Source organism: Bifidobacterium asteroides (genome assembly GCF_003202755.1).
Taxonomy (GTDB): Bacteria; Actinomycetota; Actinomycetes; order Actinomycetales; family Bifidobacteriaceae; genus Bombiscardovia; species Bombiscardovia asteroides_F.
The window spans coordinates 461,372-519,042 of the sequence record NZ_QGLK01000001.1 but is presented as its reverse complement, the minus strand read 5'-3'; the positions used below and the strand labels follow the sequence as shown (position 1 = coordinate 519,042).

Annotated in this window: 40 protein-coding genes (2 of these 40 running past the window's edge); 15 read left to right on the top strand and 25 right to left on the bottom strand. The window is 57.9% G+C overall.

What is annotated here, in order from left to right:
- Positions 1–2,316, top strand: the 3' portion of a protein-coding gene (locus DKK74_RS01950) for an RCC1 domain-containing protein (protein ID WP_110412818.1). Its footprint begins 1,245 nt before the window's first position; the window shows 2,316 of its 3,561 coding nt (coding positions 1,246–3,561); its start codon lies off the left edge, out of view; the stop codon is at positions 2,314–2,316.
- Between the two features lie 186 nt (positions 2,317–2,502).
- Here the strand turns inward: DKK74_RS01950 and DKK74_RS01945 are convergent, their stop codons facing one another.
- Entirely contained in the window at positions 2,503–3,891 is a 1,389-nt protein-coding gene (locus DKK74_RS01945) for an MFS transporter (RefSeq protein WP_110412519.1), read from the bottom strand.
- Positions 3,892–3,942: 51 nt separating this feature from the next.
- A complete protein-coding gene (locus DKK74_RS01940) occupies positions 3,943–4,899 on the bottom strand; it encodes a nucleoside hydrolase (RefSeq protein ID WP_110412518.1) in 957 nt (318 codons plus the stop codon).
- Positions 4,900–5,205: 306 nt separating this feature from the next.
- Between DKK74_RS01940 and DKK74_RS01935 the strand changes: the two genes are divergently transcribed.
- A complete protein-coding gene (locus DKK74_RS01935) occupies positions 5,206–6,576 on the top strand; it encodes a sugar porter family MFS transporter (RefSeq protein WP_110412517.1) in 1,371 nt (456 codons plus the stop codon).
- A 63-nt stretch (positions 6,577–6,639) separates the two neighbouring features.
- Here the strand turns inward: DKK74_RS01935 and DKK74_RS01930 are convergent, their stop codons facing one another.
- Positions 6,640–6,843, bottom strand: a complete 204-nt coding sequence (locus tag DKK74_RS01930) for a hypothetical protein (RefSeq protein WP_015021464.1) — start codon at positions 6,841–6,843, stop codon at positions 6,640–6,642.
- 113 nt (positions 6,844–6,956) lie between these two features.
- Positions 6,957–7,991 carry an alpha/beta hydrolase gene (locus DKK74_RS01925; RefSeq protein WP_110412516.1) on the bottom strand — a complete coding sequence of 345 codons (1,035 nt, stop codon included), beginning with the start codon at positions 7,989–7,991 and terminating at the stop codon, positions 6,957–6,959.
- Between the two features lie 153 nt (positions 7,992–8,144).
- Here DKK74_RS01925 and DKK74_RS01920 point away from each other — a divergent pair, with 153 nt between their 5' ends.
- The 3 genes from DKK74_RS01920 (at position 8,145) to DKK74_RS01910 (ending at position 10,306) form a co-directional block, all read left to right on the top strand.
- Positions 8,145–8,864, top strand: a complete 720-nt coding sequence (locus DKK74_RS01920; protein ID WP_110412515.1) for a DUF4391 domain-containing protein — start codon at positions 8,145–8,147, stop codon at positions 8,862–8,864.
- Positions 8,865–8,911: 47 nt separating this feature from the next.
- A complete protein-coding gene (locus DKK74_RS01915) occupies positions 8,912–9,091 on the top strand; it encodes a hypothetical protein (protein WP_110412514.1) in 180 nt (59 codons plus the stop codon).
- Positions 9,092–9,175: 84 nt separating this feature from the next.
- Positions 9,176–10,306 carry a glycerate kinase gene (locus tag DKK74_RS01910; protein ID WP_110412513.1) on the top strand — a complete coding sequence of 377 codons (1,131 nt, stop codon included), beginning with the start codon at positions 9,176–9,178 and terminating at the stop codon, positions 10,304–10,306.
- Positions 10,307–10,441: 135 nt separating this feature from the next.
- Here the strand turns inward: DKK74_RS01910 and DKK74_RS01905 are convergent, their stop codons facing one another.
- Positions 10,442–11,560 carry a zinc-binding dehydrogenase gene (locus DKK74_RS01905; protein WP_110412512.1) on the bottom strand — a complete coding sequence of 373 codons (1,119 nt, stop codon included), beginning with the start codon at positions 11,558–11,560 and terminating at the stop codon, positions 10,442–10,444.
- A 226-nt stretch (positions 11,561–11,786) separates the two neighbouring features.
- Here DKK74_RS01905 and DKK74_RS01900 point away from each other — a divergent pair, with 226 nt between their 5' ends.
- Both DKK74_RS01900 and DKK74_RS01895 read left to right on the top strand, forming a co-directional pair.
- Entirely contained in the window at positions 11,787–12,482 is a 696-nt protein-coding gene (locus tag DKK74_RS01900; protein WP_110412511.1) for an SOS response-associated peptidase, read from the top strand.
- 137 nt (positions 12,483–12,619) lie between these two features.
- A complete protein-coding gene (locus DKK74_RS01895) occupies positions 12,620–13,696 on the top strand; it encodes a LacI family DNA-binding transcriptional regulator (RefSeq protein ID WP_146210525.1) in 1,077 nt (358 codons plus the stop codon).
- A gap of 225 nt (positions 13,697–13,921) precedes the next feature.
- Here DKK74_RS01895 and DKK74_RS01890 read toward each other — a convergent pair whose 3' ends face one another.
- The 11 genes from DKK74_RS01890 to DKK74_RS01840 form a co-directional block, all read right to left on the bottom strand.
- Positions 13,922–15,241: an ABC transporter substrate-binding protein gene (locus DKK74_RS01890; protein WP_258334409.1), complete on the bottom strand. Its 1,320-nt coding sequence runs from the start codon at positions 15,239–15,241 to the stop codon at positions 13,922–13,924.
- Between the two features lie 69 nt (positions 15,242–15,310).
- On the bottom strand, positions 15,311–16,288 hold the full coding sequence (locus tag DKK74_RS01885) for a carbohydrate ABC transporter permease (RefSeq protein ID WP_110412508.1): 978 nt from the start codon (positions 16,286–16,288) through the stop codon (positions 15,311–15,313).
- Positions 16,285–17,157, bottom strand: coding sequence for a carbohydrate ABC transporter permease (locus DKK74_RS01880; protein ID WP_110412817.1), 873 nt, complete (start codon positions 17,155–17,157; stop codon positions 16,285–16,287). The genes DKK74_RS01885 and DKK74_RS01880 overlap by 4 nt, the downstream gene beginning before the upstream one ends.
- Before the next feature lie 526 nt (positions 17,158–17,683).
- A complete protein-coding gene (locus DKK74_RS01875; protein ID WP_110412507.1) occupies positions 17,684–18,337 on the bottom strand; it encodes a peptide deformylase in 654 nt (217 codons plus the stop codon).
- 49 nt (positions 18,338–18,386) lie between these two features.
- The gene (glmM, locus tag DKK74_RS01870) at positions 18,387–19,763 is read right to left on the bottom strand and encodes a phosphoglucosamine mutase (RefSeq protein ID WP_110412506.1); all 1,377 of its coding nucleotides are present in this window, start codon (positions 19,761–19,763) and stop codon (positions 18,387–18,389) included.
- 164 nt (positions 19,764–19,927) lie between these two features.
- Positions 19,928–20,866 (bottom strand): ribokinase, encoded by a 939-nt coding sequence (gene rbsK / locus DKK74_RS01865; RefSeq protein WP_110412505.1) that lies wholly within the window; start codon positions 20,864–20,866, stop codon positions 19,928–19,930.
- Positions 20,863–21,501 carry a KpsF/GutQ family sugar-phosphate isomerase gene (locus tag DKK74_RS01860; RefSeq protein ID WP_219997338.1) on the bottom strand — a complete coding sequence of 213 codons (639 nt, stop codon included), beginning with the start codon at positions 21,499–21,501 and terminating at the stop codon, positions 20,863–20,865. The genes rbsK and DKK74_RS01860 overlap by 4 nt, the downstream gene beginning before the upstream one ends.
- A gap of 80 nt (positions 21,502–21,581) precedes the next feature.
- Positions 21,582–22,004: an RbsD/FucU family protein gene (locus DKK74_RS01855; protein WP_110412504.1), complete on the bottom strand. Its 423-nt coding sequence runs from the start codon at positions 22,002–22,004 to the stop codon at positions 21,582–21,584.
- An 82-nt stretch (positions 22,005–22,086) separates the two neighbouring features.
- On the bottom strand, positions 22,087–23,196 hold the full coding sequence (locus DKK74_RS01850; RefSeq protein WP_110412503.1) for an exo-alpha-sialidase: 1,110 nt from the start codon (positions 23,194–23,196) through the stop codon (positions 22,087–22,089).
- Entirely contained in the window at positions 23,196–24,647 is a 1,452-nt protein-coding gene (locus DKK74_RS01845; RefSeq protein ID WP_110412502.1) for an MFS transporter, read from the bottom strand. Before DKK74_RS01845 ends, DKK74_RS01850 begins: the two co-directional genes overlap by 1 nt.
- Before the next feature lie 107 nt (positions 24,648–24,754).
- On the bottom strand, positions 24,755–25,618 hold the full coding sequence (locus DKK74_RS01840) for a dihydrodipicolinate synthase family protein (RefSeq protein ID WP_110412501.1): 864 nt from the start codon (positions 25,616–25,618) through the stop codon (positions 24,755–24,757).
- Positions 25,619–25,747: 129 nt separating this feature from the next.
- On the opposite strand from DKK74_RS01840, the gene DKK74_RS01835 reads away from it, so the two are divergent.
- Entirely contained in the window at positions 25,748–26,764 is a 1,017-nt protein-coding gene (locus tag DKK74_RS01835) for a DUF4862 family protein (RefSeq protein ID WP_110412500.1), read from the top strand.
- Between the two features lie 7 nt (positions 26,765–26,771).
- On the opposite strand, the gene DKK74_RS01830 is transcribed toward DKK74_RS01835, so the two are convergent.
- The gene (locus DKK74_RS01830) at positions 26,772–27,434 is read right to left on the bottom strand and encodes a GntR family transcriptional regulator (RefSeq protein WP_181414864.1); all 663 of its coding nucleotides are present in this window, start codon (positions 27,432–27,434) and stop codon (positions 26,772–26,774) included.
- 998 nt (positions 27,435–28,432) lie between these two features.
- The gene (gene pepN / locus DKK74_RS01825; protein WP_110412498.1) at positions 28,433–31,048 is read right to left on the bottom strand and encodes an aminopeptidase N; all 2,616 of its coding nucleotides are present in this window, start codon (positions 31,046–31,048) and stop codon (positions 28,433–28,435) included.
- A 443-nt stretch (positions 31,049–31,491) separates the two neighbouring features.
- Between pepN and DKK74_RS01820 the strand changes: the two genes are divergently transcribed.
- The 5 genes from DKK74_RS01820 to DKK74_RS01800 all read left to right on the top strand — a co-directional run bounded on the left by DKK74_RS01820 (position 31,492) and on the right by DKK74_RS01800 (position 37,358).
- Entirely contained in the window at positions 31,492–32,565 is a 1,074-nt protein-coding gene (locus DKK74_RS01820) for a LacI family DNA-binding transcriptional regulator (RefSeq protein ID WP_248004318.1), read from the top strand.
- Positions 32,566–32,745: 180 nt separating this feature from the next.
- A complete protein-coding gene (locus tag DKK74_RS01815; protein WP_110412497.1) occupies positions 32,746–34,053 on the top strand; it encodes an ABC transporter substrate-binding protein in 1,308 nt (435 codons plus the stop codon).
- A gap of 109 nt (positions 34,054–34,162) precedes the next feature.
- Positions 34,163–35,101, top strand: coding sequence for a carbohydrate ABC transporter permease (locus tag DKK74_RS01810; RefSeq protein WP_110412496.1), 939 nt, complete (start codon positions 34,163–34,165; stop codon positions 35,099–35,101).
- Between the two features lie 13 nt (positions 35,102–35,114).
- Positions 35,115–36,020 (top strand): carbohydrate ABC transporter permease, encoded by a 906-nt coding sequence (locus DKK74_RS01805; RefSeq protein ID WP_110412495.1) that lies wholly within the window; start codon positions 35,115–35,117, stop codon positions 36,018–36,020.
- Positions 36,021–36,596: 576 nt separating this feature from the next.
- Complete coding sequence (locus DKK74_RS01800) at positions 36,597–37,358, top strand: alcohol dehydrogenase catalytic domain-containing protein (RefSeq protein WP_219997348.1); 762 nt, start codon at positions 36,597–36,599, stop codon at positions 37,356–37,358.
- 87 nt (positions 37,359–37,445) lie between these two features.
- On the opposite strand, the gene DKK74_RS01795 is transcribed toward DKK74_RS01800, so the two are convergent.
- From DKK74_RS01795 to DKK74_RS01765, 7 genes are all read right to left on the bottom strand, one after another.
- The gene (locus DKK74_RS01795; protein WP_110412494.1) at positions 37,446–39,299 is read right to left on the bottom strand and encodes a ribonuclease J; all 1,854 of its coding nucleotides are present in this window, start codon (positions 39,297–39,299) and stop codon (positions 37,446–37,448) included.
- A gap of 66 nt (positions 39,300–39,365) precedes the next feature.
- Entirely contained in the window at positions 39,366–40,271 is a 906-nt protein-coding gene (gene dapA / locus DKK74_RS01790; protein WP_110412493.1) for a 4-hydroxy-tetrahydrodipicolinate synthase, read from the bottom strand.
- A 40-nt stretch (positions 40,272–40,311) separates the two neighbouring features.
- Entirely contained in the window at positions 40,312–41,049 is a 738-nt protein-coding gene (gene dapB / locus DKK74_RS01785; protein ID WP_110412492.1) for a 4-hydroxy-tetrahydrodipicolinate reductase, read from the bottom strand.
- A 30-nt stretch (positions 41,050–41,079) separates the two neighbouring features.
- Positions 41,080–42,387 carry an MFS transporter gene (locus tag DKK74_RS01780; protein ID WP_110412491.1) on the bottom strand — a complete coding sequence of 436 codons (1,308 nt, stop codon included), beginning with the start codon at positions 42,385–42,387 and terminating at the stop codon, positions 41,080–41,082.
- Positions 42,374–43,114, bottom strand: coding sequence for a GNAT family N-acetyltransferase (locus DKK74_RS01775; protein ID WP_181414863.1), 741 nt, complete (start codon positions 43,112–43,114; stop codon positions 42,374–42,376). Before DKK74_RS01775 ends, DKK74_RS01780 begins: the two co-directional genes overlap by 14 nt.
- 128 nt (positions 43,115–43,242) lie before the next feature.
- Complete coding sequence (locus DKK74_RS01770; RefSeq protein ID WP_258334408.1) at positions 43,243–47,283, bottom strand: ATP-dependent DNA helicase; 4,041 nt, start codon at positions 47,281–47,283, stop codon at positions 43,243–43,245.
- A complete protein-coding gene (locus DKK74_RS01765; RefSeq protein WP_110412488.1) occupies positions 47,280–51,902 on the bottom strand; it encodes a PD-(D/E)XK nuclease family protein in 4,623 nt (1,540 codons plus the stop codon). The genes DKK74_RS01770 and DKK74_RS01765 overlap by 4 nt, the downstream gene beginning before the upstream one ends.
- A 119-nt stretch (positions 51,903–52,021) precedes the next feature.
- Here DKK74_RS01765 and DKK74_RS01760 point away from each other — a divergent pair, with 119 nt between their 5' ends.
- Positions 52,022–53,590: a serine/threonine protein kinase gene (locus DKK74_RS01760; protein ID WP_110412487.1), complete on the top strand. Its 1,569-nt coding sequence runs from the start codon at positions 52,022–52,024 to the stop codon at positions 53,588–53,590.
- A gap of 185 nt (positions 53,591–53,775) precedes the next feature.
- Positions 53,776–57,671 carry the 5' portion of an Ig-like domain-containing protein gene (locus DKK74_RS01755; protein WP_110412486.1) on the top strand. The gene runs 1,543 nt beyond the window's last position, so the window shows 3,896 of its 5,439 coding nt (coding positions 1–3,896); the start codon lies at positions 53,776–53,778; its stop codon lies beyond the right edge, outside the window.

Here is a 57,671-nt window from a genome sequence, read left to right as displayed (position 1 = left end):
GTGCAGGCCAGCAGGATCGCCGGCAACAAGGACCAGGCCATCATCACCGACACGCACGGCCAAGTCTGGGCCTGGAAGCCCGGCAGCAAACCCGTCCGGGCGGACAACGGGAGCCAGCCCTACATGCAAGCCATCGAAGCCGACGGCAGGATCACCGCCACCAGCAGACAAGGCAGCCTATACCAGTGGAGCCTGGACGCTCAAGGCAAGCCCGGCAAGCCAAGCAGACTCGTCTCCAGCACCGCGACCATACTGGAATCAGCCAGCCTGGACGGCCAGACGCTCACACTCACCAAGACCGGCGACGCCTGGCAGACGCAGGCTCCCGCCCACAAGCCCGGACCAGCCTCAATCACCATCACCGGCAGGCAGAACAGCCAGCCCTTCACCAGAAGCCTCAACTACACCGTCGACCAGCCCCTGACCAGGGACGCCGAACGAAGCTCTGCACTGACGGTCCACTTCGACGCAGGAGAGGGAAACCCCAAACCCGCAGACCAGAATGTCTCCGCCCCGTACGGCAGGGCCAGGCGCCCCTCCCCAGACCCGACACGCCAAGGCTACCAGTTCGACGGATGGTTCACCGGGCAGGTCGCCTACGACTTCAGCACACCCGTCACCCAGAACCTCACCCTCACCGCCAAATGGACAAGCACAAGCGCCAGCAACACATGGAGCATCAACCCCGACAGAGGCAGCCGGACAGGAGGGCAGCAGACCACCATCACACCGCCAACGACTACCAACGGCACCAAATTCAACCAGATTGCCGGGTCAACAGACTATAACTATGGTTTTTCCTTGGCGGTGGGCAGCGACGGGAACGCCTACGCCTGGGGAAACAACACGTATGGCCAGCTCGGCGACGGGACGACCGTCAACCCCCGGACTACGCCAATCATGGTGAAGAAGCCTACAGGCACGCCGTCGGCTTTCACCTACGTACAAGTCAGCGCCGGCGGCTCTCACTCACTGGCCCTCGGCAGCGACGGATACGCCTACGCCTGGGGAAACAATGGTGTTGGCCAACTCGGCAACAACACCACCAGCGGCGACAATGCGAATTCTGTTCCCGTGCGCGTACGCGACCCCAACAGCCCCACTGACACAGGCAAAGGACTGAAAGCCATACAGGTCAGCGCTGGAAGCAATCATTCTCTGGCACTAGGTAGCGATGGGAACGCCTACGCCTGGGGAAGCAACGCGTATGGCCAGCTCGGCGACGGGACGACCGGCAACCCCCGGACTACGCCGGTCATGGTGAAGAAGCCTATAGGCACGCCGTCGGCTTTCACCTACGTGCAGGTCAGCGCCGGTAACAATTATTCGCTGGCCCTAGGCAGCGACGGATACGCCTACGCCTGGGGAAACAACCCATATGGCCAGCTCGGCAACAACACCAGCAGTGGGTTTTCCTCTGTCCCCGTACGCGTATGCAATCCCTCGACAAGATCCAACGTTAATACGGGGCTGAAAGCCATCCAGATCAGCGCCGGATTTTATCATTCAATGGCCGTGGGCAGCGACGGATACGCCTACGCCTGGGGAAACAACCCGAATGGCCAGCTCGGCAACAACACCAGAACATCTTCCACTGTCCCCGTGCGCGTACGTGACTCTGGCAACCCCTCCGATGCAAGCACAGGGCTGAAAGCCATTCAGATTAGCGCCGGAGGCTGGCATTCGCTGGCTATCGACACGAATGGGAACACATTGGCGTGGGGAGCCAACTGGTATGGTGGGCTCGGTAACAACGATTCGGGAGATCGGCTTACCCCTGTAAAGGTGTTCGCTTCCGAGCAGTCTACAAATGCAGTCGGCCCCTGGCTGAACGCTGCGCGAGTGAGCGCCGGATACTATAATTCGCTGGCGATCGACAAAAACGGGAATACCAAAGCATGGGGATGGAACGAATACGGCCACCTCGGTGACGGCACTACCGACGACTCTAAGGTCCCTGTGGCGGTGGCGTTCAATTTGCAGCCGGTGATCACCGGCGTCAAATTCGACCGCGATGCCGCAAAAGGCCTGACGCGCGGCGATGGCAACAGCGTTACCGTGACCACGCCCGCGCACCTACCTGGCACGGTCACGGTCAGCGTCGACTACACGCTGGGCGGCGCAGGAAGCACCCTGACCTACAACAACCTCCAATACACGTACATGCCTGTAGCGCCTCCAGGCGTGCTCCCCCGGGCCGGAGGGGAAGGCATCCTGCTCGCCCTGACCACCGGCATGACCGGCATGGGCGGGGTGCTGGCATCCCGCCGCCACCGCAGAGAACAACTACAGCTGCTACACGCTTCACACGAGTAAGACAGGCCGGGAACGGATCACCCCCCGGCCAGAACAGGGAGCAGGGAGGCCAGCGTCAATAAAGGCTCAAACCCCAAGTGAGCCGACACTCCTCCCGCGCTCCCACCACGCATATCAGTCGACCCCCCAAGCGCAGCACAGGAAGCAACTCCTCTTATAGCGCTCGGACGGTCGACTACAACTGTCCTACTGCTGGTCTGCAGTCGTAGCGTAGATGGTCTTCTTGCAGATCAAATACACAACCAGGCCCAGCAGGGACACAGCAGCCCCGATCAGCAGCAGGTTGCTATAGTTGGCAGCCGGACCAGTGGCGCCCATGATGCTGAAGCCCTCCAGGCTGGGCTTGCCCATCAGGCCGCCGATGATGGCGATGCCGATGGAGCCGGTCACGTTCATGACCAGATCGTTCATGCCCACGCCGCGGCCCGACTGGTCCTGAGGCAGGGTGTCAAGCACAGTGGAGACGATGGGCGAATACATCAGTCCGACCCCGGCATAGTAGACGCAGGCAGTCAGTGTTAGGGCCAGCAGACCGGAGTTGACCACCAGAGCCGTCCCTGCGAAGCCCAGGATCATCAGGCAGGCGGCGATGATGATGGCGGGCTTGCGGCCGATCCTGTCCACGATGGCGCCCGATGTGGTGCCCAGCACAGCGGCCACCAGGAAGGCCCAGACCACATGCAGGGAGACCGTGGTGGTCGACACCTTGTAGACGTCACGCCCGATGGCGTTGAAGATGGGCGACATGCAGTAGTTCATGAAGTAGAAGATCAGGATCAGCCCGATGCCCATCAGCCAGCGCTTGTTGCGGAAGAAGTCCGGGGTGATGAAGGGGCGCCGGGCCCGGCTGATGTACAGGGCGAAGATCAGGTAGCAGACAGCGGAGGCCGCCAGCAGCCACCATGCCGTGTAAGAGAAGAAGAGGGTCAGCAGGGCCGTGGCCAGCCCGAAGATGACGAAGCCCAGCCAGTCCACCTTCTCACCGTTGCCGCCGCCGGTTGGCAGGCTCTTGAGCAGGATGGGCAGGAAGATGATGGTGACCGCGGGAATCAGGAAGAGGTACTGCCAGGCTATGGAGCTGAGCAGGCCGGCGGCGAAGATGCCGATGGCTGCAGACACCTGGTAGCCAGCTGTGAAGATGCCGAAGAAGATCACCTTCAGGGAGGGCTTGAGGTACTTGGTGGCCACGACCAGGTAGGCCGAGCCAGCCACCTGTTCGCCGGCGGTCTGCAGCAGCCGGGCCGCAATCACATTCCAGATGTTGGGGGCCATGATCGTATTGGCCACGTACCCATACACGGACCCGACGAACAGTATGCACAGACCGAAGGTGACCAGCTTGCGCAGGGATACGAAGTCTCCCAGAGACCCATAGATGAAGCAGACGATGCCCAGGACGATGCTGGGCAGAGCCGTGATCAGCGAGGCCTGGTCGGGAGCACCGGCGTCCTTGCCGACCTGCTGGAAGACCAGGTTGAAGCCCTGCAGGCACAGGGTGCCCAAGACGAAGGTGATCAGCAGCAGGATCAGCGATCGTACGGCTGTCGAATCCTCGGTGGATTGCTTTTCGGACATAATGTCTTCAATTCTCTTTCTCTTGCGTGAACTTGCCGGGGATGGCGGACCTCAGTCAGCCCTGGAGGCCAGCTTCGTGATGCGGGTCATGAACTCGTCCAGGAAACGGGGCACGTCCACGCCGACGGCCACGCGCATGGTCTTGTTCGGATCGTTGAGCCGCTGCTCGTCACCGATGGTGCGCCCGCGAGTGGCCCCTTTGGTCTCCACCTTCATGTTCATGGGCAGGGTGGTGACCAGGGTCGGATCCACGGCCACGCCCACGGCCAGCGGATCGTGCAGGCCGCAACCACCCAGGTGGGGCGAAGTGGTTTCATAGGCCTTGATGTAGAAGTCGGTCATGTCCGCCAGGAAGGTGCCCGCCGCAGTGCCCAGCTGCCGCCAGCGGGCGGTCTCCTTGTAGGTGAGCAGGGTCTGTAGCGTCACGTCCAGGCCGACCATGGTCACGGGCGCACCGGAGCGGAAAAGCACGTCGGCCGCGTCCGGATCCTGGGAGATATTGGCCTCTTGCCAGGCATCAACATTGCCCGGCACGGTCAGAGCCCCGCCCATGAGCACGATGGAGCCGATGCGCTGGGCAATATCAGGCTCCTTGGCCAGGGCAGCAGCGATGTTGGTCATGGGGCCGGTGGGCACGTAGACCAGATCCTTGCCGTAAATGTTTACTGCATCAATGATGAAGTCCACAGCCGACTGCGTCTCAGCCTTGCGGTTCGAGTCGGGGATGGCCACGTCACCGATGCCGTTCTCTCCGTGGATGAAGGCGGAGACAGGCAGCACCTCGAAAGAGTCCGCCTTGGAGGCGTGGGGCAGACCCGGATAGACCTTGACCTCTGGGTGGCCCAGCAGGTCGGTGATGGCCAGATCGTTGCGGATGCCCTGCTCCAGCAGCACGTTGCCGTAGGTGCCCGTTATGCCGATCAGCTCAACTTCGGGGCTGCCTAAGGCATAAGAGATAGCTAGAGTGTCGTCGACACCAGTGTCCAGATCGAGAATCAGCTTGCGCATACAATGTTTCCTTTCATTGCCAGGCTGTATGAAACCATGGCCGTATGCATCCACGATGTCCTTGTGATGGATGCTTGTTTATCATATGCGAAATTGGGCAGTTTCGCTGCCCATGACAGGCGCAAGTCGTGGACAATATCCTCAAATGTTCATGTAGCCGGCAACTAAGGCCTGTATAGCGAATCCAGAAGCTGGTTTTTCGGGCGATTCCCTGGTTCACCATGGCGAGCCGGACCGCCGGCCCACTCCCCCAGGTGCCTATGATTACTCTGATTCTGCCCGGATGATCTGGCGAAAGGGGAACTCATGACCGCGATTCAAGGACGGTGGCGCAATCTGCAACTGATGACCGCCCTGGGTGTACTGGCCGGTGGCCTCTACGGCTATACCCTGACTGTCATTTCCGGAGCGCTGGTCGGGATGAACCTAGGGTCTGACTCGGGTGGACATCTGACGGCCGGCGAACAGGGCATGGTCACCTCAGCCCTGCTGATAGGCGCCGCGCTGGGATCCTACCTGGCAGGCAAGTTCAACGACCGCTTCGGCCCCAAGCACATCATCCTGGCCGGTGCCCTGGTGGCCATTCCAGGAGCTCTGCTGAGCGCTTTGGCTCCCAGCCTGGCCCTGCTGGGACTGGGAAGATTGATCATCGGGGCTGGCATCGGCATGACCTCCACCATCGTGCCCATCTACCTGGCCGATATGGTCGGCACCGCGGAACGCGGACGGGTGGTTTCGGTCAACTCGGTCATGATCGTGGTCTGGCAGTTGCTGGCGGTCAGCGTCAACGCCATCCTGGACCGGATGGGTGCCGACTGGCGAACCATGCTCTGGGCGGTAGTGCCACCCGCCATCCTGCTGGCCCTGCTGGCCTGCTTCCTGCATGACAGCCCGGCCCATCTGATCCGCCGGGGCCAACCGGACCAGGCAGAGGCCTTCCTTGAATCCACCCGCGACGAGGCAGAAGCCCGGGTGACCATGCAGGAGCTGTCGCAGACGGCGAGCGCGAGGGCCGCCAGCTTCAAGGCCCCCTGGCTCCGGCGGGTGCTGATCGTGGGCATCGGCGTAGCCATGATCAACCAGCTGACCGGGCTGAACATCGTCAACTACTACGCGCCGACCATCTTCACCGACACCCTGGGCTTCGCCCCCTCCCTGTCCATGGTCGCCACCGTGCCCGTCATCCTGGTCTCCGCCATAGCGGCCACCATCGGAGGGCTGGGACTGATCGACCGTTTCGACCGCCGCGTCATTCTGGCCGTGGGACTTGCAGGCACCATCATCTTTCTGGCTGCAATCGGAGTCTGTTATCGGTTCGTCGGCGCCCCCGGCAGCGGGTCACGAACGGCCGCTTGGATCATGATCGGTATGATGATGATTTATGTGGTCTTCGTCCAGGGCCTGGTGGCCCCGGTCACCTGGCTGCTCCTGTCCGAAATCTTCCCTCAGCAGGTCAAGAGCCGGGGCATGGGCTACGCCAACGTGGCCATGAACCTGACCAACTTCGGACTCTCCCTGGTCTTCCCCACCTTGCTGGCCCGGCTGGGCGGCACCGGCACCTATCTGCTCTTCGCCCTGATCAATGTGTGCGCCCTGGTTTTCGCCTGGGTCATGGTGCCCGAGACCCGAGGCAAGAGCCTGGCCCAGATCGATCAGGAGGCCCGGGCCCGGGCATGAAAAGAGGGCGGAACCGGATAACGGCCCGCCCTTATGGAATCTGATATCTCAGATTCTGATGCTTCAGATGTTGAAGACCTGCTTGGCCAGCTTGGCGATGGTGTCGCCGCCCAGCTGTGCGACATCATTCTTGCACTGGTTGATCCTGCCGAAGAGCTGGTCCGCATCGTTGTATGACAGGGGCTGGCCGATCTCCTTGGACAGGTCAACCAGCTGGTCGATGGTCTCCAGGTTGCTCAGCTTCTCTACCAAGGTCTTCTCGTCCATGAATTACTCCTCTATAAGCGGCGGTGCAGACACCGGGGGCCTTGCGCCATCGATGCCCACCTTTCTCTTCCCATCATAGCCAGCGACCGGATGAACCGGGCGCGCAAAGAGGCTTAAATCAGGTCATAGGAAAAATCGTGGATCTGATCCAGGGCCTGCCGACTCTCCTCCAGCCAGGTCATGGCCACCGGATAGACGTGTCCCAGGGTCTGCAGACGGTTGGGCCTCAGGTCGTGCAGCTCGAAGTCACGGCCTTTCCTGCACAGAATCTCAGCCATCTTAAGCGCGTCGCTCTGCAGAAAGTCGTCGGCGCTGGTGTTTAGGAAGACCGGAGGCAGGCGGACCATATCAACCATGGTCGTCAGGTCGGCCACCTGGTCGCCCCCAGCCTGCACGAATCTTCTAAAGAAGGATGGAGCAACTATAGTCAGGCCATCGGTGGGCGAACCAGTCGGATGGAAGCCTTCCAGATCCACCGTCAAGTATGGAGTCAGATCGAGCAGGCCTGAGACCAAGGCAGCGCCCCGAGGCCGCAAACCGGCAGGCTTCAGCCCCAGCCTTTGCGCAAATTGGTTATCGGACTCCACTGCCAACGTATAGAGAGCCAGCGTGCCTCCGGCCGAGTCACCCGTCAGAAAGATCCGATCAGGTGAAACCGGATACTCGTCCAGGTGGTTCTTGATCCAGGTCAGGGCCGTCAGCACGTCACCCAGCTGACCCATGAAGTCCGTGCTGGGGACCAGCCGGTAGTTGACCGAGAAGACCGCAAAGCCACGCTGGGCCAGGTGGGTGCAGAAGTTCCGGTTGAGCTCCTTGTAGCCGTACATGAACCCGCCGCCGTGGATGTCGATGTATACCGGGGTCACCCTGCCGTTGCGCAGCAGGGCATCGTGAGGCAGATAAAGATCTAGCTTGTGTGCGCGCAAATCATCATCCACATAGGCGATGTCGTTCAGGCAATCTACCCCCTCGGGCACCTGCCAGTGACGGGAACGGGGAGCATCCATACGCCCAAAGGTCAGCCGGGAGCCCAGAACAGCCCGAGCAATATCCGGACTGCAGCCATCCAGGTCCCCGTCGACCTCGGTCCAGCCCTCCAGGAGTTCTCGTTCATCGTCGGTTACAGTCATCTCTGAATCTTTGCTCATTATTCAGCCCTCATCGCTCCAACCCGCAGATCACGTTCTCACATCCGGTCGTGTGGGTTTACAGCCAATATACATTGCCGGCAAACGGACACTCTTGCCCATGATCGCGCCCCTACCGGTAGAATAACGGAAACAGCGACAGAAAGGCCAAGGATGACAATCGCAACCTACGAAGGCGTGTCCGCGCTCTCCCTGGGCCTGCCGCCCACCACTGCCATTCCAGCAGCCAAGGGCGAACTACCCATACGAGCTTTCACCACGCGACCGCCCGTCTCTTCACGGCTGCGCCAGCACTTCTCCATCAGCGTCGACAAGATCGTCATGCTGGCCCTGCTGCGGCCCGGAACCATTCCTGTGACAGATGGCGCGCACTGCCATGAGGTGCTGGTCATGGCCGTCGGACTGAAGACCCCCGATGTGCCGGAGGATGTGCTGGAACATATCGCCGCCATGCGCTCCTCAGGCATGGTCTTCATCACCGTTCACCAGGGTGAAAAGGGTCTCGTTTGCACGCCGGCCGTCCGCCGAGCCCTGCCCACCAAAGCAGGTCATGAGACCAGACATACGCTCCACCTGGGTAGGCCTCGCTCAGCCGATAAGACCAATCTGACCCTGGTCGGCGACGATATGGACCAGCTCTGGGACAGCCTGTGCGCACAGGTAACCTTGGACCAGACCGACGGCAGGGATCTGGACAACCGACTCGCCGTACGCGAGCGCATCGACCTGCTCAAGGCCCAGGAGGCAAAACTGACCAGAGACCATGGCCGGGCCAGAACCACCCAGGATCGCAACACAGCCTTCGCCAAACTCCAGAAGGTCCGTGCCGAGCTGAATCAGCTTTCCGTCGATAATCAGACAACTGAGGTTTAGGCAGCAAAGCCGAGCCAGGCCTAGTCTGACATAGTTCCAGCCCAGACTTGCCCAAGCAGATCGCAAACCTCATCCAAGCCATGGGCGTGCCCGGACCTATGCTGGCACCTATCGCCAGTATTCTCATAGCCGCCGCAATCGCCATAAGCGTCATCCTGGGCAGCAGCTCCTTCGCCAAGCCCGTCAACATGACCCTGGGTGAGCGAATGAAGGTGGCCCCCCTTTGAGTTTCGGTAGGCCTGCCCATGACACTCGTGGACATGCTGGTCTATCTGGTCTTCTGAATCGACGAGTCAGGAAAGGTCGCAACCATGAAAATCATCATCGCACCCGATTCCTTCAAGGGCAGCCTGACCGCCAAGGAAGCCGCAAAGGCCATCGAACGCGGATTGCAACGCAGCCCCCTCAAGGCCGAAATGGTCCTGGTGCCCATGGCCGACGGCGGTGAAGGCACGGCCCAGTCTCTGGTCGATGCCACCGGAGGCCATATGATCCAGACCCAGGTCACCGGACCCCTGGGCCGGACCGTGAATGCCAGCTATGGCATCCTAGGCGACGGGCGGACAGCCGCCATCGAGATGGCTGCGGCCAGCGGCATCCAGTTCGTCAACGAGCAGACCCGAAATCCGCTGGTCACCACCACCTACGGTACGGGTGAGCTGATCAGCAAAGCCCTGGACCAGGGCGCGCAGGAGATCATCTTCGGCTTGGGCGGATCAGCCACCAATGACGGTGGCGCCGGCATGGCTCAGGCCCTGGGTGCCCGGCTCCTGGACGCTGACGGACGCGCATTGTCCCAGGGAGGAGCGGCGCTGGCCCGACTGGACCGAATCGACGTCTCCGGGCTAGATCCCCGTCTTGCCCGCACCCGGATTCGTCTGGCCTCAGATGTGACCAACCCCCTGACCGGCCCCGAAGGAGCATCGGCCGTCTTCGGCCCGCAAAAGGGGGCGGACCCATCCATGGTTGCCGTCCTGGATGCGGCCCTGGCTCACTATGCAGCCGTTATTCGCAAAGACCTGCACCGAGAGGTGGAGACCAAGCCGGGCGCAGGGGCCGCCGGAGGTCTGGGCGCAGGATTCCTGGCCTTTACTCCGGCGGTCATGGCATCGGGCGTCAATATTGTGGTGGACACCACCCACCTTAAAGAACTGGCCCGCGACGCTGACCTCTGCTTCACCGGCGAGGGCAGCATCGACTTCCAGACAGCTTTCGGCAAGACCCCCATGGGTACAGCCCAGGCCGTCAAGGAGTCCTCCCCCAGCTGCAAGGCCATCGCCCTGGCAGGTAACGTGGGCACCGGGACCGAAGAGCTCTACAAGGTGGGCATCGACGCCATCTTTAGCATCAGCCCCGGGGCCGTCAGTCTTGAGGTTGCCATGGCCAAGGCCGCCGACAACCTCGCCGCAGTGGCCGAGAACATCGGTAGACTCCTGGCCTGATCGGGCTTGAGGTTGTCAGAACGACAAAAAGGGCTCCGGATGTCTTTCACACCCGGAGTCCCCTGAATCCAGAACCCCTGTCAGGACCCCTGTTCGGCATAACCTTCAGCAGTCATGCCGAACAGCTGGAAGTGATCAGTCGAATTCGGTGATGACCGAACGGACGACCTCGCCGTTGATCAGCTGCTTGTAAGCCTCGTCGATCTGGCTCAGCTTGATGTGCTGGCTGACGATGTCATGCATGTTCAGCCGCCCATCCACAGCGAAGTCGGCATACATGGGGATGTCGTGCTTGATGTTGGTGGAGCCCATCAACACGCCCTTGAAGCCGCGCTGATGATTCAGCAGGTCGGCCGGGTTGATCTCCAGAGTGATTGTGGCATCCGGCTTGGCCATGCCGATCGCGTAGGCGGTGCCGCCCACGCCCAGTATGTCCCAGGCCTGCTTCATGGTGACGGGCAGACCGATGGCCTCGAATGCCTTGTCCACGCCGCCATTGGTCAGCTCGCGCACCTTGGCCACGGGGTCCTCATTCTTGGAGTTGATTACGTCGGTGGCACCGAACTTACGGGCGAACTCCAGCTTGTTGTCCAGCAGGTCGATGGCGATGATCCGCTTGGCGCCGCAAATCCTGGCTCCCGAGATGATGTTCAGACCGATGCCGCCGGTGCCGATCACGGCCACGGTATCGCCGGGGCGTACATGGGCGGTGTTGATGGCCGCACCTGCTCCGGTAATGGTGGCGCAACCGATGCAGGCTGCCTCATCCCACTTAACCTGGTTGTTGACCACAGCCAGCTGGTTCTCGTGGACCAGTGCCTTCTCGGCGAAGCCGCCGATACCGAAAGCCTGGGTGATGGGCCGGCCGTCGGGGAAGGACAGACGGGGCTTCTCACCCGCGCCGCGTACGCACTCCTGCTGCTGAGTGCAGGACTGAGGCTGGCCCTTGAGGCAGTTGGCGCAGTGTCCGCAGACCTGCTCCAAGGAAGCCACCACGCGGTCGCCAACCTTGATGGCGGACACCTCGGGGCCCACAGCCTCGACGATGCCCGAGATCTCATGGCCGATCACAGCCGGGAACGGGAAGGCCTTGTCGTCATCCTCCACCAGATGCAGATCCGAATGGCACAGACCCGAGGCCTGCACGTCCACAAGGACCTCCGCGCCGATAGGATCGTCAATGACAACCTCCTCGGGCTGGGCGAATCCCTTGCCGATACCGTAAGCAATCGATGCCTTGATCTTCTGAGGCATAAGCCATCTCCTAATAACCATGTTCCTGTCGGTTCATTCCGGCAGGACAAATGTATATCGTTAAATAATGTACTGTAGCCACGGTGGTCTTCAATGCACACGCCATTGTTGCAGAACACCTTATATTATAGCAGGGAAAGGCCTCAACTGCCATGTAAACTTTTCCCAGTAGAGGCCCTCCGGCGTTTCCTCTACGCTGGCTTCAAACCTCCATAGAATGAGGACCATGTGTGGACGATTCGCGGCTGACCTAGACTACTCCAGCCTGGCCGAGCATTATGGTGCCCAGCAGGCTCCGGGACTGCCCAAGCCCTCCTGGAACATCAGTCCTGGATCGGCCATCGCCCTGGTGGCCCAGGACCGACATGGACGACGGCACCTGCATACGGCCCGCTGGAACCTGGTCCCGTCCTGGTCGGACAGCGATCAGATGGCCTATCCCACCCACAACGCCCGAGTGGAGAGCGCTCTGACCAAGCGAACCTACGCGGACTCAGCCAGGAGTCAGAGGTCCATCATTCCGGCCAGCGGCTACTACGAGTGGACACCTGACCACCAGCCCTACTACTTCCAGGCTCCCGACGGCCACACCCTGAATATCGCCGGTCTCTACTCCTGGTGGCGGGCCAGACCCGGCCAGCCCTGGCTGCTGACGGCCACCATTCTGACGACGCAAGCCACGCCAGAGGCCGCCCGGGTGCACGACCGGATGCCCATGCTGATCACCGATGAGAACCTGGAGTCATGGCTGAATCCAGGCATGGACGGTAGGACGATTCTGCCAAAGGCTGTGGAGCCTGGCCGTCATGCCTCCGAAGAATTGATCATGCACCCGGTGGCGCCCTTGAAAGGGGACGGACCGGAACTGACCAAGGATATGGCTCTGAATCAGAGTGTCAAAAGGAGTCAGATTTTCAAGTAACTGGTGTAGGCCTCTTAATAAGATTATTCACCGAGCAGTCTACAGTAAGATGGACATATAGCTGAGGAAAGAACCGGCCAGCAGATTTCTTTCGGTTGGATACCGTGTTCGTACTTTCGGTAGACGTTGGAGAAAACATGCCAGCCAAGAGGACCACCATAAAGGATGTTGCCAAAAAGGCCAACGTATCCATTAGAACCGTCTCAAACGTCATCAACAACCGTGATGACCAAATGAGGCCAGGCACCAAGTCACGTGTCGAAAGGGCAATTAAAGACCTTGGTTATCAGGTGAATCGCTCGGCTAGGGCACTGAAAACCGGTAAAACCAAGGTGCTTGGTTTAGCAATGCCAGACTTCGACCAGCCTTTCATCGGATTCCTGGTGAACGCTTTCGACGAGGCTGCTCGCCGGAGGGGATACGCCACGGTAAGCAGTCTTTTCGGCTTCTCCAACGAGAGACGCAGAGACTTCGCTGATAGTATTCCTAGGATCAACGCGGACGGTTGGGCTTACCTATTTGAAGAGCCCATTCACCCAGACTCACCTCTTTTCCAGCAAAACGTGCCTCTAATCTTGATCAGCGACTATTCCTCCGCTGGCATGTATGACATCATCACTATGCCTAATACGGAATCCTCTCAATATCTCACCAATACTCTGTTCGACCAGGGAAGCTCTAGCATCGCCTTCATAGGCGCTCCCGAAAGCTTGTATGATAAATCAGCAGCAGATAGCGATAAACTCAAGTACCTCATCATGAACGCAACGGACGGGAATGGCACCCTTCGTTTGAAAGGGTATGTGCTGGCTCATCTTCAACATGGAAAGGAAATCCCCTGGAACCAGGTCATACCCACCAAACACATGACCAGCTTCAGTGGAGTGACAGCTACGTATAATCTTCTTAAAAACAAGGTGCTACCTGATTCTATAGTCTGTGTCAACGACGCTGTAGCCATGGGGGTTATCTCCACACTAATCCGTAACGGTTTCTCTATCCCTGAACAGATCCGTGTATGCGGTTTCGACAATATTCCTGAAAGTGAGATCTCAGTTCCGCCGCTGACTACGATCAACTTTCATATAGATCAATATGCTCAGCTTGCGGTTGATGCTCTGGTGAGCCGAATCAACGGGAACCTTGAGCCCGCGAATACCTTCACGTCCGGTTTCAATCTCATCGAGCGTGAATCGACTAGGATTTTCTCATAATCAATAGGACCCCAGAGGATTGATAAGCACAGTGTCTTGTGATGCGCTCTTACGGAATCGTGATCGTTTACGGCTGCATAAAATCCTTATATATTCGTACCGATAAGAAGCACTGAACAATACATAATTGTGGCTGAATATTCTGAAAACCTGTTCCTCTTTTATTATTAACAGGGAGGGCTGTTAATCCAGGCCCTCCCCGTAAATAGAGATAATCCTACCTATTTATTCCTTGACTTCGAATCCCTGATCCTTCCCATATTTCAAAAGGCCTTTACGCCAGTTGTTCAGTCCTTCTTTTAGTGTAACCTCACCAATAACAGCTTTACCGGCCGTATCTCCGTAGGTCGTCTGCGCATAAACCTGATAGGGCAAGAATTGCCATTTTGTATCAACAGTATCAGGCGCCTTGGCAAGAACTTCGTTTATCTTTTGGTCGCCGAAATAAGGATCAGAACGATCTAAAAAGTCTTTGTCCTGTAGCGTCCTTTTGTCAGCAGGGAACTGTCCCTTCTCAACGCGTGCTTTGATACCAGCAGAGTTATGGCAAACGAAATCTATGAACTTATAGGCTGCATCAGCCTGCTTGCTTGAAGCAAGGATGGCAAGAGAGGAGCCGCCATCTTCACCATTTGAAGGATGCCCTTCATCAAGCATGAGCATGGGGGCGACGCGCCATTGGCCCTTAGTATCAGGAGCGGAATCATCCAACATCGAACCCATCCACGCCCCGCACAAAAGCGAGGCGATGTGCCCATTATTTAAACTATGATTCCACTCATCTGACCATTGCACGGACTTAGTATCAAGCAATCCTTCGCTGAGCATCTTTTGCCAGACATCCAGTAGTCTGTCCAGGTTAGGGTTATTGTCAAAATTAATACCGAGCGTTTTGTCTTTGACTGTAAATGGATGGCTTCCTACGGCCCACATCATCTCCTCTAAAGGAGCAAATGCACCACTGTCATAGGAGATGTAATAGTCACTACCAAGCGCATGAATCTTCTTCGCGGCTTCATAATATTGGTCAAAAGTCTTAGGAGCCTCAGTCACACCCGCCTTATCGAAAATATCTTTATTGTAAAAAAGTGCCATAGGGCCTGTATCGACAGGCAAAGAATAAATATCTCCATTCACATTGACGGAATTCCAAGCACCTTTAGTATAAAAGTCCTTGTACGAGTCGGCCCCGTAGCCGGAAAGTTTCTTCAGCGAGCCCTGCATGGCGAACTGAGGAACTGCACCGTATTCTATCTGAGCAACATCCGGGGCTCCGGAACCCGCGGAGATGGCATTGCTTAGAGCTTGGTAATGCTTGTTGCTGGTGCCGACATTCGTTATCTTAACCTTGATGGATGGGTTCTTTTTCTCGAAGAGTTTGGCGGCATCCGTATAGGTTGGTTCCCAGGCCCAGACATTCAGAACAACCTGGTCACCATTACCTCCCGCGCTGCTTGAGTTACCGCTCCCGGATCCGCAAGCTGACACCGACAGAAGCATTGCACCCGCAATACAACCAGTCACTAATTTCTTCGTTGAAACCAATTTGTTATCTCCTTCTTGCTATTTGCTTCTTTAGAAATGCTAAAAATGCCAATTAATGCCGCCTGTTTATTACTCTTTGACTGCACCGGCAGCCAGACCAGACTGCCAATAACGTTGCAGGGTCAAAAAAGCAATAACCAGAGGTATGATTGTGATTAGACTCCCTGTGATAACAAGGTTCTGGATGGCCTGTCCTCCAGCTGTGCTTGCCTGATCTTTCCATTGATTTAGGCCGATGGTCAGCGGATACCATTGCGCGTCTTTGAGCATGATCAGGGGGAGGAAGTAGTTATTCCAAGTGGCGACAATGGTAAAAAGCGAACAAGTCACAACACCAGGCGCAAGAAGCGGAAGGCTAATCTGCCTGAATGTGCGCCATTCGGAGGCACCGTCCACTCTTGCCGCTTCCAGAAGTTCAGAGGGTACAGCTTGTTCTGAAAAAATCCACATCAAGTAGAGACCAAATGGACTAATCAGACTGGGAATGATCATGGACCAGGGAGTATTGGTCAGTCCGACTTTGGCGAAAAGAAGGAACTGAGGCACAGCAAGCGCTATACCGGGTACGCTGATTGAACCAATGATCACAGCGAATACAGCCCGCCGACCGGGAAACCGGAACTTTGCCAAAGCGTAGCCACCCATTACAGCAAATACCGTGGCTCCGCCAGCACCAATGACGACGTACAGAAGAGTATTAAGAAACCATCTTCCGAATATGCCATCCTGATACGTGAAGACAGTTCGGATGTTATCCCATAAAGCGAATGAATGCCCTAGACCCAAGCCAAAAGTACCCGTGAAGTCAGACTGGGTCTTGGTGGCGTTGATAATCAAATAGACAAAGGGAAACAGACAATAGACGGCAAATATACCGCAAACTAGCGTCATCCACATGGACCTGCGGGGGTTTGAGGGATTGTAGAAACCTTTAGTCGCCGCCCGTCTCCGCTCAGCTCGTTCATCCTTGGCAATTCTGCGCTGACGTAGCTGTTCCCGTCGCTTAGTCGTTCGGGCGTCTTTGATCAAGGTAATATAACTACTCATCGCATCTGCTCCTTCATGCTGTTCAGCTGGACCACGTATGCGATGGCCATAGTTATAGCAGCCATCACAATAGCCAAGGCTGCCGCATAGTTGCTTTGATTCCCCGAAAAACTCAGATTATATGCATACATGTTCGGGGTGAAATAAGAAGTGATTGAATTCCCCGGCACCATGCTTTGCATAACACTAGGTTCATTGAAAAGCTGGAAGGACCCGATAATACTGAAAATCACGGTGATTGCAAGCGAGCCGCGCAGCTCAGGCATCTTAATATTTCGCACTATCTTCCACTCAGATGCTCCGTCGATAGCTGCAGCCTCATAAAGGGAATGGGGAATGGTAGATAAGGAGGAGTAGAAAATCAGCATGTTGTATCCCGTAAACTCCCAAGTCACGATGTTGCCTATCGAGGCAAGAAGGACCGAAGGCTGCAATACATCTATATGGGTCCCAAAAAAGGAGTTGAATGTACCCACGAGGCCATATTTAGCCCCATACATGAAGCCCCAGATCAGAGCTGAGACCACAGCCGGAACCGCATAAGGGAGGAAGGTCGATATCCGGAAGAATTTGGTCCCATGCAAGCGCATGGAATCTAGCGCAAGGGCCATCAAAGCCGACAGACAGAGCATGATGGGAACCTGGACGATGGTGAATACAACGACCCTACGAACAGAAGACCAGAACTGTGCATCACGGAAAAGGCGGGTGTAGTTTGCCAGACCAACAAATGAATTGCCGCCAACCAGACGTTGCTGGTAGAGCGAAAGCCAGATTGCGTAGACGATGGGAATGACAAAGACCAGGATAAACATAACTGCGAATGGCCCCATGAATTTCCAGCCGCGCCAATCCTTACGGTGACTCATTTCACCAGCCAAATGACCCTCGCTACTTTCTCCCCTGGGAATCGTCGGTGAGGTGCTGACCCTATCCATCACGTCCTCCTCTTTGAAGGAATAGCTTACGGTGTTGTAAGCACAACAACGTTATAGAAATTAGATCTGATTATTTGTGCTGAACCAGAATAAATCGCTTGATTCAACATAAAAGTCGCTGTCGTCTTTTTCTATAACGTTATAGTTATAACACCTGGTTCTCAGTTTTGCAAAGCACATGGTCGTTTATAAAACCGTTAGGCATTCCTTGCATAGAAGAATAGGAACGTCCTGAATAGATATTCTTCGGCCTTCGCGCGTCTGTGCGTTTAATGCCCGCTTACCTGGCCCAGGTTGGACATTGCTCTCGACTATGACACGAGTATTCGCAGGAACTGAGGTAGCGGCCAGTACAAGATGAGATGGATCTAAACAACCTAAAAGATAGGTTGGCTTAAGAACGTAGTATTTTGTTGTACTCTCGTACCAACAGGTAGGAATAGTGCGTCTAATGGATTTAAAACGAAAATCCCAACTCCATAGCAGCCTCGGTAGGTACCGGGTCAAAAGCCCAGTATTCACTCAGGTTATCGTCTGAAGAGAGGCTGCGGATCTCAGCCTGGTCTATATACACCTCTCCCGAAAGATGGTCGGTCTCATGTTGAAAAATACGGGCCGGCCATCCGTGCATGGCCTCCCGATGCTTCTTGCCAGTCTCATCCTGCCAGTTGGCGGTGATGTCAAGCCAACGACCACGGACAGCCTGGTACCCCTCCAGGGAAAGGCATCCCTCATAGAAAGCCTTCCTGGCAGTACCCACAGGTTCATATGAGGGATTAATGATGGCCCTAAAAGGTAGTTCTGCAATTTCGCGTGGGTCGTCTTCGTCATCACGCAAGTGGTCCTCAACCACCGCAATGGCCAGACTCAGACCGATCTGGGGAGCAGCCAATCCCACGCCCGGAGCCTCAAGCATTGTCCTGCGCATGGCCTTGACCAGACGGTTCAAGGTTTTTCTGGAGAGTTGACCAGTATAGGTTTGCGTCTTCTGACGCAGTACCGGCTCTCCCATCTGGACAATGGGTAGGGTACCCTGTCTCCCAGCGCTAGAGAGCATGGTATCGACCTGACGATTCAGGGAAGTGTCTATTCTGCCGTTTCTTTCGAACATGGTGTCCTTCCTGGATTCCAGACAGGCGAGTAATTTGCCCTACTAGTCTTTAGATGGCCAGCTCGTCGGCCACAACTGATGCCAGCCGCTGGCAGACCTGGTCGGCCTGCTCCTGGGTGGCCGCCTCGACCATGACCCTGACCAGGGGCTCGGTGCCCGAGGGCCGCAACAGGACCCGGCCGGTGCTGCCCAGCATCCGCTCCTCCGCCTCGACCGCATCCTGAACCTTGGCATTGGTGCGGGCCGCATTCTTGTCCACGCCGGGCACGTTGATCAGCTGCTGAGGCAGCTTGGGGAAGTCAGCAGCCAGCTCCTTGAGACTCTTGCCCGAGCGCACGACCTCCTTGGCCAGGGTCAGAGCCGTCAAGGTTCCGTCGCCGGTGGTGGCGAACTCCCGGTTGATGACGTGCCCGGACTGCTCGCCGCCCAAGGTGTAGCCTCCGCGCAGCATCTCCTCTAGGACGTAGCGATCGCCCACAGCCGTCTGAACAGTGACGATGCCCATCTGCTTCAAGGCCAGCTTGAGTCCAAGGTTGCTCATGACGGTGACCACCAGGGTGTCGTTGGCCAGCTTGCCCTCGCGTTGCTTGGCGCGGGCCAGGATGCCCATAATCTGATCGCCGTTGACCATGTTTCCCTCTTCATCCACGGCCAGACAGCGGTCGGCATCCCCGTCGAAAGCCACGCCCATGACCGCGTCCGAGGCCTTGACCATGGCCTGAAGCTGCTCGGGATGGGTGGACCCGGCGTGCTTGTTGATGTTGTAGCCGTCGGGAGAGGCGTTGATGACCACCACGTCCGCACCGGCCCGGCGCAGGGCCTCAGGGGCTACCACCGAGGTGGCTCCATTGGCACAGTCAGCCACGATCCGCAGACCGTCCAAGGGCTTGGTTTGGGTCTTGTCAGGGGCTACAGGGGCCACGGCCTCCACTAGATGGTCGATGTACATGTTGGTGGCGGTCACCGTGTCATGGGAGACGCGGCCCACACCTTCGCCCACCGGGCGCTCCCAGTCCTGGCCCAGGACCGATTCGATGTCGTCCTCCTTGGAATCCTGGAGCTTGAAACCACCCCGGGCGAAGAACTTGATGCCGTTGTCGGGCATGGGGTTGTGGGAGGCGGAGATGACCGCCCCCATCTCCACGTTGAGCACGCTGGTCAGGTAGGCGATGCCCGGAGTAGGAATGATGCCCACGTCGATCACGTCGAAGCCGCCCGAAGACATGCCGGCGGCCAGGGCCGAGGCCAGGAAGTCCCCGGAGACCCTTGTGTCGCGGCCGATCAAGGCCCTTCGGCGGCCCGCGGACCGATCCGCGCCACGGCCCAGGACGCGGACTGCAGCATCGCCCAGATCCAGGGCCAGTTGAGCAGTCAGGTCTCTATTGGCTAAACCGCGTACACCATCGGTACCGAATAATCTGGGCATCGCTCTCCTCCAGCTTCGCGCAAAACCGGACCTTCTAGGACCAGTAAAGATATACGCAAACCAGCTTAGTCTAAGCCTGTTCATTAGATCTCACAGAGCTAAGGGTCTGCCGAAGTTTTCACTTGAAGCCATCACCCAGAGTATTGGGACCGAGAATCCAGTGACTACTTAGGTATTCTATTTTCATTCAATTTCACATATTTCTCAATATCACTCCAAGAAGGCAGAGACGGCTGAGCTCCACGCCGGGTAACTGTAATACCAGCAGCCATCGATGCGATACACATGTTTCTTTCGAGTGACCAAGACTTGCTGAGCCCATATGCGAAAGCCCCGATGAATGAATCTCCAGCTGCCGTAGTATCGACTGCCGGTCCAAATGAAATTGCAGGAACCCGAAACTCTTCGCTACCCTTACGCGCATATGATCCTAGGCCGCCCATGGTTATTACAACACCACCATACCCAGCGTCCAAAAGATACTCTGCAGAAACGCGAGCCGAGTCCATATCAATAGGATGTATTCCGCTAAGTCCTTTTGCCTCGTGCTCATTCGGTATGATCCAGTCCACCATGGCAGAATAGGCCTCATCAATACGCTGGAATGGCGCTGGATTTAACACAACTGTCGCACCAGAGGTCTTCGCTATCCGTATTGCTTCATAAGTAGTTTCCATAGGAATTTCGAGCTGCAGCACAACTATGTCGCTATCCTCAATGAGAGTTCGAACATGACGTATATCTTCAGGGGTGAAAGTCATATTCGCACCAGGAACAACAACTATACGATTGTTGCCTGCCCTATCAAGTTGAGGATTACCGACACCAGATCCCACCTGATCAGTGAAAAATACATGAGAGCAATCAACCCCATTAGCCCTCAATGATGTCATCTGCTGCTTGGCGAATTCATCCTTACCCAATTTTCCCAAGATAGTGACACTGCCGCCCAAACGCGCTGCAGCAACCGCTTGGTTCGCCCCTTTTCCTCCCGGATATTGGCTAAAGGAGTCACCTTGTATAGTTTCTCCTTCCCGCACAAAGCGAGATGCCGTCACTACTAGATCTGTCATGAAACTGCCGATTACCAATATGCGTTTCATGACTGTGCCTGCTTAAGTACACCCTTTGCAATTAGTTTTTTACCGAGGGCCCCACCAGGATGATTGAGACCAAAGCCCTGCTCGTCAAAGCCCAGCAAGCGCGAAGCAGTCAAAGCTAGCGCATCACCGACTACCAAAACCGAAGTAGATGAACTCGTAGGCGCCAGGTTAAAATCGTCAGCCTCACTATTAACATGCACCTTCAAACTAATATTAGCAGCCTGAGCTAAAGGCGAGGAATCGTCGCCCGTAATCGATACCATTTTTATTTTCTTTGCATGCAATACCGGCAGAATCTTCAAGACCTCGGAGGTCTTGCCACTGTTGGAAATAGCTATCACCAAATCCTCGCTGGTTACCATCCCTAAATCCCCATGCACCGCCTCAGTAGCATGCATAAAGAAGGAAGGAATACCAACGCTAGCGAAGGTCGCCGCCAGCTTTTCAGCGATATGTCCTGACTTGCCGACACCAGTAAAAACAACTTTTCCGGAACAGTCGACGATAAGCTTTATTGCCTCAACGCAGTTCTGCTTAGGCAATAAAGCCGATGCAGTTCGAACGGCTTGTATCTCATCGCTAATCACTTGATCCATCGACTGAACAATCTGATCGTTCGCATAGGTTATATTCATGATTCTTTCAACTTCATTTCAAATAAATATTACAAATAGATACCCGGAAAAAGCAGTACGCTATTAATTCGTTTTGGTTTCTAGTGTTCACGCACACCGACTGTCAGCAGGATGTTGCCAAAGGCACGCATATCCCCTGTGCCTACTGCAACAACCACATGAGGATCGTTCCTGACTGCTCTATAAAAATCTGTTCTACTTAAACGCAGCAATTCTTCATAATTGAGCAGAGATTTAAATTCATCGTAGATAGGCGGTTCCGCCTTGGAATCACTTGGTTCCATGACCTCGACTTTTTCTACCGGTATCGCTGTTAGAACCACTTCCAATACCTCAGTGACTGTCGGTAAATTAGGTCGCAACGCCAGGTATACCCGATCTGTATTAGGCATGGATTGTGTCATCAGCGGATAGTTGCCATCTGCAATTAATATCTTATCGCCATGTCCACACCTAGATAAAGCTGATATGAGAATTGGATTAAGCAAAGTCATACGAAGCATCACTGCACTCACTCTTTTTTCAAAAATATCCGCAACAAGGGTGGCGCATCTTTGAGATGCGCCAGTGCATCAATTGGTTAGGTCAGACACCTAAAACGGAACGCGGCACACGAGCTACGACAATCGCGCGACGTTGCCATGTGTAACTCACGAGCAACGATCCATCAACTGAAACAATCATCGTCGGATAAGAATATTCATTAATTCCAGAAGTAGCGATACCAGCATCGCCTGGTTCATATCCCTCAGAGGCATCTGTAGACACCTGAAGATGAGGCATCATTACTCCCGTCGGCAACAGAGGAGGACGCTTACCGTCCTCAATCGTGACCCTACTTTGCCAAGTCACACCGTCATCATCGCTTGTTGATACGATCAAAGGACACCGAGGTCCCCATGGGTTTGATCCTGGATTATGGGCAAGAGCGACTTTAGAACCGACCTCGTCCAGCCCGGCAGCGCAGAAACCTGAATTGTTCTGTGCCAGCCTAATGGCTTTAGCCGGCGACCAATGCTCTCCGTCATCGTCAGAAGTTGTACGATAAGCATGTCCCTCAGAGGACCTGCATATGGCAACTAAACCATTCCGAGAACGCCACAGGGTGGGCTGAATTATACCCGCTCCTTGCAATGCTGCATGATCCAGCGGCACTTCGGTAAGCCTCCAGTGGCGGCCACCATCGCTGCTGAGATCAAAACGACAATTCCAGATAGGATTCTCGCCACCGGACTCCACTGAATTAGGGGCCACCCATAAACCCGACTTAGTGATTATTGGCGGATTCTTCACCGGGCCACGACCTCCTCGGTCGTCACCCTGCACCAGCTCTCGTTCTGTGCTCCAGGTCTGCCCCCCATCTTGCGAAACTCTAAACCAGGTCTTCCACCGAGAGATCTTCGGCCCATTCTTAGCAAACAACCAAAGGGCTCCATCAGGCGCATACGCCAGAACGGGGTTCCACCACGAACGCTCATGACCTCGCAGTATCACCTTTGGCGGATCCCAAACCCCTCCAAGGGTTCCTCTGGTTACCCATATAGCATTGTTGAGTGCACCCTCCTTGTCACCAGCGAACCAAGCTGCTGTAATGACACCGCTATCAGCGGATTGAACTATGGTTGATGCATGGCATTGACGCCAAGATGCACCATCACCTGAAACAACCCAACGTTCAATCTCAACGCCAGCCATCAAGACACATCCTTAATAGAATTCAAATCGACTCTGTAGGTCTCAGGGGTCTTCCATAAAGCCACAGCCGTAATCACTGCGCCAACCATGACGTATGCGGCTACAAGATACCAACGGGCACCATTCGCTCCAGCGAGCGCCGTAGCGATGAAGGGCGTCAACCCGCCAGAGAGAATAGAAGCGACCTCACGACCAGTTGCAGCGCCGGAGTATCGACGATCTGCGGGGAAGAGTTCAGCAAAGAAAGCAGGTTGGACTGCATTGATTGCATTGTGCCCTAAATTAAGCACGACAATGTACGCCAAAAGAATCAATCCGAAAGATCGCGTCTTAAGCATCATGAAGAAAGGAAAAGCGGTTACAAATACCACAATTGTGCCAATTAGATAGACGGGTTTACGCCCAATGCGGTCAGACAATGCAGCAAAGAGCCCATGAGCAGGAAATGCTAGAACAGATGCAATAAGAATGGCCATATTCAGCTGCTCTTTAGGAACTCCTAAATGCTGAGGCCCATATGAGAGCGCAAAAGTGCAAAGAAGAAAATAGGGTAAAGATTCAGCGAAACGCAAACCCATAATTCTCAACAGATCGCGCCAATCTTCCACAAATACTTTATATAAAGGCCCATGTTCTTTGGTGTGATGATCTTGAACAGCCACCTGAATGTGTTCGTCCTGCCCCTCTTGCGCCTTAATCGTCGCTTCAAAATTCTCAGCTGTCAGAGCACGGTTTCTGGTTCTCTTCTCCTCAGCGGCCTTAGCGTTTGTAAAGACAGGGCTTTCTTCGAGCGAACGCCGCATCCACACGCCCAAAAGCATGACCACTGCCGACAGCCAGAATGGAACTCTCCAGCCCCAGCTAATTATGGCATCCTTAGGTAGCGTGTAAACCCATGCGAAAATAAGAGTAATAATAATTTGCGAGGAGAAGCCGCCTGTATTGGGCCAAGCGGACCAAAATCCTCTGTGCTTGGTTGGAGCGCTCTCCAGTACGATGATCATAGAACCGCCCCATTCACCACCAACCGCAAAACCTTGAACCAGACGCAAAACTATAAGGATAATTGGTGCCGCCAAACCAATAGTGGCAACCGAAGGAATGCATCCGACCAGAAATGTTCCCACCCCCATGATCATCAAGGTCATAATCAAAGTGGACTTTCTGCCCGATTTATCACCTCTATGCCCAAAGATCATGCCTCCCAATGGCCTGGCTAGGAAGCCGACGGCGAAGGTAGCAAATGACGAAAGCGTAGCCACAAAGGCACTTTCATGGGCGAAGAAAACCGTCGGAAAAGCGATGGCGGATGCTGTGCCATATACAAAATAGTCATAGTACTCCAACGTGTTGCCGATGAAGCTTGACGCTACGACCTTGAATAGGTTTTTTCTTTGTTCTGGACTAGACTTCTCTTGCGAAGCTTCTGCTTCACCAATTACCTGATTCATAGATCCTCCTCGATCTGTAATCGCTGCGGTAATTGACCCTCCATCCCATGGTCGTGCATGGGATGGAGACTCATGCTTGTTGGCTGTTCGCTGTCCCATCAACATCATTAGGCGATGTCGCCGTGTTCCAGCACCTGCCGTATTTCCTCCTTCTCAAATTCGGTGGGTTCGTCTATGGCCATTCTGCATTCCCCAACCGGCATACCCAGAAAATTGAGAGCGTACTTAAGCCTCCCGATGCTTGGGCCTAATACTTTCACCAGCTCTTGCACACGCTGTTGTGCGTTGACCATTGCATTTTCTTCGCCTGCTGAGTATGCATCACGCAGAACCGCCCAAGCCTTCGGAGCAACGCCAGACACGCCTGAAATGACACCAGAGCCTCCAGCGTCCATGACATGCGGTAGGTCTGCATCATTGCCCGACCACAAGGAGATTTCTGGGGCTGCTCTCCGGTAGATCTCAACCCTCTGAGAAGCAACGCCGGATAGCTTTACCCCATTAATTCCTATATCTGCCAATTTCACTAATGTCTCAGGCTCCAGATCAGTATTCGCGACATCCGGAAATATATACACATATAAATCCCCATCAATAGCTTCTCGAAGCGATTGATAGTAAGAGTAAATACCCTTCTGCGAAGCTCGAAAATAATAAGGTGTGAGTGCTGCAAATCTTGTAGCACCTGCGTCTACAGCATCTTGGGCCAACCGAAGAGCTTGTCTTACAGACGGGGCACCTACTTGAGCGATGACACGATCGGTTCCGAAAATATCAATCGCCAGAGAAACTAGCTCTTTTCGTTCATTAAAGTCCAAGGATGGGAACTCGGCATTGGTGCCAACCGCAAGCACTCCGTCAACGAAAGGCTCAATTCGCTTCAAATAAGCCTTGTTGCGACCAATATCCAACCCTCCATGATCATTGAAAGCCGCGATGGATGCAGTAATAATTTCCGGCTTACGCAACATTTCTCCTCCGTGATGATTGTTAACCGTCAACTGTTGACTGATAACTGTTGACCGTTATAACATATATCTATCGTTCACGCAAGGAAGCACCTGCTTGAAGCCAATCGGAATAATTAGAGAGGAATTCAGATGGGATCCAATCGAAAAGAAACTAGCAGGCCGGTAGAAGCCGAGTATAAGACCAATTCCATTCCTTACCGGATAATAGGGCTTTACCCCCTTGCTGAGCCAGATCCAACCCAGCAAATCGAGCTAATTCAGGCCGCTTTCAATGAACACCTCTGCAATGGGCTTGAAATTCCTTATCTGTCAAACAGTTATCGAGCTAATCAGGATCGGCTCTGGTCCTCGCTCCCCACAGGTACAAAACATGTGTTCACGATGATTACAGCAACCATGGAATGTATAGCCAACAACCCCCAGTTCGGTCTGGCTTCAATCGATAAAGAAGGCAGGGATGCCGCCTTAACAATGATGGAAAGAGCATGCCAGACAGTCAAGGCAATTAATACAGTCGGCAATCACAAAATCCTCGCCGTGGAAATCCAGAGCGCGCCAAGTAATTCGGTGCAGATCCAGGAATCGATTTCGGCTTTCAAACACTCACTGGAAGAAATCACGTCCTGGGACTGGTCAGGTGCAATAGTCTGCATCGAACATTGCGATGCAGCCGTTAGATGGCACCTTCCATCTAAAGGTTTTCTGCCCCTTAATATGGAATTAGCAGCGCTATCAGCAGTCTGCGGTACCAGAGTAACGACACCAGCTGCAATGTCTATTAATTGGGCAAGAAGCGCAATCGAATTACGCAATCCAAATTTAGTTGAGAACCAAATACGCCAATGCAGCATTAATAATGTTCTGCGGGGAATGATGTTCTCGGGGGTAGCGGACGAACCAACCAAGTTTGGACCTGCATGGTCTGATTCCCATTGTCCGCCAAATTTACATCGTTCAGTCGATTTAGATGAACCAAGGTCTTTACTCACCGAGCAGCGCATAGCCGCAGCCAAGAGGGCCGTCGGGCCCAATCTATTGTATGAAGGCGTGAAAATTTCTGCACGCCCGCTAAACGCTCCAATTGGAAAAAGAATAGCCTTATTACGTAGGACAATAGAACTGCTCGATAACGCAAACAGCGAGTAAGCCACGCTCAACGCTTTAATTTCTTCAACGCTCTTATCATTCTATTTAAAGAGCCATTTAAATGGCGGTCGACCAGGCTTTTCACATCCGCAGGCTTACCTGATTTCAATGATTTTAAAATTTCTTCATGGTCATGGAATGAAGGATTCAGATCAATATCTTGTGCATTAGTGACCTGTAGCATAACGGAGAAGGTTGGCATGAAAGTCGACCAGAAGTCAATCACCCGCCTATTATGAGAATTCTTGATCAATGCGTCATGAAAATCTAAATCCTGTTGTGCATAGGTATCGGAATTCCCCACTTCAAGAGCTTGCCTCATACCAGCTATACATTGTTCCATACCAGCCCAATCGGTCTTATCTGGATCCCTGACCACATGATTAGCTGCTATCTCTTCGAAAGCTGCACGCACCTCATACATGTCTCGTACGTCTTTTTCTGATAGACCGCGCACCACACAGCCACGTTTCTTACGTACGACAAGCCCTTCATTCACAAGGCGGTTGAATGCATCACGAACTGGACCGCGACTAACCTCATATTGGTCAGCAATATCAGTTTCAACCAAATGGGAGCCCTGAGCAATCTCACCGTGAATTATCTGTGTCCTTAACTCATTGACAATTTGTTCACCCAAAAGTTGAGTATTCAATGGGCGTGCTGCCATACCTTTTCCCTCTCTCATCTCTCGTAATAATATGAGTATGATTCTCCAATACGCTCAAACTACCAGTCACGCCGCATTTCCTCCATAAATCTACTTTGCTCTTAAGCTTATAAATCTGATTGATTTCCAAATGCTATGGTCTTTACCTACAAGAATGAGGTTGTCTGTTGAATGCCGCAAAGTAGGTTAACCGCAGCTTTGAGGCACTGCACCAATAACTAGATCACTGCAGCCTTCTCACCACGTCGAAGATCTGCATGGCAATGACCCTGTCAATCTAGAGAAGTTATCCCACAGATTGTAATAGAGCATGAGAACCGGTTGATGTTCTTTCAAAATCATCAATTTTAATCACAGCTATTTGGGCTCAGATTCTTCTTGTGGCAACTTGCTTCCGATCATTCAGACCTTGTTTTATGACTGAATTTCTTTCTTAGAACAGTCTCCAGAGTGACAAATTATCCCTAACATTGTGTCGATCGTTAAGGCTTACAACCACAGACAGAGCTATCGGCCTATGGACAATATTTAAAAATTTATTTGAATGTTGCCCAAGAGTCAATAAAAACAAAACCGGCAAGAACTTTTAGAATATCTTTAGAGTTCACAGAGGTATATGCGCATTTATATATATAAATATCACAGCGCTAGGGGTGACTATACCTCAATTAGCCACCCCGCGAGAAGCAACGAATTTACAATAACCGAACTTTTCTAATGAGAATTATTAAATTCTATCAACTTCCAACCGGATAGTCCAGCCTCTGCCCCCCTGTTCGTCTCTAACTTTACCGTTAGTTGCTTGTTCACTCTCTCAAAATCAACGTTAAAAAGACCACTGGAAAGTCCACTCGCGGAGAACTTCGAATTTCCAATCCAACCAAAATCAGGATCATGATATAAACGGTAGACCAATACAACAGCATCACGTACCATCGACAGATTCGTTATGGCCCGCCCCTTACCCATCGCCACTCTGGCCGGGGCGGGCGGAATACTCAGCGCAGACGCTCGTTGTATTCGCGGACCTTGAGGATGCGCCTGGAGGACTCCGTATTCTGGATGATCATCCCGCGCAGAGCCTTGGGAGCCTCGGCGTGGTCGGCCAGCCAGGCGTCGCCCGCCTTGACCAGGGCAGCCGGATCAGCCTTAGTCGGGTAGAGCCCGCCTGCCGACAGGGGGTTGAGCAGGGTCTCCGCGATGTGGAAGGTCTTCTGGGTCCAGACCTCGTCTACGGCCGCAAAGAAGCGGTTTACGTAGGGTGCGAAAAGCTCCTGGTCCCCGGAGCCGGAGAAGCCGTCGGCCAAGGCCTCGATCTGCGAGTTGGTCAGATCCTCGTTGTGCAGAGCCTGATCCCAGGCCCAGGCCTTGGTCTCAGCCGTCGGACGAGCGGCCCGAGCGCCCATGGCGAACTCGCGGTTCTCCGTGGTGTCTTTCGCGGCCAGCTCCCGGTCGATCTCGCCGTCAGCCAGCAGGTCGTGGGCAGACAAGGCGTGGATGATCAGCCAACGGGTGTTGTTGTCGATGGTCAGTCCCTCCAGCTTCAGGTCGCCGCTCAGCAGACCCCGGGCATGATCCTCGAAGTCGGCATCGTCCCCGTAGCCCAGGTAGGTTCGGACCAGCTGGAATTGCTCGTCCGAACCCGGTTGGGCCTTCATGGCCAGATCCCAGAGCGTGCTGGCCACCAGCTGCAGCATGGGCTGACGGCGACGGGAAGCGGTGAAATGGTGGGCAGCTGTCGAAATCTGGGACAGGGCGTAGCGGAAGGTGGTGGACTGGTGCTCAGTGGCCAGTGCCTTCAAGCTCAGGCTGATGAAGCGCTCAGCAGGGAACTGCGCATCCCTGGTCATGTCCCACAGGCTGAGCCAGACCACGGCCCGAGCCAGACGGTCCTCGATCCGGTACAGGTTCTGCGTGGCATACTCCAGGGAGTCCTGATCCAGGCGCAGCTTGGCGTAGGTCAGGTCGTCGTCGTTGATCAGAATCAGGGCCGGTCGCTTCTTGCCAACGACCTGGGGCACTTCGGCTCCCTGGCCGTCCAGATCCAGCTCGAACCGGTCTGTACGCACCACCTTGCCGGACTGATCCTCGTCATAGAATCCCACAGCCAGGCGATGCGGACGCAGGACGGGATGCTCCTCGGGAGCGGTCTGGTCGATCCGCATAGCGGTGATGGTCCCCTGCTCGTCGGTCTGCACCTGGCTGGTCAGCGTGGTGATGCCAGCCTCCTCAAGCCAAAGCCGGGACCAGTTGTCCAGGTCGCGGCCGCCGGTCTTCTCCAGCTCGGTCAGCAGATCCTTCAGGGTTGCGTTGCAGTGGGCATGGGCCGTCAGATAGTTGTGAATGCCTTGGAAGAAGCGATCACGGCCCACGTAGGCGACCAGCTGCTTCAACACAGAACCGCCCTTGGCATAGGTGATGCCGTCGAAGTTGACCTCGGTATCATGCAGGTCACGGATTGGGGCCACCACAGGATGCGTGGTGGGCAGCTGGTCCTCGGTCAGGGCCCAGCTCTTCTCCCCGGAGCAGAAGGTGGCCCAGTCGTCAGTCCACTCGGTGGCCTCGGCAGTGGCCAGAGTCGACATGAACTCAGCGAAGGACTCGTTCAGCCACAGATCATTCCACCACTTCATGGTCACCAGGTCGCCAAACCACATGTGGGCCAGCTCGTGCAGGACGGTCTCCACACGGCGGTTGATCTGGGCCCCGGTGGCCTTGGACTCGAAGACGTAGGAATCACGGAAAGTGACCAGGCCGATATTCTCCATGGCGCCCGCATTGTATTCGGGCACGAAAATCTGGTCGTACTTAGCCCAGGGGAAGGGCAGGTCCCAGGTCTTGGCGTAGAAGGCGAAGCCTTTCTTGGTCACGTCGAAGAGGTATTCGGCATCTCCGTCCAGGGAGTCCTTCAGCGCCTGTCGGCAGTACAGGCCCATAGGGATGGTCCGTCCATCCTCGTTCTGATACTCGCTGGTCCATTGGGCGTAGGGTCCGGCGGCGAAGGCGGTCAGGTAGGAGCTCATGACCGGGGTGGTCTGGAAGACCCAACGGGTCACGCCCTCGGTGCGGCCGCCCTCCAGGGTTCCCTCGGCGGTGCGGCTGTCCAGGTCCTGATGGGAGGCGGGAGGCATGTTGGACAGAACCGTCCAGGATGCGGGGGCATCCACGGTGAAGTCGAAGACGGCCTTGATGTCCGGCTGGTCGAAAACAGCATAGACCCTGCGGGCGTCGGGTACCTCGAACTGGGAGTAGAGGTAGACGTTGCCATCCGAGGGATCCACGCTACGATGCAGACCCTCGCCTGTGCGCGAATAACGGCAGAGGGCCTCCACCCGCAGCTGGTTGTGCTCGCGCAGGTCGTTAAGCTCAATCCGGTCGTCCCGGAAGGCCAGGGCCGGGTCCAGACGCCGGCCGTTGAGCTCGATCAGGCTGACCTGGTCAGCGATCAGATCCACAAAGGTGGACTCCCCCGGCCGGGCATCAAAGTCGATCAAAGCTATGGAGGGGAAGGTGGCAGGCCCCTTGGTAAGGTCAAGATTGACCTTGTAGCTGACATTGGATACGACGACGGCTCGCTCTTCGGCTTCCACACGAGTCAAATTTGCTCCAGGCATAGGTTCCTTTCCTTATTATCCGGTTGGTTCCGCTAGGCGTACGGACCGACAAGGGGGCCGAGGCTCCCCCGAGCCAATCACTGCTCATGCAGAACAAGTTTAGCCAACCATGCCGAGCGGGAAACAGCGCCTCATTAACAGCGTTAATTACTCAGCTCGGTCGGGCACTGACGCTTTAAGCCCGTCCAAAGCCAAATACTCCGGTATACGCATAGGATTGGCCGCGTTGGCAACAGCGTTCTTCTCGACATGAATTGTAGGATACTTCTACGCATCAGCCATAAAGTGGCCATTTCACTTACAATGTCATAAATCAACACAGCCGACAGCCACGGGGTATCGGTCAGCCTGTCTTCCGGTATTTCGCATCGACACGAGCATGATTCTGGATATATTGACTTGTCGCGAGATGTTATGCTATTGTAACTCGTTGAAACGTTTCGATGATGATCGTAAGCAATAACGATGAGGTGGAGATGCCTGGCATAAAGGATGTGGCTCGACTGGCCGGAGTATCCGTGAGCACAGTCTCTTATGTCTTTTCAGGCAAGCGATCCATCTCTCCGAAGACCGCTGAAAAAGTTCGCCAAGCAGTAGAGAAGCTGGGCTATATTCCCAATGCGAGCGCGCAGCGCCTGCGGGGCGGACACAATCGAATCATTGCCATAAGCGAACCCATCCGCGATGAAATGAACCAGACCCAATACAATGCGTATTTTCTGGAAACAGCTAAGCAGGCCAAGGACGCTGGGTACGACGTACTCATATTAACCAGCGAAGAGGCTGTGATCGATATCCAACGAGTGACAGGTAGCAATTTAGTCGAAGGGGTGATCCTTCTCGACTTGATGCACAAGGATCAACGGGCCGCCCTAGCTCATCTGTACAGCAAACCGTGTGTGGCCATCGGCTACCCAACCGAACATCAGGACTGTGCCTGTATCGACCTTGACTTCACTAAAATGGGACAAATGGCCGCGAGAATCCTCTATCGCCTTGGACATCATACCATCGCCTTTCTCAGGGGCCAGGAGGAGGATTATCAGCGCGGAGCAGGTTACATGATTCTGTTCTACGAAGCACTACTCAAGGAAACAAAAGCCCTGGGTATCACTTTGATCGAATCGGAACAGGTGGATCATCACAACTTCGATGCCGATCGATTTACCCGTAGCATTATCAACGGTCCGGCACATCCTACAGCCCTTATCAATCAGTCTGGCTCGGATGTACTCAATGCTGTTGTGGATTCCATGCAAAATGCCGGAATCTCTATACCAGATGATTGCTCTGTCCTCTCCTGTGGAACACTATTAGAGAAGGAATTTCTTCATCAGCCAATCAGTGAAATCCCATTTACCCCTGGCAAGCTGTGCACCGGAGCCGTAAGTATCCTTCGCGATGCCATAGAGAATAAACGCGATATACGAGGGGTCGTGCGTCTTTTTAAACCAAATCTGGTCGATCGTGGTTCCTTGGCTAACGTTCGGTCTCGAAATGAGGGAGGCACGATATGAAATAAAAACATATACGTTGTGATCAGCACGGCAGAGCGATGAAGCTCCTCAGCCTTATGAGTTTTAACCGATATTCACAATTTTATGTTCATAAATAAATAATGGAGGCATATTTTTCTTAATCGAAACGTTTCGATTACCAAATCGTTTTACTAAGCAACAAAAAGGAAAGTGAAGAACATGAGAATGAAGAAAGCGCTAGCTACCTTATTAGTTGCCGCCTCGACAGTAGCGACCCTGTCAGCATGCGGAAGCAGCGGAAGTCAGTCAGAAGAACAGAAGCCGGAGAGCATTTCCTTCTGGCATTATGACAAAGAGACCTCTGCTCAAACCATGGCTTGGAAAGAAGCTGCAGCCGATTTCACTAAGAAGACAGGGGTCAAAGTTAAATTCGAAGTAAAGTCCTTTGCCCAGATTGCGCAGAATAGCAGCCAATTCCTCAATTCTGACCAGGCTCCAGACATTATGGAATCCAACAGAGGCAACGGCAGCGCCGGCATGCTCTCCTCCATGGGACTCCTCACTGACTTGGGCCCCTATGTCAAGAAGTATGGATGGGACAAGAAAGTGACCACCGCAGATTCCTCCATGGCCAGGTATGACGATAAGGGCGTTATGGACGGCGACACTTGGTATGGCGCCCCCAATTATGCAGAATACCAACGTGTCTACTACAACAAGGATCTGTTTGCCAAGCACAACATCAAGGAACCAACCACTCTAGCCGAGTTCGAAGAAGCCTGCCAAAAGTTCAAGGATGCAGGCGTGACACCCATCGCAGCTGATGCCGGTGAGTTCGGTGTCCTCTGGCTCTGGTGGCAGTTGATCTCCACCAAGGCAGACAAGGGCTTCATTCAAGATTGGCAGATGTACAAGCACCCGGTAAATTGGAAAGACCCGTCCCTTACCTACGCAACTGAGACCTTGAATGACTGGCTCAACAAGGGATACATCTCCCGTAATGCCACCGGTCTCAAGGCCGAGGACACCACAACTTCCTTTATCAAGGGCGAGTACCCGATCTATCAGACCGGCACCTGGAACCAAGGTCGTTTTGTGGAGCAGATCAAGAACTTCGACTGGGATGCTTCTATTCTGCCTGGTTCTAAGTTCGCACAGGGATGCACCGGCAATCTACTGACCATTCCCGAGAAGAGCAAGCACAAGGAACTAGCCGCTCAGCTGATCGACATTGTCCTCTCCAAGAAGGAGCAGAATGGTATCGCCAAGCACGGCGGGATCCCTCTGGCCGCCGACAACAGCAGCATCGACAACCCCAAGAACAAGGCCATGGCCGAGGAGTATGCAAAGTTCTCCAAGAAGAACGCACTCTCCTATTACCCTGACTACCCGGCTGCCAATCTGACAGATGCCATACCGGCTGCTCTTCAGGAGCTTGTCAATGGCACTAAGAACCCAGATCAAACCCTGAGCGCCATCAAGGATGCCTATACATCAGGTGTCAAAGACATGGACGTCAAGGACTAGGCTTCACGTAATCCAATCATTATCTGGACTGGACGGTGCTTGTCTTGCGCGGAAAGCACCGTCCATCCTTCCAATACTAACTAGCTAATAAGGAGATCGGGAGGCTGCCATGTCCCAAGGCGCTAGCAGTAAAAAGTCGACAGCGTCAAGACTGCCCGGCAACAAATCGACTAAGTTCATTCCCTATCTGATTCCAGGGATATTGTCCTTGGCCGTAATCATCATTGTTCCCTTTATCTGGAATATCTACCTCAGCTTTACACGCTGGCGTGGTGTCGGGCCAGTTCGGTTCGTGGGCCTGCGCAACTGGCAACGGCTGATCGGTGACGCGACTTTCTGGAAATCATTCATCAACTCTTTCTGGATCATCGTGGCAATAGTCGTCATCCCCACCATTTTGGGTCTACTTATTTCATCTGTCCTGACAGATGTGATTCAGAAAAAGTTCAACTCTGGCAGTGCCTCTTTCATCCGGGCACTCTACTATCTACCCCAGTTGCTTCCAGTGGCAGTGGCTTCCATCATCATGGGATGGATCTTCCGGCCTGACGACGGCGCTTTCAACGCACTGCTTCAGAAGATAGGACTTGGTAGTCTCCAGCACAACTGGCTGGGAGACCCAGGCAGCGCACTGCCCGTACTCATGTTCATCTTGATCTGGATACAGCTAGGCTACCCAATTGTCATCTTCATGTCGGGCCTGCAACGAGTTGACCCAGAACTCTATGAAGCTGCCAGCCTGGACGGTGCCAACTGGTGGCAGAAGTTCAGAGTGGTAACCCTCCCTTCCATTATCCCGGAACTCTTGGTGGTCATCCTGACCGCCACCATTGGAGCATTGAAAACCTTCGGGCCGGTCTACCTGCTTACCAAGGGCGGACCCGGCACAAGCACCATCGTGCCTTCCTACTACTCCTACAATCAGTTCTTCCAACTTCATCAAGTGGGCTACGGTGCTGCAATCTCCACAGCCCTGACCATAGTGATCATCGTCTTTTCTGTCGTGTTCACTCTGATTCAGGGACGCGTCGAAAAGAACATGGACTAGAGAAGGGGAAACCATGACACAGGCAAATGCAGAAATAGTAACCAATCAGTCAGGCTCCACTCTTCCAGTCACATCAAAAGACAAGAAAAGCAAGCATATTCGGAGTTGGGGCAACTGGGTGGCGCTGATCCTCCTTATTCTGGGCGCGGTCATCATGCTCTTCCCTCTTCTGATTTTGGCAATGAATGCCTTTAAGACCATCGGAGACTACAACGCAACAGGGCCGCTCTCTCTTCCTGCGCACCCGACAATGAGCGGAATCACATCTTTCTGGGTAAGCAGCAACTTCCCCATGAAATTTGTCAACAGCTTGGTCATCTCACTTGCAGTCGCAGTGATGGGAGTTGTGCTCTCCGTTCTTAACTCTTTCGCACTAGGTATCGGACGCGTCAAAGGCAACCAGTGGATCATACTCTTGATCATGCTTGCCAACATGCTCCCACAAGAGTCCCTGCTCTACCCGCTCTATACCATCTTCAAGGACATAGGGCTTTACAACACCCAGCTCTCTATAATCATCATCTTCACAGTGATTCAGAGCGCATATGGCACTTACCTCCTTTCGGCGGTATACGGCACCTTCCCCCAGGCCATTCTTGAGGCAGCCTCCATAGATGGGGCCAACCGCTGGCAGGTACTAAGAAAGATCGTCCTTCCCATCTCGTGGCCAACTATCAGCGTACTTTTCGTGTTCTTCTTCGTATGGACCTGGAACGAGTACATGATTCCCATGGCTTTCCTCATGGACGATTCCGTACAAACCGTCCCTCTGGCTTTGGCCACTATTCAGGGACAGCACACCATGGATGCCACAACCTTGGCTGCGGCTTCTCTGCTCAGCATCATTCCGACCATCATTTTCTACGTGATCTTCCAGCGCAAGCTAAACCAAGGAATCGTAGCAGGCGCAGTAAAGTAAACGGCGCTTCTTCTATTGCATCTTGGGACGATCCTCCTCATCGAGGACCGTCCCAAGATTGTTTTGCGAAACACCGCATCTGAATTTTCGGCTTGGGGCAAAGACCAAGGCATATCTTCTTGTTCCGTCTTATTCCAATGATTGAACTTCGCATGTAGACAAGGTGCTAGAGACTTTTCAAGACTACTGATCAGTCATAGAAAGAGACAAAGACCTAAAGAGCGGTAACCGGTATGCATGAAACCCATAGAAGCAAACTTTTTTCAACTGTAGACTACGAAAAACCTTCGCCAACATAACTGCCTTACAAAATCCCATTTCGTCCGGTGCAGCGAAGTCCTGGCCAAAACTCCCACTACTTGGGCTGCATATCCGCGCTAATATGAAAATTAGGCGGTCTCCAACGAGGGAGCGTCACCCGCCGCAGGGATGTGTCATGTTTGGGTATTCAACTTCGTCCGTGCAGGGCATACACGCATATCAGAGAGGATATACGCTATGAGAGCATTGATGTACTACGGCAAGGAGGATGTACGTCTGGAGGATATTCCCGAGCCTTAGCTCAAACCGGGAACCATCAAGATCCACCCCGCTTTCACTGGCATTTGCGGTTCAGATGTTCATCTTTACTACGACGGAGCAGTCAACGGGGGCGGGAATTCGCCCGACCATCCCCATCCGCTCACGGGAGAGACCCTACCGGTAGTCTTCGGCCATGAGATCTCGGGTACCATCGAGGCCATCGCCGACGATGTGCACACGGATATGAAGGTGGGCGACTCGGTGGTCGTCGAGGCCGAAATCGCATGTGGCGAATGCCCAGCCTGCAAGGCTGGCAACTACAATGACTGCGACAAGCTGGCCGGTATCGGTATCAACGGAGGCGGCGGACTCAGCGAGCATAAGGAGAAGGCCCTGCAGTCGCATTCGGCCGACATCGTGGTCGATCCCAGCAAAGAGGACCTGGCGGAGAGGGTCCGCCACGAGACCGACGAAGCCGGGGCTGACCTGGTCTTCGATGCAGCAGGAGCCGAGCCTGTTGACCACCAGCTTTTGGAGGCCTTAAAGGCCACTGGCGGACTCATGGTCGTGGCCCTGCATGGCAAGCCCATCACGCTGAACCTGACCAAGGAGCTGGGCTTCGGAGAGAAGTTCATCCGCTGCACCATGGGATACGCCAACGATCATGCCGATGCCATCAAGCTCATCCATGACCGGAACATCGACCTGTCCACCTTCATCACCGACCGGATCAAGGTCGAGGACATCGTGGACAAAGGCTTCCGCCAGCTGCGTCAGGACGCGGAAAACCACGTCAAGATCATCGTGAGCATGTAAGCGCTACTGTCTACTGATAACACTGAAGGCTCCGGCCGTCCGTCTGGGCAACCGGAGCCTTCGGTATCAGTATGCGGACAGTAGAGGTCAGTCCTGCGGCTGCACGTCGGTGGCGATGTCGGCCACCACGGGCACGATCATGGGCCTGCGGTGCAGCTTGCGGGAGATCCAGCCGCCAAGGGTGCGGCGCATCATCTGCTGGAGCTGGTAGGTGCCGGTGGTTCCCTTGGACATGGCATCCTCAAGCTGATCAACAATCTGGGCGTTGATGGACTTGAACTCGCTCTCATCCTCAGCCACGGCGTTCAGGTAGAGCTTGGGGCCGGAGACGACCTTGCTGGTCTCGGTGTCGACCACGGCGAAGGCGGAGACGAAGCCCTCGGTGCCCAGAATCCGACGCTGCTCCAACTCGTCGTCAGTCAGCTGGCCCACGGAGTCCCCGTCCACATAGACGTATCCGCAGGGCACGGACCCGACCACGGCGGCCTGGCCATGATAGAGGTCCACCACATCGCCATCCTCGGCAAGGACCACGTTCTGCGGATCCACGCCGGTCTTGACGGCAATCAGGCCATTGGCCACCAGATGCCGGTTCTCGCCGTGGATGGGCATGGCACACTTGGGCTGCACGATGTTGTAGAAGTGCAGCAGTTCGCCCTCATCGGAGTGTCCGGAGACGTGGATGGCCGCGTTGTCGCGGTTGACCACCTTGGCGCCAAGGCGCACCAGCTTGTTGATGACCTTGTAGACCTCGTGCTCGTTGCCGGGAATGAGCGAGCTGGCCAGGATGACCGTGTCGAACTCGTTGATGGTGATGTCACGGTGGGTCCCGTCGGCGATGCGACCCAGAGCCGCCATGGGCTCGCCCTGGGATCCGGTGCACATGTAGACGATCTTCTCGTCCGGAATGCTGTGGGCATCCTTGAGGTCGACCACAGTGTCCTCAGGCAGGTGCAGGTAACCCAGGTCTGAAGCAATGGACATGTTGCGAACCATGGATCGGCCGGCGAAGACCACCTTGCGGCCGAACTTGTGGGCGGCGTCGACCACCTGCTGCACCCGGTGGACGTGGCTGGAGAAGGATGCCACGATGATCTTGCGCTGGGCCTCGGCGAAGGCCTTGTCCAGGGCGGGGGCGATGGAGATTTCGGGCTTGACGAAGCCGGGGACCTCGGCGTTGGTGGAATCGACCATAAGCAGGTCCACGCCGGACTCGCCAAGCTTGGCGAACTCGCGCAGGTCGGTCAGACGGTGATCCAGAGGCAGCGGGTCGATCTTCATGTCGCCGGTGTCGATGATGTGGCCTGCCGGGGTGCGCACGGAGACCGCCAAGGCATCGGGAATGGAGTGGGTGACCGCCACGAACTCAAGATTGAAGGGGCCTACCTTGAGCTTGTCGCGACCCTTGACCTCAACCTTGGTGGGCTTGAGATGGTGCTCCTCGCACTTTGCGTCGACGAATCCCAGGGTCAGCTTGGATCCGATCAGGGGGATGTCCGGACGCAGCTTGAGCAGGTAGGGCACACCACCAATATGATCCTCATGTCCGTGGGTCAGAACCAGGGCATCCACCTGATCCAGCTTGTCCTTGATGTAGCTGAAGTCAGGCAGAATCAGATCCACACCCGGCTGCTCCTCCTCGGGGAAGAGCACGCCGCAGTCGATCAGCAGGATGTGGCCGTTGTACTCGATCACATTCATGTTGCGGCCGATTTCGCCCAGGCCACCCAAGGGAACGATGCGCATAGAGCCCTTGCGGTACTTGGGGGGCGCTACCAGATGCTGCTCGGTCTGGGTGCCCTTGCCGCGGGCGATGGCGCCGTTGCGACGGTTGCGGGATTCGCCCCGGGACCTGCTTGACCCCTGCTTGCCGTTCTTGGAGGAGGACCGACGACTTCTGCTTTTGCCGGTCGTGTTTGATTCTTCTTGTTTTCTTGCCATTGTCACTTGTGTTTCTATCATCTGTGCCCCTGCCTATACAGGGGCGACGTTGCTTTCAGGACTGATTCAAATCAGCCCAGCAGCCTTCATGCCCTTGCGGGCAAGAGCCACCTGGTCCTCATCGGGGCCCAGATTGGGCAGCCTCATGGCCGTCTGGTCCAGTCTGCCGGCCACTTTCAGAGCGGCCTTGGCCATGACGGCCTGCTGGCCTTGGCCGTTCAGAGCCTGGACCAGCGGGTCCAGGCGCACGGCCAGATCCCTTGCGCCATCCAGGTCGCCAGCATCAAAATCATCAGCCAGGCGCTTCATGGGTCCGGATGCCACATGGGCAATGACCGAGATGACGCCGACCGCGCCCAGAGCCAGGAGGGGCAGATAGAGCCCATCATCACCGGAGTACCAGGTCAGGCCGGTCTCCTGTCGTTTGCGAGGCATGGAAGCCAAGTCCCCCGTGGCATCCTTGACGGCGGTGATCGCATCCAACTCGGCCAGGCGCCGGTAAGTGTCCAGCTCGACGTGCAGCCCGGTCCGTGCGGGCACATCGTAGAGAATGATTGGTCGCTGAGCCGACTGGCACACCGAACGGAAGTGGGCCACCACCCCATCCTGGGAGGGCCGCGAGTAGTAGGGCATGACCACCAGCAGGGCATCGGCCCCGGCCTCTTGGGTCATCTCCACCATGCGTACCGTGTGCGCTGTGTCGTTGGAGCCAGCTCCGGAAATGACGGGCACATCGACGGCATCCTTGACGGCCCTGACCAGGTTGACCTTCTCCTCCATGTGAGTGACGGGAGACTCGCCTGTTGTGCCGTTGACCAGGATGCCGTCAGCCCCATCGGCCACCAAGGTGCGGGCCAGATTGGCGGCAGCCCCATAATCCACGGATCCGTCCTTATTCATAGGTGTGATCATGGCGGGGATCACCCGTCCGAAGGGTGCGGGAGGAAGCAGATGGGTAACGGTCTCAGTCATACCTTCACGCTACTTGCAGATGGGGACGCTCTTGCGGATATCAGAACAGATAGTGGTCCAGGCCCACGGTCAGTCCTGGAATGCTTCCAGCACGGCGCACGGCCAGGATGACTCCGGGCATGAAGGAGACACGCTCGAAGCTGTCTGCGCGAATGGTCAGCTGCTCGCCGGGGTTGCCCATGAGCACCTCTTCATGCGCGTTCAGTCCCCGCAGCCGAACGGCATGGACATGGACGCCGTCAACCACCCGACCCCTAGAGGGATCAGGTTGTTGTGTCGCGTCGGGCATGGGACCCATGCCAGCCTGGCGACGAGCCTCGGCGATGGCGGAAGCGGTCCCCAGGGCAGTACCAGAAGGGGCGTCGACCTTATCGGGATGGTGCATCTCTACCACCTCGGCCGACTCAAAGTAGCGGGCCGCCATGGCTGCGAACCGGTCGGCCAGCACTGCGGAGATGGCGAAGTTGGGAGCGATGAAGACGCTGAGCCCAGGATGCTCGTCCAGTGCCTGCTCGACCTGGTCCAAACGCTCCTTGGTCCAGCCGGTGGTGCCAATGACGGAGTGGACGCCCTGCCCTATCAGGGTCAGGGTGTTGCCCAGGACAGCATCGGGGCTGGTGAAGTCGACCGCCACATCCGTGTTACTCGGATTAATGGCCGCCGGATCGTCATCCGGGCCCAGCAGCAGGGCCGTCTGCATATCCTGCGCGTCATTCAGAGCATGCACCACCTCGGTTCCCATGCGTCCACCTGCACCCAGCACCGATACGCGAATCATCGGCTGCCTCCTTCTCCACTGTTCATTTCACTATGCATTTTCGCTCTTTTTCGCGACGATACCTCTCCCGCGGCTCCTGGCCCAGCCCAGCAGTGCCAGGGGGACAGCGCAGCAGGTGACCACCGCCGGAATGGTCATGCCGCCGTGGGGCCCGAACTGATCCAGAGCGACTCCGGCCAGGGTAGATCCCAGGGAGGTGCCAATGGACCCGCCGGTGGACAGCCAGGAGAGTCCCTCGGTGAGGGCCCGAGCATCCACGTTCTCGCGCACAATCAAGTTGCCGGTAGCAAAGATGGGCGAAACACACAAGCCAGTCAGCACCTCGGCCAGACCCAGCAGGACCAGGTTGTCCATGACCAGGCGGAAGACCACATAGCCCATGGTCAGCAGCACCAGGAAGGTCGTCAGATAGCGCCAGCGGGATCCTTTGAGCCTGACCGAGCCGAAGATCAGCGCCCCACACAGGGAGCCCAAGGCGAACAGAGCCAGCTGCAGGCCCACCGCCCCCTCGCGACCCATGGACTTGGTCAGGGCGGTCACCGAGACGTCCACCGCGGAAAAGCTCATGTTGAAGACGACGAAGATCACCACCAGCAGGAGGATGCCCGGGTAGACCAGAGCCGAGCGAGAGCCCTGGTGGCCTTCAGCATCAGTTGGCAGGACGTCTCCATGGGCATCCACCGGGGAGTGATCCGCTGCCGACTGGTTGACCGCCTCCATGCGAACGACGGCCGGAGGCTCGGTGGAACGCATGGCGAAGAAGGTCAGTCCGCCGACCAACAGGGCCAGGGCAGGCAGATAGAGCTGGGAGACCGGGCTGACCGAGGTGGCCAGGTAAGCGGAGAGGATGGGTCCCAGGATAAAGACGCACTCGTCCAGCCCCGACTCCAGGGCGTAGGCGGTGTTGAGCAGGTTGGTCTTGTCGTCGCGCAGCACCCAGGCCCAGCGGGTGCGCACCAGGGCTCCGAAGGCGAACTGGGTCAGGCCCATCAGAGCCGCCAGGACAAAGAGCACTCCCAGGGGAACCCGGCGCATGGCCCCCACGGCGAATCCCAGGATGGCCAGAGCCTGCACGATCAGGGCGGTCACCCCGACCCGACGCTGACCGAACCGGTCAAACAGTCGGGCGTAGAAGGGGGTGACCAGGGCCGCGCAGAGCGTGTAGACGGCACTCATCAGCCCGGCCGAAGTCCAGTTGTCATAGATGTGGTTCAAGGCCAGCACGATGCCCAGACCCATCATGCCCAGGGGCAGACGGGCCAGAACGGCCGACAGGCAGAAACCGGCGGCGCCCGGGTAGGTGAACAGGCGCAGGAAGGGTGATTTAGCGGCCGCCATGATCACCATCCTTGCCCAGCTGGTCGCTCACACGGCCTCCGTAGATGAAGATGTCGTCAATACCCTCAAAGAACTGCGGGTCGTCCGAGGGATCGCGCCCGGCGAAGGCCGCATGGTCCCGCCCCTTGAGCTCGGCCAGCCGCTCCATGCCCTGATGGTCGTAGAAGCCCACGTCGCAGGAGGAGTCCGTATGCAGGTAGAAGCGCTCGATGCCCGCATGGTCCAGATGCTCCAGGGTGTCCCGCCACAGGGCACCCCCCACGCCGCGTCCCCGGGCACGGCTGGAGACCAGGAATAGCCTCAGTTCAGCCTGGGGCGGGACGGCCAGCCCGCACTGCTTTTCCAGCCTGACCTCGGTCAGCTGCCACTGGCGGGCCCGGTCCAGGGTCTGGGCACCCAACGTCGTTGCAGACAGTTGCCGGTCCACTCGCTCCAGCTCCTCTTCAGCCTTGGGGAAGCAAAGTTCGCCACGCCCCTCGGCCAGCAAAGTTACCCCTAGAAAGTCCTGCCCATCGACAGCTATCTGAGCCCTGGTGGCATCTACTAGATAATGCAGGATGAAATGCGCGGCGCTCAGCCGGGATACAGTTCCCTCAGGATCCTCCTGCACCTTCCAGGTGGCATCAAAGGTCCCCACCAGGTCGGGCATGTCCGCCCAGACCATGGGTCTTATTGCCACGCTCCCCTTCCGCCGTGAGGCCTGGTCGTGATTACTGGACGTTGTCATCTGTCTCATTGCTCCATTCGGGCGTGCCCGGCCCCACGACGGTCTTTGGCCGTCTGCCGATCGCCTGCTGTTCATGATTGCTGATGCGCGGCACCCATCGCCCTTGTCTGGCGGGGTCTGCCGCAGGCTCAGTCCTCGTCCGACTGCTCGGGTATGCCCTCGGCCAGGGTTGCGAGAATTTCTTCTTCGGTCCTGGCACGGGCCCTGATGAGTCGATCCTGGGGCTGGTCTTCGCTTACATAATAAAGGCAGGCGTCGATGGTCGACAGGCCGATACTCTCCAAGCGTGACAGGAGCAGCCGGTAGAAGTCCAGCTGGACCAGACGGCGGTTGGTCGACTTCTCTCCATGCGGTCGGGCTCCGGTCTTCCAGTCCACGATGGTGTAGCGCATATCCGTGCGCTCAGGGTCCAGCCCACCTGCGAAGACCGCATCCAGCTTGCCCTTGACGATAGAGCCAGCCAGCACCGCCACGATGGGCCGTTCCACCCAGACAGGAGTGCGCTGGGCCCAGTCAGACTCAGCCAACCTCCGCTCCCAGGTCAGCAGACGGGCCTGTACGGGATCGGCCTTGGGATCCAGGGACTCCCGCTCCTGGTCAAGCCCGGCCAGCATCCGGGCTCGCTCAGCCATGGCCCCGAGGCCCAACGGACCATCGAGCAGGTTCGGTGCTTCCGCCTGATCAGGCAGATCCACCAGTCCTTGAGGGGCGGAAATCTCGGGCAGGATGAAACGCCTGGCCCAGTCGTGGAAGCGGGTGCCCGCCTCGGCCTGCGGGGAGGCCACCTGAGGTATGGGTCTGACCAACCCCTGCCAGTAATCCCTCTCCATCTTGGGATCGCCCCCTGCCGAGCTGGCCTGAATGGCGGTGACGCTGCTAGCCCCATGTCCCAGGATCCGGCGGCCGGTGCGCCGCAGCAGATCCAGATCCGTGAGCAGCTGGTCGTCAGCCACCCCTAGGCGACCAGTGCTGACCTGCAGGACACGGACCGCATTGGCGTAGAGTCCGTCATCGCCCTCATCAGGGATCTCGTGGTCGCCTGGTTCCCCGGCACGCACCCAGGCGGCCGAGCGATCCAAGGCTTCACAGGTCCGCGCACTGAGAACCGGAGGCCAGAGCGCCTGATCCCGCTCGCCGTCTCGGGCGGCGACCTGATCCACCTCTTCCAGGGCACAGTCGACGACAGCCTGGCGGTAGGACTGGGCGTTCTCACCGACAAAGAGCCCCAAGGGTGGCGTTGGCTCGCCCTCATGTGTATCCTTTGCGTGCTCCAGCTTGACCGCATCGGGCTCTTCCTGAAAGAGCTCCACCAGTTCAGTCCAGAAGTTGGAAGCCTTGTCCGGGTCCGATGCCGGCGTGTTCAGGGCCGCAGACTCCGCCTGGGAATCCTGGCTGAAGGTCAGCAGCAGGTCATGCCGGGCCCTGGTCGCCGCCACGTAGATCAGCCGCCGCTCGTCATCCAGCAGCCGTCGGCCATACTGCTCTCGCTGAGAGGAGGCAATGGCATCAGCCCGCACCGGGCGGGCCTGATCGTCCAGCCCGCTCTCACGAGACAGGCCCATGGCCTCCTCCTCCAAGCCCGCCAGGTCCATCCGACCCAGCAGATCCTCAGGGTCAGCTCCCAGGGGGGCGTCGTGTGGAAAACGGGGCAGGATCATGGCATCAGCTCGCACCGGCACCGGCACAGACTGGGGATCGACCAGCCAGGTACGGGCCGTGCAGTTGTACTGGTAGACCGGGCCGTCCGGGGATTGGACCACCGGCTGGTCCAAGGCGGGCTTGACCGTGAGCCGGTCACCCTGGCTGCTGGGGAAGACTCCACGCTTGAGCCCGACCACCGCCACGGCATCCCACTCCAGACCCTTGGCCTGGTGGACGGTCATCAGGGCCACGTCGGCCTGTCGTGCATCCTCGTCAGTGGGCATTTCGGGACTCTGATCCAGTGAGGACAGCCAGGAGACGAACCCACGCAGGCTGGGCCCTAGGCCCTGGGGCAGCTCGGACAGGTAGACATCCACCTGATCCAGCAGGGCTTGAATGCCCGCCTTGGCCTGACTGGGCTCCAGAGGACGTTCAGGATTGGCCAGGGTACGGGCCAGCACCAGGTCCACGTCCAGATCCAGGGCACGGATGGCAGCGATGACCACCTGGCGCAGGGGGGCCGAGGACTCGGCCTGGACCTGGCAGATGACCCGGGCAGCCTCAGCGGCCTGGACCTGCCCCTTGGCGGAGAGCCCTGAGCTCTTCAAGAGTTCTGGCAGGTCGTCGCGCAGAAGCAGATCCACCAGGAAGACATCATTGGGGACCTGGTCACGGTAACGGTGCAGATCCTCGCGACGGCGGCGCGGATCGGGGTCGGACTCGACCAGACCGGCCCGGACAAGAGCCCGGTACTGGCTGTCCTCGTTGACCTTGGCGGCCAGGGAGGCCAGAGCACTCAGATCAGCCGCGTCCATGCCGAACCGGGCCGAGGCCAGCAGGCGCATCAGGGAATCGCTGTCGGTGTGGTCGCATATCAGGGAGAGCAGGGCCCTGAGATCCATGACCTCGGGCCGGTCGAAGAGGGAGGAGTACCCGACGACCTGGCAGCTCAGACCTGCAGCCTCAAAGGCCTGACGGTACCTAGGCAGGGCGGCCTTGGAGCGGAAGAGGACAGCCACGTGCGGCGCGTCACCTTGGTTGCCATAAAGCTCCCGGGCTCTGAGGGCGAACCTGACGACGCCATCGATCTCCTGGCCACCGGTGGCGTAGCCCAAGAGGCCCACGGTACCCGGGTCAGCGTCCTCACGGGGACGGAGCCTGGCCACGTCCACCTCGCGCAGTTCCGCTTCAGACCGGCTCTCCTGGCCCCGATGGCGCAAGGGGACGGTCAGCTGGTTGGCGGCCTTGAGCACCCAGCTGGAGTTGCGGAAGGTGCGCGACAGGGTCAGTGGATCCTGGTCCTGCGAGCGCCCAAAGGCGGTCACACCAGACAAGGGACCGCTGCCGGAGGCGGGTCGGTCGGCCAACATGCCGAACTGGGCCTGGAAGGTGCGGAAGGCACCAGGACTGGCTCCGCGCCAAGCATAGATGGACTGGAAGGGGTCGCCCACGGCAGTCACGGCCGATCTGCCAGGAGACTGATTCGCGCTCCCCTGATTCTCCTGCCGATTCTGCGGGTGGAAGATCGCAGCCAGAAGCAGTGCCTGGGTGGTGGAAGTGTCCTGGTATTCGTCCAAAAAAACGTGGCTGTAACGGCGCCGCAGCTGGGCGCTGATGGAGGGAAAACGGTCGACCAGCTGAAAGGCGGCCAGGGTGAAGTCGCCGAACTCGGCCATGTTGGCCTGGCGCTTGGCCCTCTGGTAGTCCTGGACCAGGGTCAGCAGCTTCTCGCGTGTCAGAACCGCCCGTCGCATGGCATTTACCCGATAGAGGCGAATGCTCTGCCGCTTATCTTGGAAGCCCTTGATTTTGCCCTGATAGTGCTCGTCGGTTTCCTTTTTGGTTCGCTTGGGCGGCACCTGGCTGACCCTGGGCTCGTCATCCGGCACAGGCTGGTCGCCGATCAACTGGTCCGCACGATCCACAAAGGCGCGGTCCCAGGCGCGGATCCGCTCCACAGCCTGGTCGAAATCCGGGCAGTCGCTGCTGATCATTGAGGTGGTCACCGCCCCTGCCAGCCCCAGGACCCGGTTGACGGTGGTCGAGAAGGTCGCCGAGCCCAGGTCGTCGGAGTCGCCATCCTGCGCTGATGAACCGGCAGGAAAGATCAGATCCAGATGGTCGGCGACCACCTGAGAGGCCAGCTGGTAGGCCCCGGCCGAACTCAGGGGACGGGTGTCCTGGTCCATGCCCACCAGCAGGCCGTACTGGCGCACGATGGACTGGAAGAAGGCGTCATAGGTAGACACAGTCGGCTTGAGGAAGTTGCGCTCGGGGTCCACGGCCGAGGCACCTCTGCCTTGGTCGCGTCGGATGACCGCCGCCCCGACCCTGGACTGGAGCTCGGAGGCGGCCTTGCGGGTGAAGGTCAACCCCAGAATCTGCTCTGAGGGCACTCCCCGACGGATCAGGGCGATGATTCGGTTGGTCATGGTCATGGTCTTGCCCGAGCCAGCGCCTGCCACCACCAGAAGATCCTCGTTGACATCCGCATCGACGATGGCGGACTGTTCGGCAGTCTGCTTCATTCCTGATCCTCCAGTAGATTGGGCGCCACCAGTTGCCATGCTTGACATTCCTGGCCATTGCTGGCCCGATGGCAACGGGCAGGGTCGAAAACCGCGTCATCCTGGCCCGCCGTCAGCTTGACCCCGGCAGCGAAGAAGACCCTGGCTATCATGGTCAGCCCCCATACAGCCTGGGAGGAGACCCGGGCGGCTTGGACCATGGCCCACAGGTCCGCATCCACCCCAGGTGGAACCTGATCAGGCAGGTCCGCAGGCTCGGCCTTGGACTTGAGCGGGGAAGGCATGCCGGTTCTGGGCTGAGCGATAGTGACCAGCCTGTCACGCTCGAACAGTGGCGGCTGGTAGGCCATCTCCTCCCGGCGCAGCCCCGTTTGCGCATCCTTGGGCGGGGTCTGCAGCTGCAAGAGCAGGGACTGGCTCAACCTCATCCCTTCGGTCCTCTCCAGGTCGGGGGCCTGCGGGAGGCTCCAGGCGGCAGCCGCCTCCGGACTGCTGCCAGGCGTGGGCGGGAAGGCCAGTCCCAGCTGATAGCAAACCAACTGCAGGTCGTTGAAGAGCTGTCCTTGGGTATAGGGGACTCTGCCGGTCTTGTAGTCCACCAGCCGCAGACGGATGCCCTCGGGCAGGGACCTGACCTCCAGACGGTCGATACGGCCGGTCAGCCTGACCGTCGTCCTGGCATCCAGGGCTGCGGGGAAGCCGTCGACCAGGCCGGACATCAAGGCAAAGAGCCCGTCGGCATCCAGAGGACTTTCAGGGAAGGTGGCCTTCCAAAGAGGAACCAAATCCTCCACGGACAAGCTGACATCGAAGGAACGCTCGCTCTGTACACCTATCAGGTCGCCGACCGGAACCGGACTCTTGCCCCCCAGGCCGTATTCGGAATCCGAGGAGCGAACGAAATAAGAGGCCAGGTTGTCCAGGATGAACTCCACCCGGCTGCTGCGGCCGCGTTGGTCATAGAGTTCGTCGGGGGCCCGCAGGCGCTGTTCCTGAGGAGCCAGCTCCTGGTATATGTCCAGGAGCGCATCCCGCACCTGCTGCTGACGAGCGTCCGGATCACCCTGGCCGGGACGGTCCAGACCCTGGGCTGTGCCCTCGCTGGCCACCTTGTGGATTAGGGAGCCGAACTCGGTGGGCACCCTGGAAGGGGATGGACCGGAGAACTGGTCTCCAAGGGCCCACTCCAGAGGGCAATTCCAAATGGCATCGACCGCCGAGGGCGAAAGGAGAACCACCTGGCGGCCGGACTGGTGCTCATGGCGATGGTCACGGCGGTTGTCGCGGTCGCGGGTTCGATCTGCCTGCCCGGCTTGATTGACGGAAGTAGGTGCGGAACGGAAGGCATGGCCCCTTTCAGTGATAGATGCAACACCTGAGGCGGTAGCCATGACCCTTGACCCCGTAGCCTGTTCAACCGAAACCTCTTCATCCGGGACCTGCTCAACTGTGGACTGCTCATCTGGGGCATGCCGGTCCGAGGCCAGCCCAACCGTGGACTGTCCGTCCGGAACATGCTGATTTAATGCCGACTGGTCATAGAGGAAGGGCCAATGCCTGGGATCGGCCGAATCCTGGCCCTGGTCGGCCAGCAACCGCAGGGCCTGCACGGCATCGTCCACTCGGTCACGGTCGACCTGGTCCTGCGGAAGCAATGCCTGGACAGCCAGGATGGACCGGGCTGCCGCAGTCAGGCCCCTGGGAGACACCTCCAGCCCTCCATAGCGCTCACTGCCGCCTGAGCCAGCGCCGACCATGCTGAACTCCGCCTGGCTCATATCGGCGGTGCGTGGATAGCATTCGGGCAGATAGCCGTAAAGGAAGTCCGATGGAACCAGGTCATCGTTCCAGACCGCGCTGATGCGCACCTGGGTCCGGGCCCGGGTCAGCGCCTCCAGAAAACCCTTTTTCTCGGCGTAGAGGATGGAGCGCAAGGCCGGATCGTGGCTGAGCGTGTCTGCCAAGGGGTCGCCGATGCGGTCATGCAGAACCAGGTCGGCCAGCTCTTCGGCCCCGAACATGGTGTCGCGAGGAATCAGGTTGGGCCAGACCCCGTCCTGAACGGCGGGCAGCCAGACCAAGGGCCAGTCAGTGGCCAAGGCGGCTGCGCCGGCGGGCGTGGTCAGAGTGACGGCATGCTCGATGGGCCCGATCCGCGCCAAGGAGTCAGCCTCGATTTGCATGGTGCGCACCTGGTCCATGAAGGCCTCAACCGTGGGGAAACGACGGGAGCCAGCAGCGTACTGGAAGAGCCGCATGAGCGCGTCCAGACGGTCGTTGGCCTCCTCCCCCTCCTGGGTGGCCATCAGGGCCCTCCGCTGCCAGTCATCGGCCAGGTCCAGGCTCCGCCAGGCCTCCCAGAGCACGTATTGAGGCTGACGGTCCTCCAGGGCGCTGATGCGGTTGGCGGTCAGTCGCAGAACCTGCAGGGCCTTGTCCAGGACTTGAACGTCAGGATCCTCCCGGCGACCTCCGGCGATGGCGGTCATGACCTCCAGGATGATTCCCGAAGATCGGCCATCCGGATCCAGAACCAGCAGGGTCTCCAGGGCCTGAACAGACAAAATGGCTGGCCGTTGGGCATCCCGGTCGCCCAAATCCACTGGCTGGTCGGGGGCCGAAGCAGTCGAAAAGAGATCTGACCCGCCCCTTTCCTGGGAGGAATCATGCCTGGTCAGCAGGGAATCGTCGACGCTGATGCCGGATGAACGGTCCCGCTCAGCACGCCGCTGGGCCAGGTCCTCGACCCAATTCCGCCAGGCCTGTCCCAGGAGAGGCAGGTCGTCCAAGGAGCCCGATGAGTCCGCCCCGCTCCCCTGCTCACCGGACAAGGGGGCCAGGGCGGCCATGGTCTCCATGATGGACTCCAGGCGCTCCATCCTGACGGGACGCTCTGCACGAGCGGCAGTAGCAGGAACACGGAAGAGCGGTCCGGCCATCAGGGTGCGCAGGCGCGAACGGATCCAGGCGGCCACCTGGGCAGGATCGTCCGGGGCGCTGCCGATCGTGTCAGGGGCCAGTACCGACTGGGCCAGCTCGACCAGGGCAAAGAGACCCTGGATGGCAGGCTCCTGGCTGAGCGGACGGGTCACTGAGGAGAAGCGCACCGGCACACCTTGGACGCGCAGCTTGCGGCCCAGGGTGCGCAGGGTTGTGTTGTCGTGAGCGATGACGGCCATGTCGTTCCAGTCACGCTTGTTGGCCAGGAACTCATGCTTAATCTGCCAGACCAGATCGTCGTCCTCCTGGTCGGGGGTATGGAAGAGCCTGGTCTGCACGCTGCCGTCACTGATAAGACTGTTGTCGGTAGTCAGGGGTGCCACCGGTCCGGCGCCGGGCCAGGCGGGCAGCTTGCCCGGTCTGTCAGGCAGGGGGGTGTCGCTCTCCTCAACCCCGGCGATGCCCAGGCTGACCCTGGCAGCCACCAGATCGGCGTAGGAACCTGGAGCTGCCGAATCGGAACCTTGGACGCTTTCGGTATGTTCTGCGGCCGCTTCAGGAACCACCATCCTCCGGGGTTTCAGTGTAACTTCGGCGGCATCCAGGCAGGCGAAGTCCTGAGCCAGAAGGGGGGCAGCGGCGCCTGGCATGGGCTTGGACAGGACCGTCAGGCGCGTGGCCAGAAATTCCGGATAGGAGCCGCGGAAGGACTGGACCGACTGATCGGGATTGCCCACCAGAAGAAGTCGGCAGCCGGCCTGATTCAATCCCTGCAGCAGGCCCATCCCGGCCAGGGTGATGTCCTGCCAGTCGTCCACGACCAGCAGGTCAGGCAGGTCGTCATCAGCCAGCCCATCCAGGCTGCGAGAGGCTTCGACCATAAGCATGGAGGGGTCCAGACGGAACTCGTCCGGATAGCTCTCGGCAATGCTCTGGCGGTATTCATCTTCCAGGGCAAAGGCCAGCCTCCACTGCAGGCCCAGCCGGTCGCGGCGATCAGGGTCCATGGGCTGGATGGCCAGAGCATCCAGAAGCTGGTCCCGGTCCCCTTTGTCAAGGCCCAATTCCGTCATGCGGGCGAACATGTCCCGCAGCTGGGCGATGAACCTGTCGGCGACCCCTACGACTCGTCCCTGTCCGTCGCCGACCAGGACGGAGGACCAGCCCGCCCCGTTGCGAAAGTAGCGCTCCAGAAGTCGGCAGACCGCGCAGTCGTCACCGGCCTGGACATGCTCCAGATGGACGGTCATGACCTGCCTGAGCAGGGCATCCTCTTCAGCGCCGTTGAGCAGTCTGGGCAAGAGCGGATCGTGACCCCCTCGGGCCAGCCGAGACCTCGTCAGCAGACGAAAAGCCAGGGCCTGCAATGTGCCCACAGGTCGGGTGCGGTCGGACCTGCCCCGCTCCAGAATGACCTGGCGGCTGACCTGGTCGGCCGCGGTACGACCTGATACAGCCATGCTGGCGCCGTCGCCGAAGCGTCCCATGCCTGTCAGGAGGGCACGAGTAGCCAACCTGGTCTTGCCGCTGCGGGGAGGACCAGCCACCACCAGTGCCCGGGTGGACCGATCCTCTTCGTTCTGGAGCCGATCGCCGATAAGGGCGCGGACCGGTTCCATGGCCTCTTGCGGATCCACCGGTGGCTGCTTGCTCATAGCTACAAGAATAGGGTCCGGCATGGTCCATCTGCAGGCCCTGGAACCCGCTGGTCCGGGACCGCCTGCAGGAGGCTCAAAGGAAGCCTGATCAGGAACGGCGTGCTGTTATCGTGGATAGCAGTCCTAGGAGGTGATGGCCCTTGCAGCAGAATGGTTCCCAGACCCAGCGCCCGGGTGCGGCTCCAGCCATGGACCAGGCTCCGGCGCTGCCCGGATTGCGGCCCCTTCGCCCCCTGGATCTTGGAGGCACCGCTGCCGTCTACTTGTATGAGCAGGAGGGGCTCAACCGACCTGTGGCAGTCAAGGTAGCCCTCCAAGGCAGCGTGGACCAGCAGACCCATCTGCTCTTTCTGCGGGAAGCCAAGGCACTGGCCAAGCTCTCCACCCACCCCTGCATACTGAGCATCCACCAGGCCTTGATCAGCGATGACGGACGGGATTGCCTGGTGCTCGAATACGCTCCGGGCGGCAGCTGCAAGACCATCATGCTCAAGGGGGGCATGGACCAGGAAGGCGTGCTGGACCTGGGAGTACGCATGGCCTCGGCCCTCTGCTGCGCTCATGAACGGGGAATCCTGCACCGGGACGTCAAACCCAGCAACTTCCTGATCACCGACCAGGGCCTGCCCGTCCTGGCCGACTTCGGCATCTCCTCAGGCATCTATGGAAGCGAACGGGCCGGCGGACTTTCCGTACCCTGGGCGGCCCCAGAGGTTCTGGCAAGCCGCTCGGGAGGATCCGAGGCCAGCGACATCTACTCCCTGGGTGCCTCGCTCTTCGGCATGCTGGCCGGCCGCTCCCCCTACGAGTACGCCTACCGGGCCCGGGATGAGAATCACCTGACGCAGCTGATCCTTACAGCGGAAACCCCGGTTCTGCATATGGGCGAGGCCTCCCCGATGCTGGCCGCCGTCCTGGAGAAGGCCATGGCCCATGACCGGGACGATCGCTACTACTCAGCACTGGAATTCGGTCGTGCCCTTCAGGAGGTCCAGCAGCAGCTCTACGGCCATGCGACACCCTTCATCGGCGAGGGAATCGACCCCTATCCCACGACGGATGCACGCTCGCACGCCCAGACCGGAGCCATTGCAGGCCGAAGAGAAAATCGAACAGAAACCGGGGACTCCGGCCACTCTTGGACCGAGGCAGAGGCCGGTTCCCAACCGCGTCTGCGCCCAGGCAGGGAGGCGTCCGCTAACCATGAAAGCAGCCAGGCCAAGCGGTTTTTCGGCGGCCGCCGCCGTGTAATCCTGATGACACTGATGCTTGCTGCCGTCCTAGCCCTAGTCCTGGTCTGGGCCTTGGTTGTCGGCCTGCCGAACGGTTTCAGACGAGATTCACAGCAAACTACAGGTTCCTCCCAGACCCAATCCCCACAGGTACAGTCCCCGGACCCGACGGATTTGAGCGACCCACAGAATCTACAGGAGGGACCGGTCCCCTCGCCCACCCAGGGTCAGGGCCGCTATCAGGGCACAACGGCCGTGTTCACTTGGACCAATCCCGACCCCAAACCGGCAGACAGCTATGTTTGGCATCCCCTGAACCAGGATGGCACCGGAGAGCGTGGACGCAGCGTGCAAACCCGACAGCCGACCGCCCGCATCGACAACCCACAGGGGAGCCAGACCTGCATCAGCGTCGCCCTGGTTCGAGCCGATCGGAGCATGTCCCAGGAACCGACCATCATCTGTGCTGTTCAGTGAACCCCCTGTGGATGAATTTGCACACTTGACCACCCCGACTTTCACAGACCGCCAAGACCCTGCAAACCGGTTAAAATCAGTCGTCAGAGAAAGCAATAACGGCGGTCCGGGACAAGTTAAAGGGCAAAAACATAGGTCAGGCATCCTGGCCTGTGCAGCAGGACAGGAAAGGAACCCAGGGGATTATGGACTTGCAGGGACGATTCCTGCGGATGCGCCGGGCCGGGCTGCATCTGCGGCATGCTCTGGCCGTCCGCGCCAAGAGCCCTGCCGCCATCCTGGCCGTCACGCTGACGGCGCTGGTCCTGCTCATCCTGGGCGCCTTGTTCATGCATGGGGTGGACCGCCGTGCCGTTCAGGTGGACGACGGCAGCATCTGGATCACATCCCAGAACGAGCGCAAGGTCGCCAGGTTCAAGCCCGACATAGGAGAAGCAGACGTGGCCCTGTCGACGGGCACCGACCACTTCGACCTAGCCCAGAGCGGATACGCGGTCATCCTAGGCCATGAGGGAGGCATGGCTCCCATAGCGGCCTCCACCGCCACCCTGGGGGACACTACCCGGTCGGATGCCAAGGTCCAGCGGATGATCAACGGGCCCACACTGGTCCTCTTCCAGGCTCGGACCGGCAAGGTCTGGGTGGGTCAGGCCACTTCGCCTGGGGATTTGGATCCGCAGCGCCGAGACCCTGTGCTGACCCTGGGCTCTGGGGCCGCCGTCACCGTGGATGCCTCCGGAGCTGTTTACGCCTACCGGCCCTCGGACGGGGTTGTGCTAAGGATCGACGGACCGGACTCCCGGGCCCACCGTGAACTGGACTCCCTGACGGACCACGCTCCCGTCCGGGCCACTGCATTCAGCGTCATTGGCGGAAGACCCGTCCTTCTGGCGGGCAATCGGCTTTACTGGCCCCAGGGAACCACCCGGATACCGCACCGGGGAGACCTGCAGCTTCAGTCCACTCCAGTGGATATGGGCCGCCAGGGACCTTGGGTAGGCCTGACCGATCAGGAAAGCGTCCACCTGGTTCAACTGGATCACCCACGCAATCAGATCGAGACCGTACGTACCGGCGGCAGCGGCCAACCAGCCCAGCCGGTCTCCTCGGGTGGATGCCTTTGGACGGCTTGGGCCTCCTCAGGGCGGAATTTCCTGCGACTATGCGCAACAGGGTCAGCCGCGCCCAAGGTCCAACCGCAGCCGAGTCCCACCACCCTGGAGGCCATCAGCCCCACCTCGGACCTGGTCTTCCGGGCCAACCACCGGAGGGTCATCCTCAACGACGTGCTGACTGGCGATGTCTGGAATCCCAAATCATCTACCAAGGTGATCCGGCCACAGTGGCAGACCATGGAGGTCAAACACACGGACAGCAGCGATCAGCGTCAGGACTCGGCCGACAACCGCCAGCGATTCGCGGCCACCTGTCGATCAGAATCACAACCCATCCAGGCCGAGGACGACAGTTTGGGCATTCGGACTGGATCCAGGGCCCTGCTGGATCCCTTGCGCAACGATCGCCAGACTGACTGCTCGGTTCTGCGAATCGAGGATGCGCGCAGCTCGCAGGGGAATCTGCGTCTGACTCCGGTCATGAACGGCCGCTACCTGCAGGTGGATGCCAGCGACGCACCTGCCGGCCGGACCCGAATCAATTACTCGATCACCGACGGACGCGGCCAGGTCTCCTCGGCTGGCATCGACCTCAACATCGCCACGGCCAAGATGGACCGAGGCGACCAGGCGCCGGTCCAGAACGATACCCCGCCCGAGTACGAGGTGGAGTGGGGCGCCACAACCACCGTCAACGCCCTGGCCGGCTTCGAGGATCCCGACGGGGACCCGCTGACCCTGGTCGGCGCTCAATCGGTCAACTCCGATCGGATATCCCTGTCCACCAGGGCTGACGGACAGCTGACCATGAGTGCTGGGTCAGCCACCTCCGGACGAGTGGCGGTCAAAGTCACTGTCTCGGACGGAGTCATGAGCGGTCAAGGACTCATATACTTCACCGTCAGGCCCGTCAACACCCTGGCCCCACTGGTCGATCCGGTCATTCGCCAGGCCACTCCCGGCCGAGAGGTCACCGTTGACCTCAGCAGGAGTGTACATGCCAATGCCGCTCAGCCCCTCCGCCTGATCCAGGTCGACAAGCCCGATGGAATCCGGGTGGAGGTCAACGCTGAGAGCTTTTCCTTCAACGCCACTGCAACTAACCCGGGCACCTATTATGTGCCCTACCGGGTGGCCCAGGGTGACCAGGAGACCCAAGGTCTGGTCAGGCTGGAGGTGGAACACAATCATGGCCGATCCGCACCGCCGGTACCCGTCAACGACGTGGCCCTGCTGGGGGCCGACCAGACCGCAATCGTCGATCCGCTGGACAACGACCTGGATCCCATGGGCGGCGTGCTGGCCCTGACAGATGTACGCGTGGATCCGAACTCCGGCATCAAGGTCGGCATCGTGGACCACCGACGGGTCTATCTATCCGCCAGGAAAATCCCCACACGTCCGCTGAGTATTGCCTATACGGTCACCAACGCCGAAGGCAGCGCTAAGGGGACCATCGTCCTTCAGCCCCCCTCCTTGAGCAGGGCAGCCTCGGCACCCAAGGCTCCGAATCTGACGGTTGGGGTCCGTTCATCGGGCCTGGTCACGGTTTCAGTCATGGACAAGGTCGCCCACGCTGACGGGACCAGAGTCACCCTGGACCAGCAGCTGACTACGGATCAGCAGACTTTTACGGGCCTGGCCTTCGTGTCCGGGGATACGGTCAGGTATCAGGCCAGCGAGCGCACCGGGGACTTCCCGGCAACCTATACGGTCAGGGACGATCTGGGCAATACGGCCTCTGGCACCATTACCTTCAGGGTCCATGCCTCCGACCCCGCCAGCAAGCCCGCACCCACCCCCAAGGATCTACGGGCCCAGGTGGCTGCCGGGACCAAGGTGCGCATTCCCGTCCCGCTGACCGGCATCGACCCCGATGGAGACTGCGACACCTTGTCAGGCTTGGGCAACCAGGCGCCGAAGCTGGGCAGGATTGTCAAAGCCGGAGCCGACTACCTGATCTACGAGGCCTATCCTGATTCGCACGGCACCGACGAGTTCACCTACGCTGTGGAAGACTGGGTTGGGCAGCGCGCCCAGGCGCGCGTCCGCATCGGCGTCTTCACCGACCCGTCGGTGACCGGGGTCTTCGCCCGGGACGACAGGGTCAGGCTACGGCCTGGAACCGTTGCCGATGTGCCGGTCCTGCTCAACGACATCGCTGGGGATGACGATCCCCTGAGCCTGGACCCCCACCTGGAGCTCCAGGGCTTGGACCGGGCCAGCGTAGAGAACGGCATGATCCAGCTGACTGCCCCTTCGCAGCCAGGCACCTCCTATCTGGTCTACCGGACACACAACCGGGCAGGACTGAGTGACCAGGCCACCCTGACCGTGGTCTCGGATCCCCAAGCGCCTATACAGCCGCCCATAGCGCAGGATTACCAGGTGGCTCCAGAAGACACGGTGGACAAGCGCAACGTGGAAGTCAATTTGGCCGACTCCATTAGCAATCCATCCGGCACCCTCGATGACCTGCACCTTGGGATACATCCCAGCGCCCGTGCCCATGCCAGGATCGTAGGCGAAGCCGGCTCCACCAAGTTGGTCATCGACCTGACCGACCAGGCCAGAGCCGTGCCCTACACCGTGACCAACACCCGGTACAAGATCACTTCTATGGCCTTTGTGAAGGTCCCCGCCTATGGGGTGTTCCCACCGGTGCTAAGACCCCGGGCTCCGGCCCTCAAAGTGCAGGCTGGGCAGAGCATCACCATCGACATCGCCGACCAGGTCAGAGTGGGTGCAGGCAAGACCGCGCAGATCGCCTCGCGGCAGTCCGTCTCGGCCACCAAGTCCGACGGATCCGATCCCTATGTGGACGAACACACCCTGAGGTTCACCGCAGCCAAGGATTATGCCGGTCCTGCCTCACTGACCTTTGCCGTCCGTGACGGGGATCCAAGCGGCCGGGGCATCGTCAACGAGTCGGTGCTCACCCTGCCCATCACTGTGGTAGGCGGCAA

What these genes read in the sequence shown, in the direction of transcription:
- DKK74_RS01945 (WP_110412519.1), bottom strand. Translation starts at nt 3,891, where the DNA reads ATGTCCGAAAAGCAATCCACCGAGGATTCGACAGCCGTACGATCGCTG.
- DKK74_RS01940 (WP_110412518.1), bottom strand. Translation starts at nt 4,899, where the DNA reads ATGCGCAAGCTGATTCTCGATCTGGACACTGGTGTCGACGACACTCTA.
- DKK74_RS01935 (WP_110412517.1), top strand. Translation starts at nt 5,206, where the DNA reads ATGACCGCGATTCAAGGACGGTGGCGCAATCTGCAACTGATGACCGCC.
- DKK74_RS01930 (WP_015021464.1), bottom strand. Translation starts at nt 6,843, where the DNA reads ATGGACGAGAAGACCTTGGTAGAGAAGCTGAGCAACCTGGAGACCATC.
- DKK74_RS01925 (WP_110412516.1), bottom strand. Translation starts at nt 7,991, where the DNA reads ATGAGCAAAGATTCAGAGATGACTGTAACCGACGATGAACGAGAACTC.
- DKK74_RS01920 (WP_110412515.1), top strand. Translation starts at nt 8,145, where the DNA reads ATGACAATCGCAACCTACGAAGGCGTGTCCGCGCTCTCCCTGGGCCTG.
- DKK74_RS01910 (WP_110412513.1), top strand. Translation starts at nt 9,176, where the DNA reads ATGAAAATCATCATCGCACCCGATTCCTTCAAGGGCAGCCTGACCGCC.
- DKK74_RS01905 (WP_110412512.1), bottom strand. Translation starts at nt 11,560, where the DNA reads ATGCCTCAGAAGATCAAGGCATCGATTGCTTACGGTATCGGCAAGGGA.
- DKK74_RS01900 (WP_110412511.1), top strand. Translation starts at nt 11,787, where the DNA reads ATGTGTGGACGATTCGCGGCTGACCTAGACTACTCCAGCCTGGCCGAG.
- DKK74_RS01895 (WP_146210525.1), top strand. Translation starts at nt 12,620, where the DNA reads ATGCCAGCCAAGAGGACCACCATAAAGGATGTTGCCAAAAAGGCCAAC.
- DKK74_RS01885 (WP_110412508.1), bottom strand. Translation starts at nt 16,288, where the DNA reads ATGAGTAGTTATATTACCTTGATCAAAGACGCCCGAACGACTAAGCGA.
- DKK74_RS01880 (WP_110412817.1), bottom strand. Translation starts at nt 17,157, where the DNA reads ATGAGTCACCGTAAGGATTGGCGCGGCTGGAAATTCATGGGGCCATTC.
- DKK74_RS01875 (WP_110412507.1), bottom strand. Translation starts at nt 18,337, where the DNA reads ATGTTCGAAAGAAACGGCAGAATAGACACTTCCCTGAATCGTCAGGTC.
- glmM (WP_110412506.1), bottom strand. Translation starts at nt 19,763, where the DNA reads ATGCCCAGATTATTCGGTACCGATGGTGTACGCGGTTTAGCCAATAGA.
- rbsK (WP_110412505.1), bottom strand. Translation starts at nt 20,866, where the DNA reads ATGAAACGCATATTGGTAATCGGCAGTTTCATGACAGATCTAGTAGTG.
- DKK74_RS01860 (WP_219997338.1), bottom strand. Translation starts at nt 21,501, where the DNA reads ATGAATATAACCTATGCGAACGATCAGATTGTTCAGTCGATGGATCAA.
- DKK74_RS01855 (WP_110412504.1), bottom strand. Translation starts at nt 22,004, where the DNA reads ATGCTTCGTATGACTTTGCTTAATCCAATTCTCATATCAGCTTTATCT.
- DKK74_RS01850 (WP_110412503.1), bottom strand. Translation starts at nt 23,196, where the DNA reads ATGGCTGGCGTTGAGATTGAACGTTGGGTTGTTTCAGGTGATGGTGCA.
- DKK74_RS01845 (WP_110412502.1), bottom strand. Translation starts at nt 24,647, where the DNA reads ATGAATCAGGTAATTGGTGAAGCAGAAGCTTCGCAAGAGAAGTCTAGT.
- DKK74_RS01840 (WP_110412501.1), bottom strand. Translation starts at nt 25,618, where the DNA reads ATGTTGCGTAAGCCGGAAATTATTACTGCATCCATCGCGGCTTTCAAT.
- DKK74_RS01835 (WP_110412500.1), top strand. Translation starts at nt 25,748, where the DNA reads ATGGGATCCAATCGAAAAGAAACTAGCAGGCCGGTAGAAGCCGAGTAT.
- DKK74_RS01830 (WP_181414864.1), bottom strand. Translation starts at nt 27,434, where the DNA reads ATGGCAGCACGCCCATTGAATACTCAACTTTTGGGTGAACAAATTGTC.
- pepN (WP_110412498.1), bottom strand. Translation starts at nt 31,048, where the DNA reads ATGCCTGGAGCAAATTTGACTCGTGTGGAAGCCGAAGAGCGAGCCGTC.
- DKK74_RS01820 (WP_248004318.1), top strand. Translation starts at nt 31,492, where the DNA reads ATGATGATCGTAAGCAATAACGATGAGGTGGAGATGCCTGGCATAAAG.
- DKK74_RS01815 (WP_110412497.1), top strand. Translation starts at nt 32,746, where the DNA reads ATGAGAATGAAGAAAGCGCTAGCTACCTTATTAGTTGCCGCCTCGACA.
- DKK74_RS01810 (WP_110412496.1), top strand. Translation starts at nt 34,163, where the DNA reads ATGTCCCAAGGCGCTAGCAGTAAAAAGTCGACAGCGTCAAGACTGCCC.
- DKK74_RS01805 (WP_110412495.1), top strand. Translation starts at nt 35,115, where the DNA reads ATGACACAGGCAAATGCAGAAATAGTAACCAATCAGTCAGGCTCCACT.
- DKK74_RS01795 (WP_110412494.1), bottom strand. Translation starts at nt 39,299, where the DNA reads ATGGCAAGAAAACAAGAAGAATCAAACACGACCGGCAAAAGCAGAAGT.
- dapA (WP_110412493.1), bottom strand. Translation starts at nt 40,271, where the DNA reads ATGACTGAGACCGTTACCCATCTGCTTCCTCCCGCACCCTTCGGACGG.
- dapB (WP_110412492.1), bottom strand. Translation starts at nt 41,049, where the DNA reads ATGATTCGCGTATCGGTGCTGGGTGCAGGTGGACGCATGGGAACCGAG.
- DKK74_RS01780 (WP_110412491.1), bottom strand. Translation starts at nt 42,387, where the DNA reads ATGGCGGCCGCTAAATCACCCTTCCTGCGCCTGTTCACCTACCCGGGC.
- DKK74_RS01775 (WP_181414863.1), bottom strand. Translation starts at nt 43,114, where the DNA reads ATGACAACGTCCAGTAATCACGACCAGGCCTCACGGCGGAAGGGGAGC.
- DKK74_RS01770 (WP_258334408.1), bottom strand. Translation starts at nt 47,283, where the DNA reads ATGAAGCAGACTGCCGAACAGTCCGCCATCGTCGATGCGGATGTCAAC.
- DKK74_RS01765 (WP_110412488.1), bottom strand. Translation starts at nt 51,902, where the DNA reads ATGCCGGACCCTATTCTTGTAGCTATGAGCAAGCAGCCACCGGTGGAT.